We start from the raw sequence: 56,474 nt of genomic DNA, 5'->3' as shown, positions 1-56,474 counted from the left end.
TGACGCCTGACCAGGGCAGCATCAGCGTGGATGGCATCGATGCCGCGCGCAATCCCTTGGAGGTCCGTCGCCACCTGGGCGTGCTGCCCGATGCGCGGGGCGTCTACAAGCGGTTGACCGCGCGCGAGAACATCGCCTATTTCGGCCGGCTGCACGGCCTGTCCGAAGCACGCATCCGCGAGCGCATCGACGTGCTGTCGCAGGCGCTGGACATGGGCGACATCCTCGACCGCCAGACCGATGGCTTCTCGCAGGGACAGCGCACCAAGACCGCGATCGCGCGCGCACTCGTGCACGATCCGCGCAATGTGATTCTCGACGAGCCGACCAACGGCCTGGATGTGATGACCACCCGTGCACTGCGCCGGTTCCTGCTGGGACTTCGTGAGGAAGGGCGGTGCGTGATTCTGTCCAGCCACATCATGCAGGAGGTGGCTGCACTGTGCGACCACATCGTGATCATCGCCAAGGGCACGGTCATGGCCGCCGGCAGTGCCGATGAGCTGCGCGCGCAGTCCGGCGAAGCCAATCTGGAAGATGCGTTCGTGAAACTGATCGGCAGCGAAGAGGGCCTGCACGCATGAGCATGATGTCGACCCTGATGACGGTGATGCGCAAGGAGCTGCGTGATCTCTCCCGTGACCGCCGCACGCTGCTGCTGACCCTGCTGTTCGGTCCGCTGCTGTACCCGGTGCTGCTGCTGGGCATGGGCAAGCTGGCCGAGAGCCGCGTGCGCACGCAGATCGAGCAACCGCTGCAGATTCCGACCATCGGCGCGGACAACGCACCGAACCTGGTCCGCTTCCTGGCCGCGCAGGGGCTCAACGCCAGCGCAGCACCCAAGGACCTGGCTGCGGCCATCCGCAACCAGGACATCGACGTCGCGCTGCGCATCAGCGATGACTTCGGCGAGGACTGGGCCGCGGGCAGGCCGGCGCTGGTGGAGGTGATCAAGGACAGCACCCGGCGTGCCGCCGAAGTGCCCAGCGCACGCCTGGAAGCGGCGCTGGCCACCTACAACGGCCAGGTGGGCGCACTGCGGCTGATGGCACGCGGCGTGGATGCCCAGGTCGCGCGTCCGCTGGACGTGGGCAGCCAGGATCTGGCCAGTGCCGAAGCGAAACGGGGCATGATCCTGTCGATGCTGCTGCCGGTGCTGTTGACCCTGACCTCGTTCATCGGCGGCGCCTATCTGGTGATGGACGCCACGGCAGGCGAACGCGAGCGGCAGTCACTCGAGCCCCTGCTGGCGACGCCCGGCTCACGCAGCGCGATCGTCAGTGGCAAGATCGCCGCCGCCTGCGTGGTCGGCTTCGCGTCGCTGCTGTTGACCCTGGCGGCTTTCAAGGTCAGCGCGCAGATCGCCCCGGGCAACATCGGCCGCCAGTTCAACATGAATGTCGGCTCGATGCTGCAGATGCTGCTGGTGATGTTGCCGATGCTGCTGATCGGTACCTCGCTGCTGACCTTCCTGTCGGCGGCGGCCAAGAGCATGAAGGAAGCGCAGAGCCACATGACCTGGCTGATGCTGCTGCCGATGCTGCCCGGCTACGCGCTGGTCGCCTACCCGCTGAAGAGCGAGCTGTGGCAGTACGCGGTGCCGTTCCTGTCGCAGAACCAGATGCTGCTGAAGGTCATCCGCCACGAAGTGATCAGTCCCAGCGTCTGGGCGATCTATCTGGGCGCCAGTCTCGGTCTGGCCGCACTGCTGTGGTTTGCCGCCGTGCGCCGCTACCACAACGAACGCCTGGCGATTTCCGGCTGACCGCCAGTGGAAGCGCCGGGCCCTGCCCGGCGGATAGGGAACGAGGCCCGGTCATTCCGGGCCTCGCTGTTTTCAGGTTCGCGTTGCCTGCCAAGCGGCGAAGCGCCGGGCAATCACCGGGGCCAGTTGGTCAAAGTTCTCCCAGGTATCGGCGACGTGGTACAGATCGGGGACATCGGCCCCCAGCTGTTCCTCATAGTCTTCGAGATACTGGCCATCTTCGAGGTCGTAGTATGCGGCAGTGAACATCTTGGCCTCATCACTGATCAGGTCATCGACGAATTTGCCATCGCTGTATTCCAGCAGGAACCGGCCGGGGCTCGTTCTGCGCTCCCGCAGTGCCTGCAGGTCCTCTTCTGAATCCTCGGCGAGCTCTTCATTTTCCATGCCCTGTAGCAGCAGCCATGCCAGGTACATGCCAATGTGAGTGGCTCCGGCCTCAGCCGGAAGATCTGCGGGGAAGTCACCGCCGGAATGCCAGCTGGCGTCGTCGTACTTCATCTGTTCCCATCCTGAAATCAGCAGGCAGTTTGGGGCGCGAGGGCAGGCAGAGGAAGTGCTGAATACGTCAGCCCTCTGCATACCGCGCAGGCGTCACCCCCATCTCGCGCTTGAACACGGCGATGAAGGCGCTGGGGGTGTCGTAGCCGAGCGATAGCGCCACGCTGATCACCGGTTCCCCGGCCAGCAGGCGTGGCAGCGCCAGCAGGACGCGCAGGCGCTGGCGCCATTGGCTGAGTGTCATGCCGGTTTCGGCGCGCCAGTGGCGCGCAAGGGTGCGGCTGGACAGTCCCATGGCAAGGGACCAGGCCTCGACGCTGCGGGTGTCCTGTGGTGCACGCGCCAACGCCGCAGCAACGCGCCGCAGGCGCCGATCGCGTGGCTGCGGCAAGGCCAGCGGCAGCGGTGTGCTGGCGTCGATCTCATCGGCAATGACGCCGGCAAGACGCTCCTGCACCGCGTCGAGCGGTGCGGGCGCCCAGCGCAGCGCGCGATCCACGGCCGCCTGCAGCAGGGCGCCCGGTTGCACGATGCGTGGGCGTGCCGGGAGTCGCGTGCAGGTCGCCGCGTCGAGGTACAGGCTCCAGCCATCGAACGGGCCGATGCTGGCCAGCGCATGCGGCAGTCCGGGCGGAACCCACGCCATATGGCCGGCTGGCAGCAGCCAGTGCAGGTCGCCTGCCTCGATCCGCAGCAGGCCCTGTCGCGCCCCCAGCAGCTGCCCGCGGGCGTGCTGGTGCCGGGCGGTCCGGCGTGGACGGTCCAGGGCCAGTTGCGCGGTCAGCAGCACCGGCCCTCGGGCGGTGTCCACCAGGGGCGGGTCAATCAGGGCGGGGGATGTCTGATATGCCATATCAACTGGCAGTTATACGGCAGATCCGGTAGACAGCAGCGTCCACACTGCACTCCACCCGCCGAAAGGAGTTCCTCATGCAGCCTCAAGACATCCTCCCTGATCATCAGAACGACGTGGTCGCCAACGGCCTCACCGTGCGCAAGGGCAGCGTGGGCGCTTTCCTTGCCAGCGTCCGCGACTGGCAGGATCCCGCCGGCAGCCCTGCGTCCCGGGCAGCGGCGGAAGCCGACCTGCGCGCGCTGCTGCCGGGTCTGCATGCGTTGGGCCTGTTCCGCATCCTGAGGGCACGCGATCCGGCCCTGCAGCACCTGATCGACGGCGAGCGCTGATACGAACAAGGCCCGGACAGACCGGGCCTTGTCGTGATGGTTGGCGGGGATGTCCCGGCTCAGCCGCCCGGCGCGAACACCAGAGTGCGGCGGGTGGTGACCGGAGCGCTGACCGGCTCGAAACGCCAGCGCTTCACGGCGTTCATGGCTTCGCGGTCGAAGATGCGCGCGGGCGTCGCACGCAGCACGCGGGCGTTCACCACCGAGCCGTCGGTACCCACGGTGATCTCCACCAGCACCTCGCCGGAGGTGCCGGCGCGCAGGGCGTCGGCCGGATAGCGGGGGGCCGGCGTACTGACCGGACGCAGGCTGGGCGCGGCGGCAGGTGCCTGGCGTGCGGCATTGGCCTGCTGCGCAGCGGCCTGTTGCTGCTTCTGCTCCGCTTCACGCCGTGCGGCGGCCTGGCGCTCGGCTTCCTCGCGCTCGCTGTCACGGCGGGCGGCATCCTGCTGTGCGGCGATCTGCCTGGCCGCATCGGCTTCCTTGGCACGCTGCTCGGCCAGGCGCTGCTGCTCGGCCTGTTGCCGGGTACGGTCCTCGGCGTCCTTCTTGGCCCGCTCCGCTTCCGACTCGGTGCGCTTGGCCGCGTTCTCCACGCCCTTGGCCAGGCCTTCCTTCAGGCGTGGCAGGGCCGGTGCGGAGGCATCCACCTTCTCGATCAGGGCGACCAAGCGCTGCGCCTCGGTGAAGTCCTCGCGGCCCAGATGCTGCTCGGCCGCGATCAGGGTGTAGGGCAGCAGGTCGGTCAGCGCACTTTTCACCGCGGCATCGTCCGGCGTCTTGTCGCGCAGGGCCAGGTAGTACTCGATGGCGTTGTCGCCGGCCGGGGCGTACATGCGGTTCTCGCGCAGCGCCTGGCTGGCCGACTCGCGCAGCTGCTCGGTGCCCATCGACTGCACCTTGGCGGCCACTACCGGTGTCGCCGGCGCCGCAGCGGCAGGCGATCCTGCCGGGGCAGGGGCAGGCGTTTCTTCCTTGCCCGAGCAGGCGGCCAGGGCCAGTACCAAGGCAACCGGCAGCCACCGGCGCGCGGCGGTGATCGTTGTGACGTGCGACATCCTGCTCCCCTCTAAGAAGACGACGTTACGTAAATCATTGATATGCATGGCCGGGACCGTGGGTCCGAGCACGGCAGGGTGGCGTTTCCCGACGCCACCGCCGGCAACGGCGAGGAAGCAATCTAGCATCCCCGCCAGCGCTGCGTACAAGGGCGGCAGCGACGACCGGCGGTGGCGTCCGCGCCACCACCGGCCAGCGCCTCAATGCGCCTGTGCCTTGTCGTGGCTGTTGGACATCAGCTTGTCGGTCCAGGCGATGCCGATCGCCGAGAGGATGAACACGCAGTGGATGATGGTCTGCCAGAGCACGCCCTGCTCGGTGAAGGTCGAGCACCTGGCGGCACCGATGTTGGCAGCGGCGACGTTCATCAGTTCCGGCGCGCACAGCGGCAGGCCGCCCAGCGAACCGCTGGCGATGAAGGTCTTGAGCAGGTGGATCGAGGAAATGCCGATGATCGCCATCGCCAGCTTCACCTTCAGGACGCTGGCATTGACGTGGCTCAACCATTCCGGCTGGTCGGGATGGCCTTCCAGCCGCAGGCGCGAGACGAAGGTTTCATAACCGCCGACGATCACCATCACCAGCAGGTTGGAAATCATCACCACGTCGATCAGGCCCAGCACGATCAGCATGATCTGCTGTTCGCCCATCGAGGCCGAGTGGGAGATCAGGTGCCACAGTTCCTTGCCGAACAGGAACACGTAGACACCCTGGGCGACGATCAGGCCCAGGTACAACGGCAGCTGCAGCCAGCGCGAGGCGAAGATCAGCGAGGACAGCGGGGAGAGGGGGCGTTGGGGGGACATGCAGGACAGTGCGTTGCGGGGGAGGAGCGAGGTTACCGGCCCGCCATGACGGTGCCAAGCCAACTCTCGCACTAGACTTCAGGTTCCTTACCGCACCCGAGCCGCTGCCATGATCGATCTGTATTACTGGCCTACCCCGAACGGCCATAAAGTCACCCTGATGCTGGAGGAAAGCGGGCTGGAGTACCGCATCCACCCGGTCAACATCGGATCGGGCGACCAGTTCAAGCCGGACTTCCTGGCGATCTCGCCCAACAACAAGATGCCGGCCATCGTCGACCATGCGCCGGCTGACGGCGGCGCGCCGCAGAGCGTGTTCGAATCCGGTGCGATCCTGCTGTACCTGGCCGAGAAGACCGGTCGCTTCCTGCCCAGCGATGCGCGTGGGCGCATCGCCACGCTGGAATGGCTGTTCTGGCAGATGGCCGGGCTGGGCCCGATGAGCGGCCAGATGGGGCATTTCAACGTCTACGCACCGCAGAAGATTCCTTACGCCATCGAGCGCTACGACAGCGAGGTGCGGCGCCTGCATGGGGTGATGGACAAGCGGCTGGCCGGGCATGCCTTCCTGGCCGGCGAGGAGTACACCATCGCCGACATGGCCAGCTATCCGTGGGTCGGTGCCTACGACGCGCTGCCGGCAGATTTCGATGCCTTCCCGAACCTCAAGCGCTGGCATCAGGCCATCGCCGCCCGCCCGGCCACCCAGCGGGCGTATGCGCTGCGCCAGCAGGTCAATCCGAACGCCGGCAAGCCGCTCAGCGATGACGAGCGCAAGCATCTGTTCGGCCAGCGCTGAGGGTCCTGCACAGGCCGCTGCGCTCGCCGGGCATGGCCCGGCGCTACCCGCCCGTCAACGGCGGATGTGCCGTGCCCGGTCCCTGCCATGGGCAGAAGGTCATGCTGCCTTCCCGCACGGGCTTGGTTAGGATGGGGGCTGATCGCCACCGCACATGCTGCGGTGGCGGACCTGCCGTTTGCCGGGATCCTCCATGCGCCACCTGTTCGCTTCGCTTGCCCTCATGCTCGCCACCAGTACTGCCGCCCACGCTGAAAAACTGACGCTGGAAGCCATCACCGGTCCATTGCCGCTGTCCGGGCCGACCCTGATGAAGCCCAAGGTCGCTCCGGACGGTTCGCAGGTCAGCTTCCTGCGCGGCAAGGACAGCGACCGCAACCAGCTGGATCTGTGGACCTACGACATCGCCAGCGGCCAGACCCGCCTGCTGGTCGACTCCAAGGTGGTGCTGCCGGGCACCGAGACCCTCAGCGACGAGGAGAAGGCCCGCCGCGAACGCCAGCGCATCGCGGCGATGACCGGCATCGTCGATTACCAGTGGTCGCCGGACGCACAGCGCCTGTTGTTCCCGCTCGGCGGCGAGCTCTACCTGTACGACCTGAAGCAGCAGGGTCCGGCAGCAGTACGCCAGCTGACCCACGGCGAAGGCTTTGCCACCGACGCCAAGCTGTCGCCGAAAGGCGGCTTCGTCAGCTTCATCCGCGGCCGCAACCTGTGGGTGATCGATCTGGCCAATGGCAGCCAGCTGCAGCTGACCGGCGATGGCAGCGCCACCATCGGCAACGGTGTGGCCGAGTTCGTGGCCGACGAGGAAATGGACCGCCACACCGGCTACTGGTGGGCGCCGGATGATTCGGCCATCGCCTTCGCCCGCATCGACGAAGCACCGGTACCGGTACAGAAGCGCTACGAGGTCTATGCAGACCGCACCGATGTCATCGAACAGCGTTACCCGGCCGCCGGCGATGCCAATGTGCGCGTGCAGCTGGGCGTGATCGCGCCGGCCGCCGCGGCACAGCCGCGCTGGATCGACCTGGGCAAGGAACAGGACATCTACCTGGCGCGCGTGGATTGGCGTGATGCCCAGCACCTGACGTTCCAGCGCCAGTCGCGTGACCAGAGGCAGCTGGATCTGGTGGAAGTGGCATTGGACTCAAACCGTCAGCGCGTGCTTGCCCATGAAACCAGCCCCACCTGGGTGCCACTGCACAACAGCCTGCGCTTCCTGCAGGACGGCAGCATGCTGTGGTCGTCCGAGCGTACCGGCTTCCAGCATCTGTACCGCATCGACAGCACGGGCAAGGCCACCGCGCTGACCCACGGTGACTGGCCCGTGGATGAACTCCTGGCTGTGGATGAAGCGGCCGGCAAGGCCTATTTCCGCGCCGGCATCGAGACGTCGCGCGAGAGCCAGATCTACTCCGTCCCGCTGCAGGGCGGACAGGCGCCACAGCGGCTGTCCAAGGCGCCGGGCATGCACAGCGCCAGCTTCGCGCGCAACGCCAGTGTCTATGTCGACAGCTGGTCCAACAGCACCACACCGCCGCAGATCGAGCTGTACCGCGCCAACGGTGAGAAGATCGCGACGCTGGTGGACAATGATCTGGCCGATCCCAAGCATCCCTACGCGCGCTATCGCGATGCGCAGCAACCGGTCGAATTCGGCACCCTGACCGCTGCCGATGGCCGGACGCCGCTCAACTACAGCCTGATCAAGCCTGCCGGCTTCGATCCCTCCAAGCGCTATCCGGTGGCGGTGTACGTCTATGGCGGCCCGGCCAGCCAGACCGTCACCGACAGCTGGCCCGGACGTGGCGATCATCTGTTCAACCAGTACCTGGCGCAGCAGGGCTACGTGGTGTTCTCGCTCGACAACCGTGGCACCCCACGGCGTGGCCGTGAGTTCGGCGGCGCGCTCTATGGCAGGCAGGGCACGGTGGAGGTGACCGACCAGCTGCGCGGCGTGGCATGGCTGAAGCAGCAACCCTGGGTCGACCCCGCGCGCATCGGCGTGCAGGGCTGGTCCAACGGCGGTTACATGACCCTGATGCTGCTGGCCAAGGCGTCCGACAGCTATGCCTGCGGCGTGGCCGGTGCACCGGTCACCGACTGGGGGCTGTACGACAGCCATTACACCGAACGCTACATGGATCTGCCGGCACGCAACGAGGCCGGTTATCGCCAAGCGCGCGTGCTGACCCACATCGACGGACTGCGCTCACCCCTGCTGCTGATCCACGGCATGGCCGATGACAACGTGCTGTTCACCAATTCGACCAGCCTGATGAGTGCGCTGCAGAAGCGTGGCCAGCCTTTCGAACTGATGACCTACCCGGGCGCCAAGCATGGCCTGTCCGGTGCCGATGCGCTGCACCGCTACCGTGTGGCGGAAGCGTTCCTGGGACGTTGCCTGAAACCCTGAGTGACAACCGGGAAGGAGCCCGCCGATGAACCACCTGCCACCCCCTGTTCCTGGCCATCCCGCCCATCCCCCCGGCTGGTGGCGCCGTCACTGGCGATGGGCGATGCCACTGACCGTGGTGGTGTTCCTGGGCGTACTGGGCGGTTCCGCGGCATGGAGTGTGATGCGCTGGGGCGAAGCCGCACGCGAGAGTCCGCCGATGCGTGAGGCGATGCGGCGCGCCGGATGCAGCATCGAGCTGGTGGAGGCCTTCGGCGAACCGCTGCGCGCCGGCTCGCTGCCATTGGGCAGCATGCAGACCGCGATCACCGGTGAGCGCGATGTGGGCCTGACCGTGTCGCTGGAAGGGGCCCATGCGCAAGGTCGCCTGTTCGTGCAGGGCATCCGCCGCGACGATGTCTGGGACTACCCGGTGATGTATGTGCTGGGTGCGGACAAACAGACCTTCGATCTGACCGCGCTGGACGATGAGGAGGCTGCGCAGGAGTGCGAACTGCAGGCCTGCCGCGAGCGCGGTGGCTGCCCGATGACGGCCGCGTTCTGACCGGCGCCATGACTTCCCACCGATTGTCGCCATCGCCATGAGCGCGTAGGGTGCGGGCAACCCTGTCCTGGAGTGCTTCATGAAGCCGATCGCGCTGGCCGTCGCCCTGGCCCTGACCGCTGCACCGCTGCTGTCCGCCCCCCCGGCCCTGGCCGCACCGGCCGCCAAGGCCGCCACGCCTGCCAGCCCCGCCTGGGTCGCGCGCAGCAATGCGCTGGCGCAGATCCTGCTCGACGCGCAGGGACCGTTCCAGCCTGAGCAGACCGGCTTCTTCGGCGTGCCGGGCTATGACGACAAGGTGGCCGACCTCGGCCCGGACAACGGCGCGCGCTTCCGTGCCGCGACCGCCAAGGCGCGCGACGAGCTGCAGGCCAGGCTGGCCACGGAGAAGGATCCCAACGTCCGCCAGGACCTGCAGATCATGATCCACGCCGCCAACCAGAACATCGAGGGCAGCGAGCTCAACGACAAGTACCTGCTGCCGTGGACCGATGCGCCGCAGACGGTGTTCAGCGGCCTCAATCTTCTGCTGTCCGACCAGGTGCCGGCCGAGCGCCGGGCCAAGGCGCTTGATCGCCTCAAGGCGTACGCCGGGCTGACGCCGGGCGGCACCGCCTTCACCACGCTGGCGCGCCAGCGCTACGAAGAGCGCCTGAAGGACAGCGCGCTGCTGCAGCCGACGAAGATCGAAGTGCAGCAGTCGCTGGACAATGTCGAGACCTACATCAGCGGCATCGAGTCGCTGCTGAAGAAGTACCAGATCAGCGGCGCCGATGAAGCGATGAAGGCCTTGGCGGGGCAGATGAAGGAGTACGCGGCCTGGACGCGCAAGGAGGTGCTGCCGAAGGCGCGTACCGACACGCGCCTGCCGGCGCCGCTCTACGCATACCAGCTCAAGCAGGTCGGCATCGACATCGACCCGAAGCTGCTGATGCAGCGTGCCCAGCTGGAGTTCATGGAAACCCGCTCGGCGATGCAGCAGCTGGCGCCGCTGGTGGTGAAGGAGAAGGGCCTGAAGGTCGCCGACCCGACCGATCCGGTCGCCGTGATCCGCGCACTGAAGGCCGACAAGATCGCCGACGACCAGCTCGAAGGCCACTATCGCAAGGTGATCGACGCCATCGATCCACTGATCCGCGAGCATGGCATTGTCGACGTGCCCAAGCGCGCCATGCAGATGCGCCTGGGTTCGGCTGCCGAGAGCGCCGCCAGCCCGGCACCACATTTCCTGCCGGCACCGCTGGTGAACAACACCGGACAGCAGGGCACCTTCGTGCTGCCATTGGGCAACCCGGCGGCCGGTGCCGGCGCCCAGTACGACGACTTCAACTTCGGTGCGGCCGCGTGGACCCTGAGCGCGCATGAGGGCCGTCCCGGCCATGAGCTGCAGTTCACCGCGATGGTCGAGCGGGGCGTCTCGCTCGCGCGCACCATGTTCGCGTTCAATTCGGTGAACGTGGAAGGCTGGGCGCTGTACGCCGAAGCGGAGATGGTGCCGTACGAGCCTCTGGACGGGCAGATGATCGCCCTGCAGTTCCGCCTGCTGCGCGCCGCGCGCGCGATGCTTGATCCGATGCTCAACCTCGGCCTGACCGACCGTGCAAACGGCGAACGGGTGCTGATCGAACAGGTCGGCCTGTCCAAGGCCATGGCCACCCAGGAACTGGACCGCTACACCGTGCGCATGCCCGGCCAGGCGGGCAGCTACTTCTATGGCTACACCCGCATCCTGGAGCTGCGCATGCAGACCGAACTGGCACTGGGCGCGAAGTTCGACCGCCTGGCGTTCAACAACTTCCTGCTCGACCAGGGCCTGCTGCCGCCGGATCAGCTGGCCGACGCAGTGAACCAGGTGTTCGTGCCGAAGTACCGGAAGAAGTAACGGTAGCGCCGGGCCATGCCCGGCGAGCGCAGCGGGCAAGAGCGAAATGCCGCCGGGCACGGCCCGGCGCTACCCGCGGTGACGCTGCTGCGTCACCGCTGTGGCGTGATCACCTGGGTCGGCAACCGTGCCGGCGGCGCCGGGTTCGGCACCCAGATCGCCACGCCTGCGGCGCGCTTCTGCGTGGTCGGAATACCAATGCCGAGACCGCCGCCCACATGCGAACCATAGCTGCCGGCGCCCACGGACATGCCCACCGGCGAGCCGCTGCTGCCCACGCCCATCAGCACTACGCCGTTGGCGCCCAGTGCTGCGGCTTCGCGCTTCAGCCGCGCCACGGCGGCGTCGGTCTGGCCCTGGGTGCCGAAGCCCACCGCCGAGGCGGATTCCAGCTGGGCGATCTCCTGCGAGCCGGCCGGCGGCGTTGAATAGATCTGCACCTGTGCCGGGTCGATTGGCGCCCGCGCGCGGCCCAGCATGACCTTGGAGGTGCTGGCACAACCGGCGGCGGCCAGCAGCATGGCCGCCAGTGCGGCCCAACGGATGTTCATGGCAATACCCCTGCAGGACTGGATGGGATCATCGGTGGGCCACTCTGAATCGGCGCCAACGCCCTGTGCGCTGGGCATCCAGACGCTAGCACGGCTGAGGTGAGCGGCCCGCCAACGGGAGTAGGCGACGGCGGCCGGAACGTCTATGGTTGGGGCCGGGAACCAACTGCGGGAGAGCGGCGATGGGTGTGATCAGTCTGTTGTGGGGTGTATTGGCGCTGCTGTGGATGATCCTGGCGCTGATACCGCTGCTGGGCTGGGGCAACTGGTTCCTCATTCCGTTCGCTGCGGTCGGCGCGGTGATCGCCGCGCTGGGCATCCTGTTCACCCACCCGAGCAAGCGCGGCCGGGCCTGGGCCGGCCTGGTCCTGAACGGCATCGTGGTGGTGGTGGGCATCCTGCGCCTGGGCCTGGGCGGTGGCGTGATCTGAACCTGTGGCCGGGTGCGACCGGGCGTCGCAGGGCTGCGGCCCGCAGCCGGGCAGGGGCGTACAATGAACGGCTGCGCGAGCCTGCGCGTGCCTGTGAATCCGCGCCCGGCGCGGCTGCCCCATGATCATCCGACCTCGTCCCCACGGCTGGCAACTGCTGTACATCCTGCGCGGATCGATCGTTCCGGCGATCGCACCGAAGGTGCTGGCCATCCTGATCCTGTCCATCGCCGTCGCCGCGGTGGTGGAACTGGCGCCGCCGATCGGCATCGAGCGCGTCTCGGTCACGCCGTTCACCCTGCTGGGCCTGGTCCTGTCGATCTTCCTGAGCTTCCGCAACAGCGCCTGCTACGAGCGCTGGTGGGAAGGCCGCAAGCTGTGGGGGCAGCTGGTGTTCGAATCGCGCTCACTGGCCCGGCAGGTGAACCTGCTGCTGGTGGATGACGCAGGCCGCCGCCGTCGCATCGCCTATCTGGCCACCGCCTTCGCCCATGCGCTGGCCGCCCGCCTGCGCGGCCGCATCGTGGCGCTGGCGGCCCTGCCGTGGCTGGACAAGCGCCAGCGTGCGCAGCTGGCCGAGCGCGAGAACGTACCCGATGCATTGCTGGCGATGATCGCCGCCGAACTGGCACAGGCGCTGCGCAGCGGCGATCTCGATCCGATCCTGTACGCCCAGCTGGAAGACCGCCTGCATGCGATGTCCTCGATCCAGGCAGGCTGCGAGCGCATCCTGACCACGCCGCTGCCGTTCGCCTACACCCTGCTGCTGCACCGCTGCGCGTGGATGTTCTGTGTGCTGCTGCCGTTCGGCCTGGCCAGTTCGCTGGGCTGGGGCACGCCGGTGCTGTCGGCGGTGCTGGCCTACGCCTTCTTCGGCCTGGACCAGCTTGGCGAAGAAATGGAAGACCCGTTCGGCCTGGAGCCGAACGATCTGCCGCTGGACGCACTGGTGCGCACGATCGAGATCGACCAGCTCGACGCGCTCGGTGAACGCCCCCTGCCCGAACCCCTGCTGCCGCAGGGCTACCTGTTGCACTAGCCACTCCTCGGAGCCTGCCATGCCTCATCCCCACTACCGCCCGCGGCGCATGCGCCATGACGAGTTCTCACGCCGCCTCATGCGCGAGAACACGCTGACCACCGACGATCTGATCTATCCGGTGTTCGTGCACGAACCGGCCGGCCGCACCGCTGTGCCGTCGATGCCCGGTGTGGAGCGGTTGTCCATCGAGGAACTGCTGAAAGTGGCCGAAGAGGCGCTGGAGCTGGGCATCCCGGTGATCGATCTGTTCCCGGTGATCGACGCCTCGCAGAAGTCGCTGGATGCCTCGGCGGCATGGGCGGAGGACGGACTGGCGCAGCGTGCGATCCGCGCCCTGAAGTCGCGCTTCCCGGAGCTGGGCGTGATGACCGATGTGGCGCTGGACCCCTACACCACCCACGGCCAGGACGGCATCATCGATGACAAGGGCTACGTGCTCAACGACATCACGGTCGAAGCGCTGGTCAAGCAGTCGTTGTCGCATGCCGAAGCCGGCGCGGACATCGTCTCGCCGTCGGACATGATGGATGGCCGCATCGGTGCGATCCGCCGTGCGCTCGATGCCGACCATCACCTCAATGTGCGCATCATGGCCTACTCGGCCAAGTACGCCTCGGCCTTCTACGGCCCGTTCCGCGACGCGGTGGGCAGCGCGGCCAGCCTCGGCAAGGCGGACAAGAAGACCTACCAGATGGACCCGGCCAACGGCGACGAGGCGATGCGCGAGATCGCGCTGGATCTGGAAGAGGGCGCTGACATGGTGATGGTCAAGCCGGGCATGCCGTATCTGGATCTGGTGCGTCGCGTGAAGGAACAGTTCGGCGTGCCCACCTTCGCCTACCAGGTCAGTGGCGAGTACGCGATGATGAAAGCGGCGTTCGCCAATGGCTGGCTGGACGAGCGCGCCTGCGTGATGGAGTCGCTGCTTGGTTTCAAGCGCGCCGGCGCCGATGGCGTGCTGACCTATTTCGCGCCACAGGTGGCGCGTTGGCTGCGCGAGCGCTGACAATAGCGCCATCGATGGAGGGAGGAACGGCTGATGGGACCCGAACTGGGATGGATGCAATGGCTGATCTGGGGCGTCGGCACGCTGGTGTTCGGTGCCGTCATCGTCGGCGTGTTCATCGCAGCCTGGCGGGCGAGCAAACGCCCTCCCGAGCAGCTCTCCGCCGCCCGTCGGATCGCCCGTGAACAGTCCCTGCCGGACAGCGTGCAGGCCGAACTGGCCGCGCTCAACCAGCGCAAGGACAGGGGCCAGCTGAGCGAGGCGGACTACGAACAGCAGCGCGCCAAAGTGCTGTCGCGCTGATTGCGGTGCCCGGGCCGGGATCTACCGCATGCACCCGGCCACGGCAGGCACTTTCGGTACCGCCAACCGGTAGAGATCCACGCCCCCGGCACGCGGCGCCTTCGCCGCACTGCTGGCGACCAGCATTTCCCCCGGCTTGGCGTTGTCGATCACCGGCGCACCGGTCCAGCCGCCTGCCTGGTTGAAGGACAGCCCCAGCGGCTGCAGCGCCACGCCGCTCCAGGCGCACCCGCTGCTCCATACCTGCGCGCTCGTGCCGCTGCCACGACTGAAAACCACGGCGCCATCGTTGCCCAGCCAGTCAGCGTCAGTCTCGTCATCGGCGCTGTTCAATGCCGCCAGCGCGGTGGCCGGGCCCCGCACGCCCTCGGCATCGAGGGTGGCCACGAACAGATCCCAACCGGCGCCACGGCCCTGATGGCGCGCGAACAGCAGCCGCCGGCCATCCATGCTCAGCGCTGGACCGCGCTCTTCGTACCGCCCACGCTCGCCGCGCAGGGCCTGTGCGTTGCCAAGCTGGCCATCGCGGGTCACGGCGGCACGGTACAGCGCCAGCTGGCCTTCGGTGCCCGCCGCGAACAGCAGCCAGCGGCCATCGCGGCTGAAGTAGGGATCCCGGGCCTCACCGCTGACATCGACCGCCAGCGCCTGTGCCTGCTGCCAGCGGCCATCGATCAGGCGGGCCTGCCACAGGCCCCAGCCGCCCTCGCCGCGGCGGGCGAAAACGATGCGCTGGCCGTCGGCACTGATCGTGCCGCGAGCCTCGTCGGCACGGGTCGAGACCACGCCCATGCCTTCGATGCCGTACTCGTTCAACGCCATCGCCACGGGGGCAGAGAGTAGACTGGCGGCAAGCACCAGCAGGGTCGGGGTGATGCGCATCATCCGGGTCCGTACACGAAAGAGCATCAGTCTAGCCAGCTTGAGGAATCCATGACCGACCGTTACGCCGTCTTCGGACACCCCGTCGCCCACTCGAAGTCGCCGCAGATCCACGCGACGTTCGGTCGCCAGGAAGGCATCGCCATCGACTACCGCACGATCGACCTTGCCCCCGACGCCTTCCTCGCCGGCCTGGAAGCATTCGCCGCCGAAGGTGGTGTCGGTGCCAACGTCACCCTGCCGCACAAGGAAGCCGCGTTTGCGGTCTGCACTACGCTGACGGCCCGTGCGCGCCGCGCCGGTTCGGTCAACACGCTGCTGCGCAAGGGTGAGCGCTGGCATGGTGACACCACCGACGGCATCGGCCTGGTGCGCGACCTGACCGACCGCCATGGCCTGGACCTGCGCGGCCGCCGGGTGCTGATGATCGGCGCCGGCGGCTCGGCCCGCAGCGTCGCCCCGGCGCTGCTCGATGCCGGCATCACCGAGCTGGTGGTGGTCAACCGTACGCCGGAACGCGCCGATGAACTGATCGACGCGATGGGCGAGCCGGGCCGCGCCATCAGCCGCTACTGGGAAGACCTGCGCGAGCTGGGTGACTTCGAGCTGATCGTCAACGCCACCTCTGCCGGCCGTGACCGCGACGTGGAGTTCAAGCTGCCGCTGTCGCTGGTCAATTCGATGACCACCGCGGTCGACCTGAACTACGGCGAGGCGGCCATCGCGTTCCTGGCCTGGGCGCGTGCGGCGCAGTGCCGCAATACCGTCGATGGCCTGGGCATGCTGGTCGAGCAGGCCGCCGAGAGCTTCCTGCAGTGGCATGGTGTGCGTCCGCAGACCGACGAGGTCTACCAGCAGCTGCGGCAGGGCGCCCTGGCGCTGGCCGGCGAGGACTGACCGATGGACAACATGACCCTGCTGGTGACTGTGCTGAGCATGGTGGGCGTGCGCCTGCCGGTGCTGATCGCGCTGTGCGTGGGTCTGGTGTGGGTGGTGGGCGCGCCGCGCGATGCCACCCGCAGCGGCGCGCTGGCCGGGCTGCTGCTGTTGCTGCTGGCCAGCCTCGGCAGCATGGCAGCGGGCATCCTGCCGATGTGGATGGTCAGCAGCGGTGACTTCAGCGCGGTTTCGAGCATGAGCGCCATCCTGGGCGTGCTGCATTTCGCTCTGGCGATGGTGGAAGCGATCGGCATGGTGCTGCTGGTCTGGGCGCTGGTGCGCCTGCTGCGCCAGCGGCCGCCTGTGGTAGGCCGGTAAGGTCGTGCCGTGCATGGCCCGGCGCGACCGTCGATGGGCGGGTAGCGCCGGGCCATGCACGGCGGAAGCGCCGCATCTGCCCCGGCGCTGTACGGCCATCCAGCCCATGACCGCCAAGGCCCGACGCCGCTGACCCTGTTCAGCGCACGCGCCTCGGTCCCGGCCGCCGGCCATGCGACAATGACCGGCCTGATCCAGCCACGGTAGTTCCCGGCGTGACCGAAACCGTCGCCGCTCCGCGCACGCTCGATGAGCCCTTGAAGGACGCGATCCGCAAGGCCTATACGACGCTGCAGGCCAACACTCCCGGCTTTTCCACGCGCCGCTCGCAGAGCCAGATGATCGGCGTGGTGTCGCGCGCGTTGTCGAAAAGCGGTGGCGTGGGCGTGGTCGAGGCACCCACCGGCGTCGGCAAGAGCCTGGGCTACCTGACCGCCGGCGTGCCGATCGCGCTGGCCAGCAAGAAGAAGCTGGTGATCAGTACCGGTACCGTGGCGCTGCAGTCGCAGCTGGTCGAGCGCGACATCCCGAACTTCCTCAAGGCCACCGGACTGGAAGCGACCGTGGCCCTGGCCAAGGGCCGCACCCGCTACCTGTGCACGCGCAATGCCGCCGAGGCCCAGGGCGAGGGCTCGCAGGGCGGCATGTTCGAGGATGACGCGCCCCTGTTCGACCGGCCGCTGGCGCCGATCGAAATGGACATCGCCAAGCGCCTGACCGACGCCTTCACCAGTGGCAGTTGGGATGGCGACATTGACAACGCACCGGAGACCATCAGCCCGGGCCTGCGTGGCCGCATCACCACGCCGGCGTCGGGTTGTGCCGGGCGGCGCTGTGCGTATTCGGCGCAGTGCGCGGTGCTGCGCTCGCGCAACACCGTGCGTGATGCGCAGATCGTGGTGACCAATCACGCGCTGCTGCTGTCGGCGCTGTCGATCGGCGACAGTGACAATGGCCAGCCGTTGATCGCCGCGCCCTCGGAGATGCTGCTGGTGCTGGACGAGGGCCATCACATCGGCAACGTCGCCATCGACCAGGGCGCGGCCAGCCTGGCGCTGGACGAGATGGCCAAACGCACCGGCCGCCTGCAGATCCTGATTGCCGGCGCGTATCGTGCGGTCGACAAGGACCGCCTCGGCAACCTGCTGCCGAACGAAGCCATCGACGTCGCCAGCAACGTGGCCAAGCAGCTGCGCGCATTCCGCGACCATGTCGAAGCGGTGTGGATGCCAGCGCCGGCCGACGAGGAACCGATGTGGCGCGCGGCCAACGGTCGCCTGCCGGAAGCGTGGCGCGAGCCGATCGAAGCGCTGGCCGACGATACCCGCAGCCTCTACAACTGGGCGCATGCCGCCACCGCGCAGGTGGCCAAGGGCAAGCCGGACGACCCGGCGCGTGAGCGCCTGCAGCGCAACCTCGGCATGGCGCTGGAGATGATCGAGCAGCAGTACAACCTCTGGCAGGCCTGGCGCCGCGAGGACAAGGACGGTGCGCCGCCGATGGCGCGCTGGGTCACCGCCACCCGCGACGGCGATCTGGTCCTGCATGGCTCACCGGTCTCGGCCGCGCATGTGCTGCGCAAGCTGCTGTGGGACGAGGTGGACTCGGTGGTGATGACCTCGGCGACGCTGACCGGCGGTGGCGATTTCCAGTCGCTGGCGATCGACAATGGCATTCCCGAGGAAGCCGAGATGGTTTCGCTGTCCTCGCCGTTCGACCTGCCGAACCAGGCCGAGCTGATCGTGCCGAAGTTCCCGGTCACGCCCGACGACCGCGAAGGCCATCCCCGCGAGGTGGCGCGTTACCTCGATACGGAGCTGGACTGGGCCAAGGGCTCGATGGTGCTGTTCACCTCGCGCTGGAAGATGGAGAAAGTCGCCGGACTGATGCCTGCCGCGCGCCGCAAGCAGGTGCTGGTACAGGGCGAGATGTCCAAGACCCGGCTGATCGACGAACACCTGCGGCGCGTGGCGGCGGGCGAGGGCTCGGTGCTGTTCGGGCTGAACTCGTTCGGCGAGGGCCTCGACCTGCCCGGTGAAGCCTGCACCACGGTGGTGATCACCCAGGTACCGTTCGCGGTGCCGACCGATCCGCAGACCGCTACCCTGAGCGAGTGGTTCGAGGCGCGTGGACTCAACGCGTTCAACCTGATCGCCATTCCACACGCGCTGCGCACGCTGACCCAGTTCGCCGGCCGCCTGATCCGCACCTCCACCGATACCGGGCGCGTGGTCATCCTCGATTCGCGGCTGCTGACCCGCCGTTACGGCAAGCGCATCATCGACGCGCTGCCGCCGTTCAAGCGCGTGATCGGCTGACGATCGGAAGGTAGCGCCGGGCCATGCCCGGCGAGCGCAAAGCGCGGCCTGTGTCAGGTGCCATGACCGATAAGATCGGAACGCCGCCGGGTACGGTCCGGCGACGCCTAATCGCCCAGCAGCGCGGTGTTGCGTACGGCGCCCTTGTCGGCGCTGGTGGCCAGCAGGGCGTAGGCCTTCAACGCGCTGGTGACCTTGCGCGGGCGCGCCTCACGCGGCTTCCATCCCAACGCATCCTGCTCGGCACGGCGCGCATCCAACGTCGCCGCATCCACCAGCAGATCAATCCGCCGCGCCGGAATATCAATGCGGATACGGTCGCCGTCGCGTACCAGCCCGATCGCACCGCCCGCCGCCGCTTCCGGCGAGGCATGCCCGATCGACAACCCGGACGTACCGCCCGAGAAGCGCCCGTCGGTCAGCAGCGCGCACTGCTTGCCCAGTCCCTTCGATTTCAGGTAGCTGGTGGGGTAGAGCATTTCCTGCATGCCGGGGCCGCCTTTCGGGCCTTCGTAGCGGATGACCACCACGTCGCCCGCCTTCACTTCGTCGGCGAGGATGCCGGCCACGGCCGCGTCCTGGCTCTCGAACACGCGCGCGCTGCCCTCGAACACGTGGATGGATTCATCCACGCCTGCGGTCTTCACCACGCAACCGTCTTCGGCCAGATTGCCGCGCAGCACGGCCAGTCCGCCTTCTGCTGAGTAGGCATGCGCGACGCTGCGGATGCAGCCTTCGGCGCGGTCCACGTCCAGCGTGGGCCAGCGCGTGGCCTGGCTGAAAGCCACCTGGGTGGGGATGCCGGCCGGGCCGGCACGGAAGAAGTCGTGCACGCTCGATTCGCTGCTGACCGCCACGTCCCAGCGCTCGAGAGCATCGGCCAGGGTGCGGCTGTGCACGGTCGGCACGGTGGTATCCAACAGGCCGCCGCGCGCCAGCTCGCCCAGGATGCCGTACACGCCACCCGCGCGGTGCACGTCTTCCATGTGGTACCTGGGCGTGTTCGGCGCCACCTTGCACAGCTGCGGCACGCGCCGTGACAGCGCATCGATGTGGGTCAGGTCGAAGTCCACTTCGGCTTCCTGCGCGGCGGCCAGCAGGTGCAGGATGGTATTGGTCGATCCGCCCATGGCGATGTCCAGGGTCATCGCATTGGCGAACGCGGCCTGCGTGGCGATGCCCCGCGGCAGCGCGCTTTCTTCCTCGCCGCCGTACCAGCGGTGGCACAGTTCGACGATCAGGCGGCCCGCGCGCAGGAACAGCTGTTCGCGGTCGGCATGGGTGGCCAGGGTCGAGCCGTTGCCGGGCAGCGACAGGCCCAGCGCTTCGGTCAGGCAGTTCATCGAGTTGGCGGTGAACATGCCCGAACAGGAGCCGCAGGTGGGGCAGGCGCTGCGCTCGAACTCGGCCACCTTTTCATCGCTGGCGCTCTCGTCGGCGGCGATGACCATCGCATCGACCAGATCCAGCTTGTGCTCGGACAGCCGGGTCTTGCCCGCTTCCATCGGCCCGCCGGACACGAACACCACCGGGATGTTCAGGCGCAGTGCGGCCATCAGCATGCCAGGGGTGATCTTGTCGCAGTTGGAAATGCACACCAGCGCATCGGCGCAGTGCGCGTTGACCATGTACTCGACCGAGTCGGCGATGATCTCGCGGCTGGGCAGTGAATACAGCATGCCGTCGTGGCCCATCGCGATACCGTCGTCCACGGCGATCGTGTTGAACTCCTTGGCGACGCCGCCGACCTTCTCGATCTCGCGCGCGACCAGCTGGCCGAGGTCCTTCAGGTGCACGTGGCCCGGTACGAACTGGGTGAACGAGTTGGCGATGGCGATGATCGGCTTGTGGAAATCGCCGTCCTTCATGCCGGTGGCACGCCACAGGGCGCGGGCGCCGGCCATGTTGCGGCCGGCGGTGGAGGTGCGGGAGCGGTATTCGGGCATGGCTGGCGGAACGGGCGGGCCGTACGACATGGGGTGTCGGACGATCATCGCCAATTTTTTCGGTTGCTGCTGCAACCACCGCTCGTCTGCGCGGCGCCGCCGGGCGATGCGGCGATGGCGGATCGGGCCTGACGAAAATGAAACGCCGTTCATCTTTCGGACTTTGCCGATTCCGGTTGTTGGCCCGGATCGGGCATCATTGGGGTATTGATCCGCTGCTTGAGGCATGAGGCCATGAAACGTTCCCGCACCACCGCGCTGCTGCTGATGAGCGCCGCACCGCTGCTGTTCACCGCCTGCCAGAAGGAGCCGGAGGTGAAGGTGCAGGAAGGCCTGTTCACTTCGGTCGAGGCCTGCACCGAGGCCACCGGTGATCCGTCGTCGTGCCGCAATGCGTTCGCCGAGGCGCAGAAGCAGGCCGCCGACGCTGCGCCGAAGTACGCCACCAAGGAGGCCTGCGAGCAGGACTACAAGCCGGAGCAGTGCGTGCAGCAGCACACATCGGCAGGTACCTCGTTCATCGGCCCGATGATGATGGGCTTCTTCATGTCCCAGATGCTGAGCAACCGCGGTGGTCTGGCCCCGCAGGCGCCGGCGTCGGCACCGGCCTACCAGGACAAGAATGCGGGTTGGGCGCGTTCGGCCCCGGGCGGTACGGGGGGCCTGAACACCGCCAGCGGCATCGGCGCCGGCAAGGCTGGCCTGGCACCGGTCACCAGCGAGCCGAACCGTGCCGTCACCGCCAGCCGGGGTGGCTTCGGCAACACCAGCGCGCGTCGCAGCACCAGCGGCAGCTACGGCGGCTGATCGACCCATGCAGCGTATCCGTATCGCCGAGCGCGCCCACTGGCGGGCGCGCGCGGAGGAAGCCGGTTTCCGCTTCCACACCATCGACGGCCAGCCGTACTGGGATGAAAGCGCGTATTACGCCTTCACCCTGCGCCAGATCGAACAGGACATCGAAGATCCCAGCGCCGAGCTGCACCAGATGGCGCTCGACCTTGTGGGCGACGTGGTGGCCAGCGAGCGGCTGATGGACCAGCTGGCGATTCCCGCGCATTACCGCGACTGGATCGCCGACAGCTGGCGCCAACGCCAGCCGCATCTGTACGGCCGGCTCGATCTGGCCTATGACGGTACCGGTCCGGCCAAGCTGTACGAGCTGAACTACGACACGCCAACCTCGCTGTTCGAGGCCAGTTTCTTCCAGTGGCAGTGGCTGGAGGACCAGCGCAACGCCGGCCGCCTGCCGCAGCATGCCGACCAGTTCAACGCCATCCATGAGGCACTGGTCGAACGTTTCGGCGAGCTCGCCGGCCGCCTGCCGCCACCGCTGTACTTCAGCGCCGTGGGCAGTTCGGAAGAGGACCGCGGCACGGTGGAATACCTGCGCGACTGTGCTTCGCAGGCAGGCCTGCACGGGCAGGGCATCGCCATCGAAGACATCGGCTTGTCCGCGGATGGCCGCTTCACCGCGCTGGACGATTCGGTGATCGGCACGCTGTTCAAGCTGTATCCGCTGGAAGACCTGATGGCCGAGGAGTTTGGCCGCGCGCTGCCCGGCTCGGGCGTGCAGCTGCTGGAACCGGCATGGAAGGCGGTGCTGAGCAACAAGGGCATCCTGCCATTGCTGTGGCAGCGCAATGTCGGCCACCCGAACCTGCTGGAGGCGCACTTCGACGACGGCAGCGCGCTGGCCACCGGATGGGTGCGCAAGCCGCTGTTCTCGCGCGAAGGCGCCAACATCGAAATGCACCTGGCCGATGGCAGTACCCAGCGCAGCGACGGCCCCTACGATGGACCGGCGATCATCCAGCGCGCGCATCCGCTGACCCGCTTCGAAGGCGGTTATCCGCTGATCGGCAGCTGGGTGGTCGGTGACCACGCCTGTGGCATCGGCATCCGCGAGGACGACAGCGCGATCACCCGCGACAGCGCGCGCTTCGTACCGCACGCGATCGTTGACGAGGCGCCGACGCGGATCTACGTCTGAGCACGGTGCGCACCCGCACACGTAGTGGACGGTAGCGCCGGGCCATGCCCGGCGTGTGCGGTGATCCGCCGGGCATGGCCCGGCGCTACCGGTCAGAGCAGGCCTTCGCGCTTCACGGCCAGGTAGCGTTCCACCAGCGCGGCCGGCAGGGCATCGGCGGTCACGTCCAGAACCATCACCTTCTCGCTGCGCAGTGCCTCGTGCGCCTTCGCGCGCTGCTGCAGGTACAGCGCCGCGGCGCCGGCCTGCGCGGCGTCCTCCAGCGTATGCACCTCGCCTTCGAGCGCGCCGTCCAGCTCGTGCTCGCGTAGGCTGGCCACGCACACCAGGTGGCGGCGCTGCAGCAGGCGCACCGCGGCCAGGAGGTCCTCGATGTCTTCGTCGCGCACGTTGCTGACCAGCATCACCAGCGCACGGCGTCGCTGGCGCAGGGATACTTCGGTGGCGGCGGCCAGGTAATCGGTGGCTACCGGCTGCGGCTGCAGGTCGTAGCTGGCCCGCAGCAGATGCTCGACGGTGCCCATGCCGCGCTGTGGCTGCACCCACCGACGCTCGCCGCCGACGGCGAACAGGCCAGCCGCATCGCCCTGCCGCAACGCCAGATAGGCGACCACCAGCGAGGCGTTCAAGGCATGGTCGAAGTGCGAGAGTCCGCCTTCGCTGGCCAGCATGCGGCGGCCACTGTCGAGCATCAGCAGCAACTGCTGGTTCTTCTCGTCTTGGTACTCGCGGGAGATCAGCTTGCGTGCGCGGGCTGTGGCCTTCCAGTCGAGCTGGCGCAGGCTGTCGCCGACGCGGTACTCGCGCATCTGGTGGAAGTCAGTGCCTTCACCACGCCGGCGCTTCACGTGGGCGCCCACCAGACGTGAGGCCTGATCGGCGCTGAACAGCGCGAAGCGGGTCAGCGGCACGAAGTTCGGATAGACGCGGACGTCCAGCAGAGGGGGCAGGGTGCGCTGCTGCCACCACAGGCGCCATGGCGAGCGGATGCGCAGCTGCACGCCCTCGAAGCGGAAGCGTCCGCGCTGCTGCGGCTGCAGGGCGTAGTGCAGCGCGCAGGCATGCCCGGGACGCAGCTGCACGCGCTGGGGCAGCGACTCCAGTGGCCAGCCACCCGGCACCAGATCGAATACCTGCACCCGCATCGGCTCTGTGGTCTGCAGGCGCAGGCCCACCTCGCGGCGCACGCCCAGGGCCAGCGCTTCGGGCAGCTCGCGCTGCACCTGTGGCGACGGTCGCCGGGCCTGCCGCCACAGGTCCAGCAACGCCAGCGTACCGATCACAGTGGCAACCAGTGCCCAGCTCCAGCGCGGCAATGCGCCGGCCAGCACCACGCCTCCCAGCGCAGCCCAGGCCAGCAGCAGGACCAGCAGCAGCGGCGCAGGCCTCATCGGCGCGGTGCTTCCACCTTGGCCAGCAGCGCACCCAGCACATCGTCGGCGTCCTGGCCTTCGATCTGCAGTTCCGGTGCCAGCGCGATACGGTGGCGCAGCGCCGGACGCGCGATGTCGCGCACGTCATCGGGGGTGACGAAGTCACGACCGGCCAGCACGGCCTGCGCGCGCGCAGCACGCACCAGTGCGATGCTGCCGCGCGGTCCAGCGCCCACGGCGATACCGGGCCATTGCCGGGTGGCGGCGACGATGCGCACGGCGTAGTCGATCACCTCGTCATCGACGGTGATCGCGGCCGTGGCCTGCTGCAGCTGCAGCAGTTCTCCGGCGCCCAGTACGCGCGGCACCCGGCTCAGATCGAAATCGCTGGCGGCGCGGCCACGGGTGATGTCCGTGACCATGCGTTTCTCGTCCTCCAGCTGCGGATAGTCGATCAGCACCTTCAACAGGAAGCGATCCAGCTGCGCTTCCGGCAGCGGGTAGGTGCCTTCCTGTTCCAGCGGGTTCTGCGTGGCCAGGGCCATGAACGGGGGCGCCAGGGTGAACGCCTTGCCTTCGATGGTCACCTGGCCCTCCTGCATCACTTCCAGCAGTGCGGACTGGGTCTTGGCCGGTGCCCGGTTGATCTCGTCGGCCAGCAGCAGGTTGGTGAACACCGGCCCGCGACGGATCTTGAAGCTCTCGCTCTTCGGATCGTAGACGGCGTGGCCGCTGACATCGCTGGGCATCAGGTCCGGCGTGAACTGCACGCGGCCATAGTCCAGTTCCAGTGCCTGCGCCAGTGCGCGCACCAGCAGTGTCTTGCCCAGTCCGGGCACGCCTTCGATCAGGACATGGCCGCCAGCCAGAAGGGCAACCAGGATCTGGTCAAGCACGTCGGCCTGGCCGATGAAGGCGTGGCCAACGGCCTGGCGGATGGCGTCGACGCGTTCGATCAGGCGGGCATTGGCGGCCGCCGGACGTTCGGGGACTTCGGTCATAGCAGGGATCTCATCTGGAGCAGCAAGCGGATGCGCTCGCGCAGGGCGGAGGAATCGTGCGGCGGAGGCGGAGTCAGGGCACTGGCAACGCGGCTGCGCGGCCACTGCAGCAGTTCGGCGATGGCCTGTTCGCGTGGCGCGCCTTCCAGCGCAGCAGCGAGTGGCGCGCGCAGGCGCAGGCGATGCACGAACAGGGCATGCACGGCCTGGTACAGGCGCACGCCCTGGCCGAAGCGCAGCAGCAGTTCGCCGCTGGCGCGCACATGTTCCAGCAGCGAGCGGCGCTCGATCACGGGTGATGGCAACAGGCTGCCGAACCGCTGCGAGCGCGCCCACAGCCAGGCCAGCAGTGCCATCAGCAGCGGTACCCACAGCGGCCAGCCCTGGTAGAACAGGCGCACCCACAGTGACGGCGGACGACTGGCATAGACCAGCCACATGGCGCCCTTGCCGTAATTGGGATCGAGCAGGTAGCGGGTCAGATCGCGGTGGGAACGGTCGTGCAGGCCGTCGCTGGCCTGGCCCTTGGCTGCGGCCATCCGCGCGGCCTGCGACTCCACTTCGCTGCGCATGAAATCCATGTCCGCCAGCACGCTCACCCGGCCCTGGCCGTGACGCAGGCGCGCGAACACCAGGTCGTGCCCGCTGCCCCACCGGCGTTCGGTCCGCGCCTCAGCGGCGAAGCCAAGCGTGAAGCGGCGGCCCTGGCAGAATTCCACGTGGCCGGGATCGTCCTGGACATGGAAGGGCTGGCAGTCGCTGCGCTGGTAAAGGCTGTCCACGCCGAGTGCATCCAGCAGCGGCCCCTGCGTGCTGCCGGCATCGTCCTCGGCCGGCGGCGGCGTGCGCAGCAGCAGATGGCCACCGCCGTCGACCCACGCCAACAGCGCCCTGGCGGCCGGCGCCGGCAGCTCGCTGCTGTCCTGCAGCAGCACCACCGTGTCCTGCGGCCCCAGCGCCATCTGCTGCAGGTCCAGCCGCGGCCGCGCATGCACCTCGATGCCATCGGCGCGCAGCGCCTGCCCGAGCACGTACAGCGGGTTGTAACGGGCCTCGCCCTGCGGTGGCAGCGTGACCGTTTCGGTGACCCGCTCATGGGTACGCATGAACAGGATCGCCAGTGGCACGCCGAGCAGCAGCAGCGTCCCCAGCAACAGTGACCAGAACAGGCGCGGGTTCATGCCTGCCACCCGTACTGCTGGCGCAGGGTCGTGGCCAGCGCATCGAAATCGCCGCGGCTGGGCAGGTGACCACCGTAGGCGGCGTATTGCCACATCCGCACGATCCGCGCGAACAGTTCACGGTCGACGCTGTCGGGCATGCGTCGCGAGGCACGCAGGCACTGCGATTCGGTGGCGCCCGGAGGCAGTGCGATGCCGGCACGCTCGCTGACCGTGCGCACGCTGGCCCGGTACAACAGGGCCAGCGCCTGGCGCGGCCGGCCCTGGTCCCACAGCAGACCAGCCTGGGTCGCCACATCCGGCGGCAGCACCACCGGCAGCTCGACCTGTTCCTCGACCACGTGCGGCGCCGCTGCGGCCCTGCGGCGGCCCGAGCCGCGCAGCCACGGCAGCCACAACCGTGCAGTCAGCACCAGCACCAGAAGGAGGGCACCGAGCAGGCCCCACAGGCCCCATTCGGCCAATCGCGCCAGCCAGGCGATGCTGCTGCTGCGCGACGTGCGTTGGCTCTGGCTGCTGCCGTCGCGTTCCAGTTCCTTGCGTGCGTCCTTTTTCTCTTCCGCCTCTTCGATCGCTTTCCACTGCGTGACCTGGCGGGTCGGGCGCTGCAACGGATCCTCGTAGGCGCGGCTCACGGCCTGGCGGAAGCCCGCGGTATCCACCGGGGTGTCGCCGAAGATCATGGCGGGTGTATCGCCGGGGCTGATCTGCGGTGCCCGGCGCGCGTCGCTCTTGCGGTTGCTCGATGCGTCACCCTCCTGCGCGTGCACCGGCATGGAGGTGAGCGGCAGTGCCAGGCACAGCAGCAGCGCCAGCGACGAGGCAACCGGCAGCAGGCGTTCGCGCAGCCGGCGCAGGGCGATCTCCACGTCCCAGGCTTCCATCTGCGTACGTCGATTCAAGTACAGGCCGAACCCGGCGCCGACGTAGAACGGCCCGATCAGCACGGAGGCCAGCCAGCAGGCCAGATTGAATCCCAGCTTCGCCCAGGCGGGCGTGTCCTTGCCGATCATGTCCCAGGCCGCGCGCCAGGAATCGGAGAGCAGCTCGAACGGGATGAACATGAACACCGCGCCGATCGCGCCTGCGACCAGTACGCCCTCGAACACCATGCAGGCTACGGTCAGCACCAGCGCCGGACCCGCCGCGCCGGCTGCGACCGCGCGCCGGCGCGGGCCACGCTGTTCGGCGGTGTTGCCCTCCAGCAGGTTGACCGGCAGGCACAGGCTGCGCAGCACGCTGAAGCGACGCCAGCCCAGGTAGCCCCAGAAACCACGGTTGCCCCACTGCCGCTGTGCCCGCAGGGCGGCCAGGGCGGTGACCGGCTCGCCGAACACACCGCGTGACAGCACATACAGCGGCGCGCGTTCGAACACGGGCTTGCACCACCACATCAGCAGCCAGGCCAGGCCAAATGCGTCCAGCCACCAGCCCAGTGCGTTGGCGATCACGAACAGTGGTGCGCTGGCCAGCAGCCAGCTGCCCCACACCGCACGCGCATGCCGGCGGGTCAGCGCGCTGCCCAGCTCCATCGCTTCCCAGCCGCTGCGTGCGCGCAGCACGACGTCCAGGCGATCAATGCGCATCGCCGCCTCCGCGTCCGCCACGCCACAACCACAGCAGCACGCCGGCCCACAGCACCCCGGCCACACTGAACTTGCCCCACGCCGGCACTTCGGCAATGGACGACCAGAACGCCTCCACGAACGCCGCGACCAGCAACATGAAGGCCACGCCCAGGCACAGCCGGGCACCGATGCGGCCACCTTCGACCAGTGCGTCCAGGCGGCTGCGGCGTCCGGGCGCCAGCAGCTTCATGCCCAGCTGCAGACCGGCGCCGCCTGCGATGACGATGGCGGTGAGCTCGAATGCACCGTGGCCGACCACGAAGCGCCAGAAGGGATCACCATGGCCGATGTGCTGCAGGTGGCCGGCCACCGCGCCGATGATGACGCCGTTGAACAACAGCACCAGCAGCGTGCCCAGCCCGGCCAGCAGGCCGCTGGCGAAAGTGCGCAGGGCGATGCTGATGTTGTTCATGATGTAGTGGCCGAACATCATCCAGTCGGTACCGCTGTCGCGGCCCAGGCGTTCGGCAGCCGGGTCGTACATGCGTTCCATTTCGGCGATCTGGCGGTTGTCCATCACCTGGTGGATCAGGTCCGGGTACAGCTGCACCAGCACGAAGCAGCCCACCGCCGGCAGCGCGAACATCGCCAGGGCGGCCCACATGCTGCGTGCCTGGCTGCGCACCAGCAGCGGGAAATCGGCCACCAGGAATTCAAGCGCGCGCCGCCAGCGCGTGGGAGGCGTCCGGTACAGCACGCTGTGGCCCTGCTGCATCAGCTGTTGCAGGCGCTGCACCAACTGCGGGCTGTAGCCCCGCTCACGGGCCAGTGCCAGCTGCTGGCACAGCCGCCGGTAACGCTGTGGAAACGCAGTGTCGTCCAGCGTGGTGGCCGCGGGCTGGCGGCGGCGACGGCGGGAGGCGCCGGCACGCAGCAGCAGCCACTGCTCCAGGTCCAGCCATTCCTGCTGATGGCGGGCGACGAACTGTTCCTGCTTCATCGCCGTCCCAGCAACCAGTTGGCCATCGCATACAGGCGCAGCACGCCGACCTGGCCATGGGTGCCGGTCAATGGTTCGGCGATGGCGGCCAGTTCCTGCTGGCGGAGCGGTGCCAGCCGCGGGGCACGCTCGGCGAAGGCCAGCAGCGCCGCCTGTTCCTCCGGCCGCAGCGGCTGCGGCGGCGCCAGCACGCTGTCGATGGTGGCCGGCGGCGGCAGGTACAGCGCCGGCGCGTGCACCACCACGGTGCCGGCGACCAGATCGCCCAGGCGGCGGCCGTGCGCGTCGAACAGGCTGCTGAGCAGGCCCAGCGCGTAAGCGAACGGCAGCATGTCGACGGTCCGCAGCAGGTTGCGGGTGATCGCCGCCATCCAGCCCACCGGCGCGCCATCACGGGCCAGCACGCGCAGGCCCAGCGCGCGCTTGCCCGGGGTGCGGCCCCACAGCGCCTCGCAGACGATCGGATACGCCCAGTACACCAGGAACATCAGGGCCAGGTAGAGGCCGGTGCCGAATTCCTTCAACAGTGCCAGCGGGATCGACAGCGCGGCAAGAATCGCGAAACGAATGGCCAGATCGACCAGCCAGGCCAGCGCACGTGGCACCGGACCGGCGGCCGGCAGCTGCAGCGGCACGCCTTCCGGCGTCACCACCTCGCGGTAGGTGTCGAGCATCGGTGCGGCCATCAGAGCGACGGCCTTCGTTGTGGGCGCTGGAGTCCTCTCCGGCTGGCAACCACAGGCATGGGGGTCTCGACAGTTCCTGGTCGGGCCCAGACTTTAGCAGAGCGCGCCGGCAGTCGAGGGCCTCAGCCCAGGTATTCGTCCTTCAGCCGAACGTAGTGGTCGGCCGAGTAATGCAGCGACTCGATCTCCCTGTCGCTCAGCATGCGCGCCGGCCGGGCGGGATTGCCCAGCCAGAGTTCGCCTTCGCCGACCACCTTGCCCGGGCCCACCACTGCACCAGCACCGACGAAGCCGTGGCGCTCCACGCGCGCGCCATCGAGGATGCAGGCGCCCATTCCGATCAGGCTGTAATCACCGATGCTGCAGGCATGGATGATGCAGCCGTGGCCGACTGTCACGCCTTCGCCGATCAGGGTCGGATGGCCGGCCTTGTTGTACGGGCTGTGATGGCTGACGTGGATGATGGTGCCGTCCTGCACGTTGGTGCGGGCGCCGATGCGGACGAAATTGACGTCGCCACGGATGACGGTACCCGGCCAGATCGAAACATCGTCGGCAAGCTCCACGTCACCAATGAGGGTACACGCCGGGTCGACGTATACGCGTGCGCCGAGCACCGGCATCTTGTCGCGGAAAGGGCGCAGCGGGGTCATCGGTGTCTCCGGAAATCAGGGCGATCGCGACGATGATACGCGGGCCGCTGCGCTCGCCGGGCATGGCCCGGCGCCACCGTCGATGCTGCGTTACGCCACGCGTCCGCGCCGTGCACGCTCCAGGTGCACCAGCAGCAGCGAGATCGCGGCCGGCGTCATGCCGGGGATGCGCTGCGCCTGGCCAATGGTCTGCGGACGCACACGTTCCAGCTTCTGCAGCACTTCCGCCGACAGGCCACGCACGCTGGCGTAGTCGAAGCCTTCAGCGATCGGCGTGGCTTCGTGCCGCTGCTGGCGCGCGATCTCGTCGCGCTGGCGGTCCAGGTAGCCGGCGTACTTCACGCCGATCTCGACCTGCTCGGCCACCTTGCCATCGGCCACTGCCGGGCCGAGCGAGGGCACCTGCATCAGCTGCGCGTAATCCAGCTCGGGGCGCTTGATCAGGTCGAGCACATTGGTTTCGCGGCTGACGGTCACCCCCAGCGTGTCCTGCACTTCGCGCCCCAGGGCATTGGCCGGGGTCGCCCACAGCGCACCGAGCCGCGCACGTTCGGCGGCTACGGCAGCCTGCTTGGCCTCGAACGTCATCCAGCGCCGATCATCGACCAGTCCCATGTCGCGGCCAACCGGAGTCAGGCGCTGGTCGGCGTTGTCCTCGCGCAGCTGCAGCCGGTACTCGGCGCGGCTGGTGAACATGCGGTACGGCTCGTTGGTGCCGTGGGTGATCAGATCATCCACCAGCACGCCCAGATACGCTTCGTCGCGGCGCGGGCACCAGCCATCCAGGCCGCGCACCTGGCGGGCCGCATTGAGGCCGGCCAGCAGGCCCTGCGCGGCCGCCTCTTCATAACCGGTGGTGCCGTTGATCTGGCCAGCGAAGAACAGGCCGTTGACCAGCTTGGTTTCCAGCGAAGCCTTCAACCCGCGCGGATCGAAGAAGTCGTACTCGATGGCGTAGCCGGGGCGGGTGATGTGCGCGTTCTGGAAGCCCCGGATGCTGCGCACCATCTCCAGCTGCACGTCGAACGGCAGCGAGGTGGAGATGCCGTTGGGATAGATCTCGACGATGCCCAGCCCCTCAGGCTCGACGAAGATCTGGTGGCTGGCCTTTTCGGCGAAGCGCACCACCTTGTCCTCGATGGAGGGGCAGTAACGCGGGCCGATGCCTTCGATCTGGCCGCTGTACAGCGGCGAGCGGTGCAGGGCGTCACGGATGATCTGGTGGGTCTGCTCGGTGGTATGGGTGATCCAGCAGCTGACCTGCTGCGGATGTTCGTCCACCGAGCCGAGGAAGGACATCACCGGCCGCGGCGTATCACCGGGCTGCTCGTCCATCACGCTGTAATCCAGCGAGCGGCCGTCGATGCGCGGTGGCGTGCCGGTCTTCAGGCGGTCGACCTGGAACGGGCGCTCGCGCAGGCGTGCGGCCAGCGTGGTGGCCGGCGGATCGCCCATGCGGCCGGCGGCGTACTGGGTCGGACCGACGTGGATCTTGCCGGCCAGGAAGGTGCCGGCGGTCAGCACCACCGCCTCCGCATCGAAGCGCAGGCCGGTCTGGGTGATGACGCCGCGCACGGCGTCGCCCTCGATGACCAGATCATCGACGGCCGCCTGGAACACGGTCAGGTTGGCCTGGCCCTCGACGAGGGCGCGGATCGCCATGCGGTACAGGTTGCGGTCGGCCTGGCAGCGGGTGGCGCGCACCGCCGGACCCTTGGAGGCATTGAGCGTGCGCCACTGGATGCCGGCGCGGTCGGCGGCATGCGCCATCGCCCCGCCAAGCGCGTCGATCTCCTTGACCAGATGGCCCTTGCCGATACCGCCGATGGCCGGATTGCAGCTCATCGCGCCCACCGTTTCGATGTTGTGGGTCAGCAGGAGGGTGCGCACGCCGGTGCGGGCCGCGGCCAGCGCGGCCTCGGTGCCGGCGTGGCCACCGCCGATGACGATGACGTCGTAACGATGGAAGGAGTGGGTCATGGGGGCGGAGTCGATGGGGGCGGGCGCGGCCGGAGGCGGTGCCGGGGTGGCGATTTTAGCGCCATTCGGCAGGGCGACGCCCGGAGAAGCCAGGGCCGGACGAAATTGACCCTAAAGTTGGCAGGATTTTTGCAGATAACCCAATAGCACCCATCGTGGCTGGCGCCGAAGGCGCCCGTGACCGGAATTGGAACAGGGGCCGGTACAGGCGCACGATGGGGGAGCAGAGGGCCGGCAGTCGGGGGACTGTCCGGCCCTGTTTTTCTTCGCGGAAGGCATCCGCAAAAACAGACGGCCCCGCATTGCGGGACCGTCTGTCTTCAGAGGTGCCGACATCCGACAGGGCCGGAACAGGGGGGATCCAGATGTTCCTGTCGGATATCGACGTAGAGCTTTCCGCGACGGCCCATACCGCTTCTTGTCACTTTGTGACGCGGGCCGTCACAACCGCTTTAGATTGCCGCTTGGACCGTGTGAAATGCAAGACGGTTCAGCGCTCAAGTGTGCGCTGCGTCGCACGATCCATGTTGCGCCAGGGGGAACCGTTCATCCTGGGCGCACTCGGTGCCGGCGCCGGGCGGGCCGGCGGTGCCGGGCGCTGCACGCTCGGCTGCGGCGGGCGTCGCATCGAGTCCATGTTCCGCCACGGTGAGCCGCCATTGTTCTCGCGCGGCGGACGCGGAGGACGGTTCTCGCCATTGCCCGGCGGGCGCGGTGGCGGGCGGTGATTGTGCGGTGGACGATAGATCGGACGCGAGTAGTACGGGTAGCCATAGCCGCCGTAATAGCCGCCATAGCCTCCGTAGTACGGGCCGTAGTTGTAGGGATAGCCGGCGGGGTAGCGGTACTCCACCGACGGCGCACCGTGGTAGTAGCTGCCGCTGCGGCCACCGCCGACATAGTCGTAGGTGGTGCAGCCGGTCAGGGCCAGCAACAGGCCACCGGCAAGCATCAGGCGCGTTTTCATGTGGGTCCCCCCAGAACGGGTGTGCAGTCAGCTTCGGGCGTGGGCATTGAATCGGCCCTTAATTCCACCACCCAGGATGAATGGCGGCGAAGGCCTGCATGCTGGCATGACCTGTGCCGGGGTCGCCAGCACGAGGGCATACGTTAATCTTGCGTCATGAGCGATTCACTGTTGCCCCGTGCCGAAGATGTCCTGGCTGCCGCCGCGAGGATCGCGCCGCACGCAAGTGTGACGCCGGTGCTGCGCTCGCGCACCCTCGACACGCTTGCCGGCGCACGCCTGGCCTTCAAGGCCGAGCACCTGCAGCGGGGCGGCGCGTTCAAGTTCCGGGGCGCCTGCAACGCCGTCTGGTCGCTGTCGGACGAGCGCGCCGCACGAGGTGTGGTCACCCATTCATCGGGAAACCATGGCGCGGCCCTGGCGCTGGCGGCACGGACGCGGGGCATTCCCTGCCATGTGGTGATGCCCGAGGGCGCCGTCGCCGCCAAGCTGGCCAACATCGCGCGCCATGGAGCCACGCTCTGGCGTTGCGCGCCGACCATTGCCGAGCGTGAGGCCACCTGCGCCAGGGTACAGGCCGACACCGGTGCAACCCTGGTGCACCCGTATGCCGATCCGGCGGTGATGGCAGGGCAGGGCACCGCTGCGCTGGAACTGCTGCACAGCGACGGGCCGTTCGACGTGCTGGTGGTGCCAGTGGGCGGTGGTGGCCTGGCCAGCGGTACTGCGCTGGCGCTGCAGCTGGCCGGCCCGCAGACCCGGCTGGTGCTGGCCGAACCGGCTGGTGCCGACGATACCGCCCGCTCACTGGCCGCCGGCGAGCGGCAGGGCGCGTTCACCCCCGATACCGTCTGCGATGGCCTGCGCACCCTGATCGGTGCGCCCAACTTCGCGCTGCTGCGTGCTGCCGGTGCGGAGGTCATCGTGGTCGACGACGCCGCCACCCTGGCTGCGATGCGCCTGCTGTGGGAGGTGCTCAAGCAGGTGGTTGAACCGTCTTCGGCGACGGTGCTGGCGGCGGTGCTGTCCCAGCCGGAACGGTTTGCCGGGCAGCGGGTGGGCCTGGTGCTGTCCGGTGGCAACGTCGATCTTCCCGCCCTGCGCTGGGGCATGCCTTGAGCCGCGGCCGGCACCGCGAGCGTACCGGCCTGTTCGGTTGGGCGTGGCGGCTGTTCGTGCTGCTGGTGATCTGGCTGCTGGGCGTGACCGCATGGATCGTCTGGGTGGGAGAGCGCGATCAGGCCGCCCAGGCCGATGCGATCATCGTGCTCGGTGCGGCCGCCTATGACGCCAAGCCGTCGCCGGTCTTCGAGGAGCGCATCCGTCATGGCCTGGACCTGTACGAGGCCCGGTATGCGCCGCTGCTGATCTTCACTGGGGGGTATGGCGGCAGCGGCGCCCGCTTCTCCGAATCGCAGGTGGCGCGGCGCTATGCGCTCAAGCACGGCGTTCCGGACGACGCGATCCTGATTGAAACCGCTTCGCGCAACACCGTGCAGAATCTGATCGAGGCCAAGCGTCTGATGGACCAGCGCAACCTGCACCGGGTGATCATCGTCAGCGATCCGCTGCACATGGCACGCGCGCTGCGCCTGAGCCGGGCGCTGGGCATCGATGCGCTGGCGTCATCGACGCCGAGCACCCGCTTCCGCAGCTTCCACACCAGCTGGCGTTTCCTGCTGCAGGAAATCTATTTCTTCCATCGCGATCTGGTGCGGCCACCGCTGAGTTCGCCGGCCAATACCTGAGCGGCTGCCGCCTGCTTTGGGTGGGTGCCGACCTTGGTCGGCACAACCTGCCAGATCGCGATGCCGCAGGCATTGTGCCGACCAAGGTCGGCACCTACCAGAACGGATTCCGTGCATGAGTCGGTAGTCGCCGACCTTGGTCGGCACATCACCCGTGATCGATCGATCAGGTCTGCTTGCGACGGATCGGAATGGCCGACACCGGTACCGAGGCCACGTCGTGGCCGCCTTCGCGGATCGGTGCGCCCGGGTCCGGTGCCCAGGCATGGGCATAGATCACTTCCCAACTGCTGGGCAGCGTGCCATCGGCACGGCGCATCGGCTCGTAGGCGGCCGCCGCAGCGGCGAAGCGCCCGCGGCCGGTCAGCGTATGCCGACGGTCCACCCGTGCATTGGTCGCGCCCATCGCCCGCAGTTCGCGCATCAAGGCGGGCAGATCCTCGTAGGTCAGGGTGAACAGGTCGCGGTCCAGCACGGGGTCGCGGAAGCCGGCCATCATCAGCGCGTCGCCGAACTGTGCGATCTGCGCGAAACGGCTGACGTGCGGGCGATCATCGGCAGCAGCGAACGCTTCGTTGAGCTCGATCAGGGTTTCCGGCCCGAAAGTCGAGCACAACAGCAGGCCGCCGGGCTTGAGCACGCGGCGGAAGCCGGCGAACACTGCAGGCAGATCGTCCACCCATTGCAGGCAGAGATTGCTGAAGATCACATCCACACTGTTGTCGGCCAGCGGCAACGCCGCCGCATCGGCGCACAGGCGCTGGAAGGGCTTCCACCACCCGGCCTGGCGCCTGGCCTGATCGAGCATCGGCAGGGCGATATCCAGCGCGATCACCTGTGCCTTCGGCCAGCGCTTCTTCATCAGTGCGCTGGCATGGCCGGTACCGGCACCGATGTCCAGCACCACCTCGGGCCTGCGTGCCTCCAGGTAGTCCAGCGATTCCACCAGCCGTGACTGCACTTCGCGCTGCAGGGCAGCGGCGGCGTCGTAGCTGCTGGCGGCGCGGGAGAACGCACGGCGCACATGGCGGGGATCGAAGTGGGACGGCATTGCAGGATCTCTCAGAACGTACCGGGGTAGGCGCCGCCATCGATCAGCAGGTTCTGCCCGGTGATGTAGCCGGCCTGTGCGCTGCACAGGAAAGCGCAGGACGCGCCGAACTCGTCGGCGGTGCCGAAGCGGCCGGCGGGGATCTGCTGGCGGCGGCGCTCGGCGATCTCTCCGGCATCGCCATCCTTGCCCGCGCTGTGGGCGAAGTTGGCGCGCAGGCGATCAGTGTCGAACTGGCCAGGCAGCAGATTGTTGAGGGTGACGTTGTGGGCGACCGTGCGCCGCGACAGACCGGCGACGAAGCCGGTCAAGCCACTGCGCGCGCCGTTGGACAACGCCAGGGTATCGATCGGCGCCTTCACCGCCGACGAGGTGATGTTGACGATACGGCCGAAGCCGCGTTCGATCATCGCGTCCACGGTGGCGCGGATCAGCGCGATCGGGGCCAGCATGTTGGCGTCCAGTGCAGCGATCCAGTCGTCACGCTCGAAGCTGCGGAAATCGCCCGGCGGCGGCCCGCCCGCGTTGTTGACCAGGATGTCCACCTGCGGGCAGGCGGCCAACGCAGCGGCACGTCCGGCTTCTGTGCTGACGTCGGCAGCGACCGCGTGCACCTCGCCGGCGCCGGGCAGTGCGCGCAGATGCTCGGCGGCGGCCTGCAGCGCTGCTTCGCCGCGCGCAACGATCACCACGTTCACGCCTTCGCGCACCAGTGCGCGCGCGCATCCCAGGCCCAGCCCCTTGCTTGCACCGCAGACCAGGGCCCAGCGGCCCTTGATACCCAGATCCATGCGTCAGCCCTGCGCAGTTCGAAGGAACGTCATTGTCCGTCATCCGCCGGTGTCAGGCCGGCAACGAAGCGTTGCAGGACGGCGGCCACTTCGTCGGCGTGGCCGAGGAAGGGGGCGTGGCCGCCGTGAGCGATGGTCAGCGCCTGTCCGCCGGGCGCGAGCGCCGCTGCAGCCTGTATGGCGGCCGGTGGCACCAGCCTGTCGCGTTGACCGGCGATCCACAGGCTGGGCTTGCCCAGTGCCGGCAGGGCGCCGCGCAGGTCGGTGCTTTCCAGCAGCTGCAGACCCTCCCGCAGGGCGCGTGCGGTCGGGGCACCGCGCTCCACCAGGCGCTGGCGCAGGGTGCGAAGTTCCTCGCGGGCGTGCGCCGAACCCATTACATCCAGGGCCAGGAATCGTTCCAGCGTGCCACCGAAATCGCTGGCCAGCTCACGGCCGAACTGCTCGAACACGGCCGGCTCCACCGCATGCGGCCAGTCGTCGCCGCGCACGAAGCGGGGCGTGGCAGCGATCATCGCCAGTCCCCGCACTTTCGGCAGGGTCGCCGCGGCATGCAGTGCGAACAGCCCGCCCAGCGACCACCCGCACCACACCGCCGGTGGCGTGGCGGCGGCGATCGCGTTGACCACGAAGGGCAGGCGCAACGGCGTGGTGTCCCCGCGGCTGTGGCCGTGTCCGGGAAGATCGACCAGGTGCAGGGTGAACTGCTGCGCCAGGCGCTGGACCAGCGGCGCGAACACACCGCCCTGCAGGGCCCAGCCGTGGATCAGTACCAGGTCCGGCCCCTGGCCGGCGACTTCGATATGCATGCGGAAACCAGCCGAACCTCAAGCCAGGGCCGGCAACGGCGGTGGCGCGGCCTCGCGCGGCGTGATCGAGAGGCGATCACGCGCGCTGGCGATGGCCTCGACCAGCCCCCGCACCTGGTCTGCCGTGTGCAGGGCAGAGAGGGTGACGCGCAGGCGTGCCTTGCCTTCCGGAACGGTCGGCGGGCGAATCGCTCCGACCAGCCATCCCGCCTGCTCCAGCGCCTTGGACAGCGCCAGTGCGGTGTGGTCATCGCCGCACAGCAGGGGCTGGATCGGTGTCTCCGATGCCATCAGGTCCAGCCCGTGGCGGCGCGCTTCGCCGCGGAACAGTGCGATCAGGTCGACCAGCTTGGTGCGGCGCCAGTTGTCGCGGCGTGCCAGGCGCACTGCTTCCAGTGCCGCCGCCGCCAGCGCCGGCGGCATCGCGGTGGTGTAGATGTAGGGGCGGGCGGTTTCGGCCAGATGCTCGATCAGGTCTTCGCGGCCCAGCACCACCGCGCCGGCGCTGCCCAGCGCCTTGCCCAGGGTGACCAGTTGCAACGGCACGTCGTCCACGCCCAGACCGGCGGCCGCCACCGTGCCCCGGCCATCGCCGACCACGCCAACGCCATGTGCATCGTCCACATAGAACAGTGCCTGCTGCAGGCGCGCGACCAGTGACAGTGCGCGCAGCGGCGCGACGTCGCCGTCCATGCTGAAGACACCATCGGTGGCCAGCATCGCTGCGCCATCGGCTGCGTGCCTGAGCTGGCGCATGGCCCCTTCCGCATCCAGGTGCGGATAGCGGCGCAGGCGTGCGCCCGCCAGCCGCGTGGCATCGAGCAGACTGGCGTGATTGAGCTTGTCCTGCACGCAGACGTCGTTCTCTTCGCTCAGCAGCGCCTGCTGCACCGCCAGGTTGGCGGCAAAACCGCTGCCGAACAGCAGTGCGCGCGGGTAGCCCAGCCACTCGGCCATTTCGCGTTCCAGAGCATCGTGCATCGCGTGGTGGCCGCAGACCAGGTGCGATGCGCCGGCCCCGGCGCCTTCGCGGGCGGCCGCGTCCTGCAATGCATTGACCACGCTGAACTGCTGGGCCAGGCCCAGATAGTCGTTGCTGCAGAAGCCGGTCAGCCAGCGGCCTTCCACTTCCAGGCAGACGCCATCGCGGCGGGTGACCGTGCGCCGTGGGCGGCGACGACCTTGGGCATCGCGCAGCGCGCGCTGGTCCTGGATGCGGGCGGTGAGGTCGGGGCGGGCCATGGCGGCGGGAGGCGGCGACGGGGCGGCTAGGGTAGCGCGTTGCCGCGACGCCTGCTCGGGCCCCGTCTCAGGCTGCGTGAGCGCAGCCGCAGCCGGGTGCATCGCTGCCGATATCGGCATGCACGGTACCGCCGTGGTCGTGGCCCTCGGCGTCCACCTGCACCGCCATCGGCTGCAGGCCCAGCCGCGCGAACAATGCCAGATCGCGCTCGCTTTCCGGGTTGCCGGTGGTCAGCAGCCTGTCGCCATAGAAGATGGAGTTGGCGCCGGCCAGGAAGCACAGCGCCTGCAGTTCGTCGCTCATCGCCTCGCGGCCGGCCGACAGGCGCACCATCGAACGCGGCATGGCAATGCGTGCCACCGCGATCATTCGCACGAACTCGAACGGGTCCAGTTCGGCACTGCCGTGCAGCGGCGTACCGGCCACCTGCACCAGTCTGTTGATCGGCACCGAATCCGGATGGGCCGGCAGCGTGGCCAGGGCCAGCAGCAGGCCCACGCGCTGCGCCCGCGTCTCGCCCATGCCGACGATGCCGCCGCAGCAGGTCTTCAGGCCTGCATCCCGCACGTGTTCCAGCGTGTCCAGGCGGTCCTGGTACTGGCGGGTATGGATGACCGAGTCGTAGTAGTCCGGCGCGGTGTCGAGGTTATGGTTGTAGTAGTCCAGGCCGGCGTCCTTCAGTGCCCGTGCCTGGTCGCCACTGAGCATGCCCAGCGTGGCGCAGGTCTCCAGGCCCAGTGCCTTCACCCCGGCGATCATCGCCGCCACTTTCGGGATGTCGCGATCCTTCGGCGACCGCCAGGCCGCGCCCATGCAGAAGCGCGACGCACCGGCAGCCTTGGCCTGGCGCGCCTTGGCCAGTACCGCTTCGGTGTCCATCAGCTTCTGTGCGTTGACGCCGGTGCTGTAGCGCTGGGCCTGCGGGCAGTACGCGCAGTCCTCCGGGCAGCCGCCGGTCTTCACCGACAGCAGCGTGGAGACCTGCACCCGGGCGGGGTCGAAGTGCTCGCGATGGACTGCAGCGGCGCGGAACAACAGGTCGGGGAGGGGGAGTTCGAACAGCGCCTGCAGTTCATCGTGTTGCCAGTCGTGGCGGACGGCAGTGGCCATGGCGGGACCCGGGTACGAGTGGAGCGAGGGCGGCAGTGTGGAGGGGGGGGGAAAGGCTGTCAACCCATGAGTGTTTTTAGTGGTTTACAGTGCATCGGTTGATCAGGCCGACGCGGATGGCCGCGTTTCACCGCTTCCTGCAAGGCTTGCGGCCACAGTGACTACTGCCCAACGGAAGCGCTTGCGCGCAGACTCTGTCCCATGACCGATCTCCATCGTCTTCGCGGACGCATCGCCGCGCTGGTCCTCAGCGAGGCCTGGCGCCGCCGCGCCGCACTCTGGGGCGGTGCCGTGGCCGTGGCGCTGGTGGCCATTCTGTTCGCCAAGGCCAGCGACGCGGCGTTCCATCTGTTCCAGCGCATCACCACCCATTCGCCGTGGTGGGCGCTGCTGCTCACGCCAGGCATCTTCGCGCTGCTGGCATGGCTGACCAGCGGTGTACTGAAGCCTACCCGCGGCAGCGGCATTCCCCAGGTCATCGCTGCGCTGGACAAGCCGGATGCCTCGTTCCGCGCGACGAATCTTTCACCGGCGGTATCGGCCGGCAAGCTGCTGCTGACGTCACTGTCGTTGTTGGGCGGTGCTTCGGTCGGCCGCGAAGGTCCGACCGTGCACGTGGGTGCAAGCCTGATGTACCTGTTCGGTCGTTGGTTTGGTTTCAAGGACCCGCGTGAGCTGTCGCACTTCCTGCTGGCGGGCGGCGCCGCAGGCATCGCGGCAGCATTCAATACCCCGTTGGCAGGCATCGTGTTCGCCATCGAGGAACTCAGCGGCCGCTTCGAGCACCGGTTCTCGGGCACGCTGCTGACGGCGGTGATCGTCGGTGGTGTGGTATCGCTGGGTCTGCTGGGCAACTACACCTACTTCGGCCGTGTTTCGGCGCGGCTTCCGCTGGGCCAGGGCTGGCTGGCGATCCTGCTGTGCGGTGTGGTGGCGGGATTGCTGGGAGGACTGTTCGCGCGCGCCGTACTGGCGAGCGCGGCAGGCCGTCCGCGCTGGCTGGGGCAACTGCGCCAGCGCCATCCCGTGCTGTTGGCCGCCGGCTGCGGCCTGGTGGTGGTGGCGCTGGCGATGCTGTTTGGTGAAGGTGCGTTCGGCACCGGCTACGAACAGGCACGCAGTCTGGTGCAGGGTCACGCGCTGGTGGGTCATGAGTTCGGGTTGATGAAGCTGCTGGCCAATCTGGCCTCCTATGTGGCCGGTATCCCCGGGGGCCTGTTCTCGCCTGCGCTCGCGGTCGGTGCCGGGTTGGGCCACAACCTGGCCGTGCTGATGCCCGGCGTGGATCCACGCGCGTTCGTGCTGCTCGGCATGTGTGCGTATCTGACCGGCGTCACCCAGGCGCCGCTGACCTCCGCCGTGATCTCGCTGGAACTGACGGACAGCGGTGACCTGCTGCTGCCGATTCTGGCCACGGTACTGATTGCCCGTGGGGTATCCGGTCTGGTGTGCCGGGTGCCGATCTATCGTGGCCTGGCCGAGCTGCTGATGGTGCCTGGGCCATCGGCCGATGCCACGTCCGTCGATCCCGGTCGAAAGTAGGTGATCCGCGTACGTGCCCGGCAGATGCTGCCAGGGAGAGGCGACCGGCAGCCACCCTGGCAGGCCATGCAGTAGGGGGCATGGTGGGTCATGCCCGTCGGGACACGATGACGGGCATTTCACCGACCCATGTCTGGTCCGTCCGCCGATGGCGTCGCTGCCTGCCATGCGCGAGCCTGCCGCATGCGCATCGTCCACCGCATCGTCGCCGGGGCCCCGTTGCAACGGCTGCTGCGCCTGCTGATTCCACTACGCTGCCTGGTCTGCAATGACCCGGGTCACGACGAGCTGGATCTCTGTCGGGCCTGCTACGCCGGACTGCCGTGGTCGGGTCGCGCCTGCCTGCGCTGCGCGCTGCCGCTGCCGGATGCGGCCCTGATCGTCTGCGGCAGCTGCCGCGAGGAGGCACCACCGCAGCTGGCCACGCACGCAAGCCTGCTGTACCTGCCGCCGGTGGACCAGCTGCTGGTGCGCTACAAGTTCCATCAGGACCTGGCGGCCGGACGCCTGCTCGCGCAGCTGATGCAACGCGCGCCGCCGCCCTGGTCGTGCGCGCCGCTGGTGCCGGTGCCATTGCATGATCGGCGCCTGCGCCAGCGTGGTTACAACCAGGCCGCCGAACTATGCCGGTTGCTGCCGATGCCGGTCTGGCAGGGCCTGTACCGTCGCCGGCATACGGCACCACAGTCCGAACGCACGGCCGAACAGCGCAGGGACAACCTGTTCGACGCCTTCGATGCACATGCGCCGGTGCCGCCGCGGCTGACCGTGGTCGATGATGTGATGACCACCGGCAGCACCGTGATGGAAATCGCCGAGACACTGCGCTGCGTGGGGGCCGCAGAGGTGCGCGTGTGGGTCTGCGCACGGGTTCCGTGATCGCCCTCTTCATCGCCAGGGGCTAGGATGAAGCCGATTCCGGATCGAAGGAGTGGTCATGAATTCCCCCTTGTCTCCCCTGTTGTCGGCGGTCGGTCGCAGCTGGTGGATCCTGCTGCTGTATGGCCTGGTCGCACTCGGCTTCGGCATCATCGCGATCGGCTGGCCGCTGTCGGCGGCGACGGCGCTGGCCTGGACGCTGGGCGTGATGGCCATCATCGAAGGTGTCATCAGCCTGTTCGCGCTGATCAGCGGTGGCAGCGGTGCCTCGCGTGGCTGGCTGGCGCTGTATGCCATCGCCTCGCTCGGTTTCGGCATTCTGGCGGTGATCAATCCGCTCGCCACCGCCAGTGTGCTGGTGCTGTTCCTGGCGGCGTGGCTGCTGGTGGCCGGCATCTATCGCATCGTGTACGCAATCCGCGTGCGCAGGCAGATCCAGGGCGAGTGGTTGCTGATACTCAGTGGTGTGCTGGCGGTGGTGCTGGGCCTGCTGTTTGCGGCCAATCCCTACGCGGGCGTGGCCGTGACCACGCTGTGGATCGGCATCGGCAGCCTGCTGTATGGGCTGCTGCAGGTGCTGGTGGCATTCAAGCTGAGGAAGCTGAAGTGAGGCGGGCGGGTTCGTTTCTGCTGGTCGCGGTGCTGGGCCTGGCCGGTTGCATGCCCGGCGCCACAGCGGATGCGGAGGCTGGCAGGGATCATGCGCCGCGTCCGGGCGTGGATGTGCGTCTGAGCGCAGTCGATGCTGCCGGCAATGGCACACCGGTGCAGTGGCAGGGTGAAACACTCGCGCTGCGCGAGCCACCGATCGCCGACAGTGCCGACATCGCCGATGTCCGTTACGTGCTGGACCAGAGCCAGCAGCCCGGCCTGCAGATCCGCTATCGCAAGGAGGCACAGCAGCGCATCCACGATGGCACGGCCGCACTGGTAGGGAAGCGGGTGGAGATCAGCGTGGATGGCCGCGTGCTGACGGTGGCGACGGTGAGTGGTCCGTTCGGCGAATCGATGATGTTGAGTGGCCTGCCCAGCGTGGCCGAGGCGCAGGAACTGGCATGGCACATCACCGGCCAGCGGGTGCCGGCGCCCTGAACCCTGCTCAGCGCTGCCTGGTCGCGAATCTGGCCTCGATTTCCTCCAGCGACCTGCCCTTGGTTTCCGGCAGCCAGAACGCAGCCACCAGGAAGAACACGAATGTGCATGCCGCCCAGAACAGGAACATGCTGGCGTAGCCATAGTGGCCCACGGTCGGCAGGAAGATCGCGGCGATGGTGGTGGACACGAACTGATTGATCAGCAGCGCGATGCTCATGCCATTGGAGCGGATCCGGTTGGGCATCAGCTCGGACAGTGCCAGCCATACGCAGACGCCAGGGCCCACCGCGAAGAAGGCAACGAACACGAGGATGCAGGCGGCCACCGCCCAGCCGTGGGCGGGCGTTGGCACCGGTCCGATCCGCGCCTGCTCGATGCGCAGCGGTGCGTGCGCTGCGCCGGCCGGGTCTGCGAACGGATTCAGGTGCAGGGTGCGGAAGAAGGCGCCGATGACGCTGTCCGGCTGCACGGTGCCGGCACGGTCGATGCGCAGCTCGTGATCGATCAGGTTGTCACTGCGAAGTGCGCGCACGTTGGTGAAATCGCCATAGGCGTAGGACACGGTCAGCTGCATCGGACGGCCTTCGCTGTCGATGCCGTCAGTGAGGCGTTGCCACTGTGCCTCGTCCAGTACCAGATGCAGGCCATCGCCGCTGGCTGCGGCCTGCAGCTGCGGCTGCACATCGGCGCGGCCGCGTTCGGCCTGGAAGAACAGGGTGGCGGCGGCCAGCAGCGCCACGCAGATACCGCCGCTGCCGAGCATTAGCAGGAACTTGCGGCCCTTGCGATCGACCAGCAGCAGCGCGACCACGGTCATCACCGCATTGAGCAGCTTGATCGCCACGTCGGCGCCATTGGCCACCGAACCGGACAGGCCCGCCTGGTTGAGGATGTTCACCGCATAGGCGAGCACCGAGTTGATGCCGGTGGCCTGGGTGCACGCCAGGACCACGCAGGCCAGCGCGAACGGCACCACGTAGCGGCGGCTGAGCAGCGGATCACGCCTGCCGTTCGTGCCACTGGATTCCGGTGCCTGGATGCGCGCGAGCGTGGGCTCGACCTCGGCGGCCGGCAGCACCCGCAGCAGGCTGCGACGGGCGTCGTCCACCCGACCACGGCGGGCCAGCCAGCGCGGAGACTCCGACAGCCAGAAAATGCCGGCACAGAACACCAGGCCCGGCGTCAGGCAGCTCCAGAAGATGGTCCGCCACGCATGGTCCTTCACGGCGAACAGTTGCTGCGCCTGCTGTGCCAGCGGCAGCGAGCGCACGGTTTCGGCAGCGGCATCCACGGCCTGGGCGTGGTACAGGCCGATCAGCGCCGCCAGCACGAGTCCGATGGTCAGCAGCAGCTGGAACATCGCTGCACCCCGGCCACGCCGCTCCGGACTGAGCACCTCGGCCAGGTACAGGGGTACCACCACTCCGATCAGGCCGCCGCTGATGCCCTGCAGCAGTCGGCCCAGCAGCAGCGGCGTGTAGCCCGAAGCGAGCGCCATGATGGGAATGGAGGCGGTGAACAGAACGCCAGCCAGCAGCATCGCGCCGCGGCGTCCGATCAGGTCGGCCACCATGCCGGCAAACAGTGACGACAGCACACTGCCCAACAGAACGGCTGCAACGACGAATCCCAGCTGCTGGCTGCTGAGCTGCCAGGCCTGGCTGGCGGTCGCTTCCAGATAGGGCAGGGCACCGGCAATGATGCCGATATCGATGCCGTACAGCAGGCCGCCGAGGCCGCCGATGAAGAGCAGATAGCGTACGGGCCAGCGCGGAGCGGTGCTTGCAGTCATCGGCAGTTCCTGTGGTAGCGCCGGACCCTGCCCGGCGGCGGTTCTTCGCAGATTGCGTTCTGTGGCGCCGCGCCATGCGTGGCTCTACGGCAGGGATGTTGCTCAGTGCAGCTCGACCACCCGGCCACCCACCACCACCTGCTGCAGGCGCAGTCCAGCGTCCAGCACCACCAGATCGGCGCGGGCGTCGGGCGCGATGCGACCGCGATCGCCCAGGCCCAGGTAGTCGGCCGGGAACGTGGAAACGCGCTGCGAGGCGTCGGCCAGATCCAGCCCCACACGCACCAGGTTGCGAAGTGCCTGGTCCATGGTCAGCGCGCTGCCGGCCAGCGAACCGGTCGCCAGCCGCACGCAACCGCCACACTTGTGCACGCGCTGTTCGCCCAGCGCGTACTCGCCATCCGGCATGCCGGTGGCGGCCGTAGCGTCGGTCACCGCGTACAGGCGCGGAATCGCGCGCGCGGCCAGGCGGATCACGCCGGGATGGATGTGCTGCAGGTCGGGAATGATCTCGGCGTAACGTGCATGGGCGAGCGCCGCCGCCGCGATGCCCGGGCGATAGTGATCGACGCCGGTCATGCCGTTGAACAGATGGGTGAAGCCGGATGCACCCGCCTGCAGAGCGGCTACACCTTCTTCGTAAGTACCCGCGCTGTGGCCGAGCTGCACACGGATGCCCATCGCCGAAAGCGCAGGAATCAGCGCCGTGTGTTCGCCGATCTCCGGCGCCAGCGTCATCACCCGGATCGGTGCCAGCGCATGCAGCTGCTGCACCAGTGCCAGCGTCGCCTCGATCGTACGGTTGGGCTGTGCGCCCAGGCGCTGAGGGCTGATGAACGGCCCTTCCAGATGCACGCCGGCGATGCATGCGGCCTCGTCGTCCGGTGCTGCCATGGTGGCGGCCACGCCCTGCAGGGCGTACTCGATCTCGTCCAGGCCGGCGGTCATGGTGGTCGCCAGCAGGGTGGTGGTACCAAAGCGCAGGTGGGTGCGGGCGATGGTGCGGGCCACATCGCCGCCCTGCATCAGGTCTACACCGGCAGCGCCGTGCACATGCAGATCGATGAAACCGGGAAGGATCACCTGCAGCTGCGGGTCATCACCGCCGCTGTGGTCGTCCACCTGCAGCTGGCGCACATGCGAGTCGAAGTGGACATGCCCACGTCGCCACCCCAGCGGGGTGAGGATGCGGCCATGCAGGGAACGGGTGTCGGTCATGCGGGCGGCTCGGCGATGATCACTTCGATGCCCAGCCGCTGCAGGCCCTCGCGGGTTGCGTCGTCGATGCCGGCGTCGGTGATGACGGTATGGATCTGATCCAGGCGGGCGATGCGATGCAGGCTGACACGGCCGAACTTGGAGGCGTCGGTCAGCACGACGATGCGCCGCGCGCGCTCGACCATGCGGTGGTTGAGGCGCGCTTCCGCCTCATCGTGGGTGGTCAGGCCGAACTGCAGGTCCAATCCGTCCACGCCCAGGAACAGGGTGTCGAAGCTGTAGGAATTGAGGCTGGCCTCGGCCTGGCTGCCCTGCAGCGACAGCGACTGCTGACGCAGCAGCCCGCCCGTCAGCAGCACATTGATGCCGGCAGCATTGGCCAGTTCCCACGCGATGTTCAGGCCATTGGTCATCACCGTCACATCGCGGCGGCCACGCAGATGGCGGGCCAGCGTCATGGTGGTCGAACCGGAGTCGATGATGATGTTGTCACCGGCCTGCACCAGGTTCGCCGCGCAGGCGCCGATGGACTCCTTCAGGGGCAGATTCAGCGCATCCTTTTCATGGATGTCCTGCTCCTGCGGAGGCGTGCGCACCAGATTGGCGCCACCGTGGGTGCGGTTGGCCAGGCCCTGCGACTCGAAGTGGGTCAGGTCGGCGCGGATCGTCACCGCGGACACGCCGAAGCGCTCGACCAGATCGGCCACCTGCACCGAGCCGTGCTCGATCAGCAGCTGCAGGATCTGTTGCCGGCGGGAGCGGGTGTTGCGCATGGCGGAGTCTCGGGTCTGCTGTGAGGGGTAGAGATTAGCCGTTCGCAGCAATGCCGGCAGCGGATCGTGTTTCCTGACCGCGTTTGCCTGCCTGGTTGGCGCTGCAGGCGCGGGCATACTCGCCCAGGCACTGGCCGATGCGGTGCTGCACCAGGGCCGTCGGCGTGTTGGCCAGGCGGCCGTCACGCACGGCGCGGTACTGCTCCGGCAGGTACTGGCTCAGCAGCACCAACGGTGGCGTGTGCTGCTCCAGGTTGGAGAACAGCGTCTGCACGGCGCGCAGCAGTGCCGGCTCGCCCCAGTAGTAGCGGCAGCGGTCACTGAAGGAATAACTGCGCAACAGGCGCAGTGTCGCCTGGTCACCCTGGTAGTAGGGTTGCCAGTACTTCGGCTGCGCCATCATCACCTCCTCCAGCACCTGTGGCAGGCGCGAGCACTGCGCAGCCGGCAGCAGCGCCTGTTCGATCGCTGCCAACGCGAACAGCGCCTCACGATAGGCGAAGGTGGCGGCGGGGCCGACCTTGAGGATCGCGAAATGATCGCGGACCAGCGCATGCAGTCCGCTTTCGCGCTGGTAGTCGGTGGAGTGCGCCTCGAACACGATGCGCGGCTGCTGTTCTAGGAAGTCGGCCAGCGCATTGGCGGCGACCGGATCGTACTCGTGCACGCTGCTGTGATCGAAATCCACGCCCGGCTGCACCACCATCGCGATGACGCGCTGCCAGGCATCGCGCAGTTCGGGGGTATCGAATGCCTGCTGGTGGATGGCCAGGGTCTGCGCGGCGGCTGCCGGCGTGGTCACCTGCAGGCCGCCGGCCAGCGAGGCTTCGCCGCCGGGAACGGGCACTTCGGTGCCGATCACGTACACCGGCGCCGGCAGACCGAGCTGGGCAGCCGTGCGCTCGGCGATCGTCGCCAGCTCCGACGAACGCGCGGCCACGGTGGCATCAGGCAGCGGCACCGGATCGTCGGCGCAGGACATGCTGCAGTCCAGGTGGATCTTGTGGAAGCCGGCGGCCACGTAGGCTTCGATCAGCACGCGCGCGTGGGCCATCGCCTCGGCGGCGGGGCGCTTCTGCCAGGCGTTCGGACCGAGATGGTCGCCGCCCAGGATCAGCCGCGTGCGCGGAAAGCCCTCCTCATCCGCAAGCGTGCCGACATAGTCGCGGTACTGCGGCGGGGTCATGCCGGTGTAGCCGCCGAACTGGTCGACCTGGTTGGAGGTGGCTTCGACCAGCAGCACCGTGTCGTGTGCCAATGCCACGTGCATGGCCGCGCGCAGCACCTGTTCGTTGCTGCAGCAGACGCTGTACAGGCCCACATTGTGGCCGGCGCGGTGGGAGGCAAGCAGGGTCTGCAACGGGGACATGGTCATGCTCCGAACAATCAGGAAAACGAGGGTTGGCAGGCAAGCAGCGCGGCACCGCGCGCGCCACCGGCATCGCCGAAGCGCGGGGGCACGATCGGCGGCACCTGCACGCCGTTGAACAGATGGGCAGCGATTGCCGCCGGCAGCTGCTGGTACAGCGGGGTGTACTGCGAGAGGCCGCCGCCGAGCACGATCACATGCGGGTCCAGGGCCAGCACCAGCGCAGCGAGGCTGTGGCCGAGCAGGTCGCGGTGGATGTCCAGCGCGCTGCGTGCACGCGCATCGCCGCCTTCGGCCAGTGCGATCACCGCACTGGCATCGACGGCCGCGCCGCCCAGGTGGCGTTCGATCATCGCCAGACCGCTGCCGGATACATAGCGCTCAACGCAGCCCTGCAGGCCGCACGCGCAGTCGATCAACGGCAGGCCGTGACGCTGCAGCAGGTGGCCCGGCACGCTCCAGTGGCCCCACTCCCCGGCCAGGCCGTTGAAGCCGGACAGCAGGCGGCCCTGCAGGCAGAAGCCGCCACCGGCGCCGGTGCCGAGGATCGCGCCGAACATGCTGGGGTAGCCGTCGGCTGCGCCGCCATGCGCTTCGGACAAGGCGAAGCACTGCAGGTCGTTGCCGAAATGGAGCGGACGCTGCAGGCGTGCCTGCAGGTCGGCCGCCACACTGTGGCCGGTCAGCGCCGGCACGTTGGCACTCAGCTGGCGGCCCGTGCGGCGGTCACGCACACCGGGCAGCGCGATGCCGATGGCCGCATCGTTGCGGCCCAGTGCGGCGTCGGCGTCGGCGACCAGCGCCACCACCGACCGCAGAAAGCCATCGTAGTCACCCTGCGGAGTGGCCACCCGGCGGCGCCAGGTGACCTGCATCGCCGCATCGCACGCCACCAGCTCGATCTTGGTGCCGCCGATATCGACGCCGTAGCAGGCATGGGCGATCAACTCAGCCATGGTGGATGGTGACACCCTTGACCACGCGGTTCACCGTGCCGTCGGGGAACGGATTGTCCGGGGTCAGCCCCAGCGCGGCCGAGCGCTGCAGTGCGAACAGCTGGCCGAAGGCCAGCCACACCGGCGCCAGCCAGGGATCACCCAGAACCGGCTCCAGGACGGGTACGGCGAGGGTGTAGTCATCGTCGGCACCGATGTCCGAATGCGGGCCGATGGCCAGCACCTGGCCGGCCACGCCGTCGCGGCGCAGCTCGTCCAGCAGATCCTGCTCGTAGCGGCGTGCAAGCGGCTGCACGCTGCGCAGCACGATCACCAGGGTGCTGCCATCCAGCGTGGATTTCGGGCCGTGGCGGAAACCGAGCGGCGTGTTGGCCAGCGCCAGCACGCGGCCGGCGGTCAGCTCCAGCACCTTCAGCGCGCACTCGCGCGCCAGCGCTTCCAGCGGACCGCTGCCCAGGTAGATGACGCGGTTGAAGGGGCGCTGTGCCAGCGCGGCCACCGGTGCATCCCACTGCGCCTGGCCTTCGCGGGCCAGCGCAGCGAGCTGCGTCAGGCGCGCCACCCGCGTCTGCCACGGTGAGCGGTCGAACACGGTCAGCGCGGCCAGCAGCATGCAGGTCAGGCTGCTGGTCATCGCAAAGGCGCGGTCGCAGCTGGCCGACGGCATCAACAGGGTGCAGGTATCGGCACGGCCGGCACCGCGCCGGGCCAGTTCGCCATCGGCGTTGCAGGTGATGTCGAGGAAGCGTGCGTCGTCCACGTCGCTGCGCACACGGTCCACCGCTGCCACGCTTTCCGGGCTGGAGCCACTGCGGCCGAACGAAACCAGCAGGGTGGGGCGGTCGCGTTGCAGATACAGCGCCGGATGGGTCAGCAGGCTGGTGGTATGCACCACACGGACGTCAGCGGCCCACTGCGCGTTGATCGCATCGGCCACCATCTCGGCGATGAAGCCGGAACTACCGGCGCCAGTGAACAACACGCGCTGATCGGGATTGTCGAGGCGGTCGCCCAGGAACGCCTGCAGGCGTTCGCGGGCCTGCAGCAGATCCTGTGCAAGCGCGTCCCACAGTGCTGGCTGCTGGGCGATTTCAGTAGCGGTATCGGCTCCGCCCCGGCGCTGCCAGGCGGACACATCGGAAAGCAGGGTGACGTCCATTCGGAGGTTCCAGTTGGGCCATCGCACGATCTGTGTTTTCTTTCGAAATGTCAAATACCGAAAGCAAAAAGAAAGATAAAGAGCGCTTGGCGTTTGTGGTAGACCGCAATCGTCCAAAGCGAAAGGAATCGAAAAATGCCGTATCGCACCAAGCTTAACAGGGGGGTGCAAGCGATTACACAAAGTACTGCGCCGCATCACCTTTCGTTTCAGTCGAACTTATCTTACTTTTTGCTTTCCATTTGTTGACATCTTTCGAATCCCTGCCCTAGAGTCGGCCCAACCGCTTTCGAAACGCCCGGTGAACGGGTTGGGAGTCCGCGTGGAAATCTGCATTCGTCGCTCGCCGCTGATGCCGGCCCTGTTGCCGGTGCTGCTGCTGGCGTCCATGTCGGCCCACGCCGAACCCATCGGCAACCTGCGCTCGGTCACCGCCAGCAAGGCGGGCACGCCCGCCTGGGACCTGCAGACCGACACCGGCGCGCGTGTGCGCATCGAACTGCCGGCTGCCGACATTGTCCGTGTGCAGGCGGGGCGCAAGGGGGTACTGACCGGATCCGGCGACAAGGCCGCGCCGATCGTGCTGCCCCAGCCCAGTGCCGACGTGCAGGCACAGCTGGAAGAAGATGCGCAGGAGATCCGTCTGCGCACCGGCGCACTGGTGCTGCACGTACAGCGCCAGCCGCTGCGCCTGCGGTTGGAGCGTCTGGACAATGGTCAGCCCACTGCGTTGTGGCAGGAGCTGCAGCCGCTGGACCTGGATGCTGCACAGAGCGTGCAGGTACTCTCGTCGCAGCCCGACGAAGGTTTCTTCGGCGGCGGCCAGCAGAACGGCCGTTACCAGTTCAAGGGACGCGAGCTTGAGGTGTCCTACTCCGGTGGCTGGGAAGAGGGTGATCGACCGAGCCCGGCGCCGATGCTGCTGAGCAGCCGCGGCTGGGGCATGCTGCGCAATACGTGGAGCGACGGCAGCTACGACCTGCGCCAGCCCGATCAGTCCACCCTGCTGCATCGCGAAGATCGTTTCGACGCCTACTACTTCGTCGGTGCCGATCTGCCGGCATTGATCGAGCGCTACACGCAGCTGACCGGCCGCCCCAACATGGTCGCGCGCTGGGCGCTGTCCTATGGCGATGCCGATTGCTACAACGACGGCGACAACGCGAAGAAGCCGGGCACCGTGCCCGAGGGCTGGAGCGATGGCCCGACCGGCACCACGCCTGACGTGGTCGACAGCGTGGCCAAGCAGTACCGGGCACACGACATGCCCGGTGGCTGGATCCTGCCCAACGACGGCTATGGCTGCGGCTACAAGCAGTTGCCCGAGACGGTGAAGGGTCTGGCCGGATACGGCTTCCGCACCGGCCTGTGGACGGAGAACGGTGTCGACAAGATCGCCTGGGAAGTCGGCAAGGCCGGCAGCCGTGTACAGAAGCTGGATGTGGCCTGGACCGGCAAGGGCTATCAGTTCGCGATGGACGCCAACCGCCAGGCGTTCAATGGCATCGTCGACAATTCCGATTCGCGTCCCTTCCTGTGGACGGTGATGGGCTGGGCCGGCATCCAGCGCTACGCGGTTGCCTGGACCGGTGACCAGAGCAGCAGTTGGGATTACATCCGCTGGCACGTGCCGACCCTGGTCGGCTCGGGATTGTCCGGCATGGCCTATGCCAGTGGCGATGTCGATGCGATTTTCGGCGGCAGCGCCGAGACCTACACCCGCGACCTGCAGTGGAAGGCCTTCACTCCGGTACTGATGGGCATGAGTGGCTGGTCGTCGAACGCGCGCAAGCACCCGTGGTGGTACGACGAACCCTACCGCAGCATCAACCGCGATTATCTGAAACTGAAGATGCGGCTGACGCCGTACATGTACGGGCTGGTGCACGACGCCGCGCAGACCGGCGCGCCGCCGGTGCGTGGCTTGATGTGGGATTACCCCCGCGATCCGCACGCGCAGGACGAAACCTACAAGTATCAGTTCCTGCTGGGCCGCGATCTGCTGATCGCACCGGTCTACCGCAGCCAGGCGGCCAGCCGCGGCTGGCGGCGCGACATCCATCTGCCGGCCGGTGGATGGATCGACTACTGGGATGGCCGCCGCGTGCAGGCCGGCGCCGAGGGCCGTCAGCTCGACCGCCAGGTCGACCTTGCCACGCTGCCGGTGTTCGTGCGCGCCGGGGCCATCCTGCCGATGTATCCGTCGATGCTGTTCGATGGCGAGAAGCCGCTGGACGAGGTCACCTTCGATCTCTATCCGCAGGGCGAATCGCAGTACACGCTGTACGAAGACGACGGCAACACCCGCCGCTACCAGCAGGGCGAATCGAGCACGCAGCAGATCCGCGTGCAGGCGCCGGCACAGGGCAGTGGCCCGGTCCAGGTGCAGATCGCGGCCGTGCAGGGTACCTACCAGGGCCAGCTGGCGCAGCGTCGCTACGGCCTGCGCGTGTTGAGCCGGCAGGCCCCGCGCGCAGTGCAGGCCGGCGCCCGTGTGCTGCCCGCGCTGGCCGACGCGGCAGCCTTCAACGGTGCCGACGAAGGCTGGTATTTCGATGCCCGTGAGCGTGGCGGCACCGTCCATGTGCGTACCGCCACGCAGGATATCCGCCAGCCACTGCAGGTGCAGCTGGACTTCGCCGTGACCGCGGCCGCTGCGGACGATGCTTATCCGGCCGCGCCGGTGCTCGGCCGCGAGCTGCCGGCCGACAGCCTGCTGGTGGTCAACCGCCCGGCGGAAGAGCCCGGCCATCCGCTGGAGAACGCGTTCGACGATGACCCGTCCACCTGGTTCCGCAGCGTGCGCAACCAGGCCGTGCGCACCGGCGCCCACGAATGGGTGGTCGGCTTCGGTGAGCGCCGGATGATCGACGGCATCGAGCTGGCGCCACGCAACGACAAGAACTGGAAGCATGGCCAGGTTCGCGACTACGAGGTGTACCTGGGCGACAGCAATGGCGAATGGGGCGAGCCGATCGCCCGGGGCCGGCTGCAGTTGAAGGAAGGAATGCAGCGCATCGACTTCCCCGCACACGCCGGTCGCCTGCTGCGTTTCCGGGTGCTGAGCGTGCAGAACCCCGAAGGCGACGGCGCCAGCAGCACCGACCCGATGGTCACTGCGGCACAGGGCAGCGCCCGCGCGTTCGACGCGTTGCAGCCACGCGATGTCGGCCCGATCGCGCTGTCCACCTTCCACATCCTCGAGCACCAGGAACCGGAGCGACCGGCCCGGCAGCGCTATCTCTCCGAGCTGCCGGTGCCGGCCGCGCTGGCCAGCCAGATGCGCGCCGACCAGGCGTTCCGTGGCGAGGCCGGCATGCGCATGAACGGCCTGCAGTTCCGCCGCGGCCTGGGAGTGGGCGCGAACAGCCGCATCGACCTGCGTCTGCAGGGCGGCTGGCGCCTGCTGCGTGCGGATCTGGGCATTGATGATGCCTGCCGCAGCGCAGGCGGCCTGCAGTTCCAGGTCTGGGGCGACAACCGCCTGCTCTACGACAGCGGCCTGGTGAAGGCGCCCGGCGTGGTCAAGCCGGAGCTGGACATCCGTGGCCTTACCACCCTGAGCCTGCGCACGCTGGGTGCGCAGGGCAGTCAACCCGCCCAGGTCTGTGCCAACTGGGCCAACGCCGTGCTGATCGGCCAGGAGGGCGACTCCGCCAGCATCGTCGCCCCATGACCCCTTCGTAACACCGCTCCTCCCCCGCCCATACCGACTGCGGCCTGCTGGCCGTGGCCCGGGAGCGTTTTGCCCGCTGATCCACATTCGCGCCGCACCCCTGCCAGGAGAGAACCCCGATGTTGCCCGCACGCTACCGCCGCCCCCCCTGTCGCACGATCGCTCCGCTGACGCTGGCCATTGCCGGCGCGCTGCTGTCGGTCGCCCTGCCTGCCGCTGCGCAGGACAGCAAGGACAACGCCACCGACCTGGCCCGCATCGAGGTCACCGGCTCCAACATCCGCCGTACCGATGTGGAAACCGCTTCGCCGGTCCAGGTCATCAGCAAGCAGGACATCCAGAACATGGGTGCGCGTACGCTGCTGCAGGTGCTCGACAACCTGCCGGCTGCCCGCCCGGCGCAGCAGGATTCGCGCTCGCTGTTCACCGGCTCCGACGGTGCCTCGCAGGCCAATCTGCGTGGGTTGGGCGCACAGGGCACGCTGGTGCTGCTGAACGGTCGTCGCCTGTCGTACTACGGCGCGCCCGCCGGCTTCCAGACCCAGTTCGTCAACATCGATGCGATCCCGGCTGCCGCCATCGAACGCATGGAAGTGCTCACCGATGGTGCTTCGGCGGTGTACGGCACCGACGCCGTGGCCGGTGTGATCAACGTGATCACCAAACGCAACTTCCAGGGCGCGGAGATCAACTTCACCAACGATACGTCATCGCGCATCGACTCCTACGGTGAGCGCCAGGCCAGCATCACCGCCGGCTTCGGCGACCTGGCCGAGAACCGCTTCAACATCTACGGTGCGGTCAACATGTACCGCCGTGATGCGATCCCGCTGCGTGATTTCTACGACAAGCGTCCTGAGCAGTACTACGTCAACAATCCCAATTACCTGACGAACCTGCGCCTGGGCGTGGGCAGCAAGCCGGGTGAGTTCAACCCGGGCAGTTACTTCGCCTTCGATCCGGTCACCGGCCGCCGCGTGCAGGAGGCCGCACCCGGGTGCAAGAACGTGCTGCAGGGCGAGGCCGCCGGTCCGCGTTGTGTCTGGGAGACCTGGATGAACAACGAGATCGACGCCGGCGCCAAGTCCGAGCGCAACACCGCCTACCTCAATGGCACCTTCCTGGTGGGCGACTCGACCGAAATCTTCGCCGAGGCGACCTACACCGACATCGATCTGCGTGCCAATGGCGGTACACCCCGCAGCTATGGCACCACCACCGGTAACCCGACCAGCTGGTTCTCCCGCGATACCGGCACTACGGTCAACCAGTTCCTGTATCCCTACCTGGGGCCGAACAACGAGTACAACCACGCCAGCCCTGAACTGAAGGCGATGATGGGCGGCGTAGTCGGCCTGCAGTACCTGCTGCAGGATGCCGGCGCCAACTACTTCGGCCAGCGCAACACCGACAAGAGCTACCGCGTGCTGACCGGTGCACGTGGCAACATGGGTGACTGGAACTGGGAAACTGCTTTTGCCACCGCCGGCACGCACTCCACCACCTACCAGACCATCAACGTCAACCTGAAGGGCTTCGAGAAGGCCTTCGGCCCCTACTCGGTGGATCCGGGTACTGGGCGGGTGATCATTTCCGATCATCCGGCATACAAGTTCGGTGAGATCAGCGAAGCCAACGCAGCGCTGATCCGCGAGGCGTTCCCGACCTTCGACATCCAGTCCTGGACGCGCCTGCACACCCTGGACGGCAAGATCGAAGGCCCGCTGTTCCAGCTGCCGGCCGGTGAGATGCGCGCCGCGTTCGGCTTCAATGCCAGCCGCGAAACCTTCTACACGCCGGGCAATGCCGACGCAGCCGCCGGCCTGATCACCCAGCAGGGCGGCTCGTGGTTCGACGGCGCACGCAACACCTATGCACTGTTCGCCGAAACGGTGGCGCCGATCACCGACAAGCTGGAACTGGATGCCGCGGTCCGCGTGGACAAATACCCGAACTTCAGCGCCAACGTCGCACCCAAGATCGGCTTCAAGTACCAGGCATTCGATCAACTGATGCTGCGCGGCACCTATTCGACCGGCTTCCGTGCGCCGAGCCTGGCCGAGTCCGGCAGCGGTGGCGTGTTCGCCCAGCTCGGTGGCTACCGCGATGAGGTGCGCTGCGCCGAGACCAACGCGATCGCCGACCTGTTGCGGCAGTCGCAG

General features: G+C 68.1%; 51 protein-coding genes (2 of these 51 only partly in view). 24 read left to right on the top strand and 27 right to left on the bottom strand.

Annotated elements, in window-relative coordinates; genetic code table 11:
* Positions 1 to 584, top strand: partial view of an ABC transporter ATP-binding protein gene (locus ACZK08_RS18710; RefSeq protein ID WP_053519572.1) — the 3' portion only. It extends 163 nt beyond the left edge of the window; the window shows 584 of its 747 coding nt (coding positions 164-747); its start codon lies off the left edge, out of view; it ends in the stop codon at positions 582 to 584.
* Positions 581 to 1,765, top strand: a complete 1,185-nt coding sequence (locus ACZK08_RS18705) for an ABC transporter permease (protein ID WP_065181448.1) — start codon at positions 581 to 583, stop codon at positions 1,763 to 1,765. The genes ACZK08_RS18710 and ACZK08_RS18705 overlap by 4 nt, the downstream gene beginning before the upstream one ends.
* A 72-nt stretch (positions 1,766 to 1,837) precedes the next feature.
* Here the strand turns inward: ACZK08_RS18705 and ACZK08_RS18700 are convergent, their stop codons facing one another.
* On the bottom strand, positions 1,838 to 2,266 hold the full coding sequence (locus tag ACZK08_RS18700) for a DUF7832 domain-containing protein (protein ID WP_065181449.1): 429 nt from the start codon (positions 2,264 to 2,266) through the stop codon (positions 1,838 to 1,840).
* A gap of 67 nt (positions 2,267 to 2,333) precedes the next feature.
* Positions 2,334 to 3,119: an AraC family transcriptional regulator gene (locus tag ACZK08_RS18695; protein WP_065181450.1), complete on the bottom strand. Its 786-nt coding sequence runs from the start codon at positions 3,117 to 3,119 to the stop codon at positions 2,334 to 2,336.
* 77 nt (positions 3,120 to 3,196) lie between these two features.
* Here ACZK08_RS18695 and ACZK08_RS18690 point away from each other — a divergent pair, with 77 nt between their 5' ends.
* Positions 3,197 to 3,451, top strand: a complete 255-nt coding sequence (locus ACZK08_RS18690; protein WP_065181451.1) for a hypothetical protein — start codon at positions 3,197 to 3,199, stop codon at positions 3,449 to 3,451.
* 59 nt (positions 3,452 to 3,510) lie between these two features.
* On the opposite strand, the gene ACZK08_RS18685 is transcribed toward ACZK08_RS18690, so the two are convergent.
* Both ACZK08_RS18685 and ACZK08_RS18680 read right to left on the bottom strand, forming a co-directional pair.
* Positions 3,511 to 4,509 (bottom strand): energy transducer TonB, encoded by a 999-nt coding sequence (locus ACZK08_RS18685; protein WP_053519576.1) that lies wholly within the window; start codon positions 4,507 to 4,509, stop codon positions 3,511 to 3,513.
* Between the two features lie 201 nt (positions 4,510 to 4,710).
* A complete protein-coding gene (locus ACZK08_RS18680; protein ID WP_053519577.1) occupies positions 4,711 to 5,316 on the bottom strand; it encodes a TIGR00645 family protein in 606 nt (201 codons plus the stop codon).
* A gap of 109 nt (positions 5,317 to 5,425) precedes the next feature.
* Between ACZK08_RS18680 and ACZK08_RS18675 the strand changes: the two genes are divergently transcribed.
* From ACZK08_RS18675 to ACZK08_RS18660, 4 genes are all read left to right on the top strand, one after another.
* Positions 5,426 to 6,115, top strand: coding sequence for a glutathione binding-like protein (locus ACZK08_RS18675; protein ID WP_065181452.1), 690 nt, complete (start codon positions 5,426 to 5,428; stop codon positions 6,113 to 6,115).
* Between the two features lie 193 nt (positions 6,116 to 6,308).
* Positions 6,309 to 8,537 (top strand): S9 family peptidase, encoded by a 2,229-nt coding sequence (locus ACZK08_RS18670; RefSeq protein WP_065181453.1) that lies wholly within the window; start codon positions 6,309 to 6,311, stop codon positions 8,535 to 8,537.
* A gap of 25 nt (positions 8,538 to 8,562) precedes the next feature.
* On the top strand, positions 8,563 to 9,081 hold the full coding sequence (locus tag ACZK08_RS18665; protein WP_065181454.1) for a cytochrome c oxidase assembly factor Coa1 family protein: 519 nt from the start codon (positions 8,563 to 8,565) through the stop codon (positions 9,079 to 9,081).
* A 79-nt stretch (positions 9,082 to 9,160) separates the two neighbouring features.
* Positions 9,161 to 10,963, top strand: coding sequence for a DUF885 domain-containing protein (locus ACZK08_RS18660; protein WP_065181455.1), 1,803 nt, complete (start codon positions 9,161 to 9,163; stop codon positions 10,961 to 10,963).
* 92 nt (positions 10,964 to 11,055) lie between these two features.
* Here the strand turns inward: ACZK08_RS18660 and ACZK08_RS18655 are convergent, their stop codons facing one another.
* The gene (locus ACZK08_RS18655; RefSeq protein ID WP_053517962.1) at positions 11,056 to 11,514 is read right to left on the bottom strand and encodes a hypothetical protein; all 459 of its coding nucleotides are present in this window, start codon (positions 11,512 to 11,514) and stop codon (positions 11,056 to 11,058) included.
* 182 nt (positions 11,515 to 11,696) lie between these two features.
* Here ACZK08_RS18655 and ACZK08_RS18650 point away from each other — a divergent pair, with 182 nt between their 5' ends.
* The 4 genes from ACZK08_RS18650 to ACZK08_RS18635 all read left to right on the top strand — a co-directional run bounded on the left by ACZK08_RS18650 (position 11,697) and on the right by ACZK08_RS18635 (position 14,296).
* Positions 11,697 to 11,945, top strand: coding sequence for a hypothetical protein (locus ACZK08_RS18650; protein WP_006475755.1), 249 nt, complete (start codon positions 11,697 to 11,699; stop codon positions 11,943 to 11,945).
* Positions 11,946 to 12,066: 121 nt separating this feature from the next.
* Positions 12,067 to 12,984, top strand: a complete 918-nt coding sequence (locus tag ACZK08_RS18645) for a bestrophin family protein (RefSeq protein WP_053517963.1) — start codon at positions 12,067 to 12,069, stop codon at positions 12,982 to 12,984.
* A 19-nt stretch (positions 12,985 to 13,003) separates the two neighbouring features.
* A complete protein-coding gene (gene hemB, locus ACZK08_RS18640) occupies positions 13,004 to 13,993 on the top strand; it encodes a porphobilinogen synthase (RefSeq protein WP_053517964.1) in 990 nt (329 codons plus the stop codon).
* A gap of 33 nt (positions 13,994 to 14,026) precedes the next feature.
* Positions 14,027 to 14,296: a hypothetical protein gene (locus ACZK08_RS18635; RefSeq protein ID WP_053517966.1), complete on the top strand. Its 270-nt coding sequence runs from the start codon at positions 14,027 to 14,029 to the stop codon at positions 14,294 to 14,296.
* Positions 14,297 to 14,317: 21 nt separating this feature from the next.
* Here the strand turns inward: ACZK08_RS18635 and ACZK08_RS18630 are convergent, their stop codons facing one another.
* Positions 14,318 to 15,181: a TolB family protein gene (locus tag ACZK08_RS18630; RefSeq protein WP_065181456.1), complete on the bottom strand. Its 864-nt coding sequence runs from the start codon at positions 15,179 to 15,181 to the stop codon at positions 14,318 to 14,320.
* A gap of 48 nt (positions 15,182 to 15,229) precedes the next feature.
* Here ACZK08_RS18630 and aroE point away from each other — a divergent pair, with 48 nt between their 5' ends.
* The 3 genes from aroE to dinG all read left to right on the top strand — a co-directional run bounded on the left by aroE (position 15,230) and on the right by dinG (position 18,753).
* Positions 15,230 to 16,075: a shikimate dehydrogenase gene (aroE, locus tag ACZK08_RS18625; protein ID WP_065174307.1), complete on the top strand. Its 846-nt coding sequence runs from the start codon at positions 15,230 to 15,232 to the stop codon at positions 16,073 to 16,075.
* Positions 16,076 to 16,078: 3 nt separating this feature from the next.
* Positions 16,079 to 16,435, top strand: coding sequence for a hypothetical protein (locus ACZK08_RS18620; protein ID WP_065181457.1), 357 nt, complete (start codon positions 16,079 to 16,081; stop codon positions 16,433 to 16,435).
* A 215-nt stretch (positions 16,436 to 16,650) separates the two neighbouring features.
* The gene (gene dinG / locus ACZK08_RS18615; protein WP_065181458.1) at positions 16,651 to 18,753 is read left to right on the top strand and encodes an ATP-dependent DNA helicase DinG; all 2,103 of its coding nucleotides are present in this window, start codon (positions 16,651 to 16,653) and stop codon (positions 18,751 to 18,753) included.
* Positions 18,754 to 18,860: 107 nt separating this feature from the next.
* Here the strand turns inward: dinG and ilvD are convergent, their stop codons facing one another.
* Positions 18,861 to 20,699 (bottom strand): dihydroxy-acid dehydratase, encoded by a 1,839-nt coding sequence (gene ilvD / locus ACZK08_RS18610; RefSeq protein WP_065174513.1) that lies wholly within the window; start codon positions 20,697 to 20,699, stop codon positions 18,861 to 18,863.
* 234 nt (positions 20,700 to 20,933) lie between these two features.
* Between ilvD and ACZK08_RS18605 the strand changes: the two genes are divergently transcribed.
* Both ACZK08_RS18605 and ACZK08_RS18600 read left to right on the top strand, forming a co-directional pair.
* On the top strand, positions 20,934 to 21,506 hold the full coding sequence (locus ACZK08_RS18605; RefSeq protein WP_053517972.1) for a DUF1190 domain-containing protein: 573 nt from the start codon (positions 20,934 to 20,936) through the stop codon (positions 21,504 to 21,506).
* Positions 21,507 to 21,513: 7 nt separating this feature from the next.
* Positions 21,514 to 22,692 carry a glutathionylspermidine synthase family protein gene (locus ACZK08_RS18600; protein ID WP_065174309.1) on the top strand — a complete coding sequence of 393 codons (1,179 nt, stop codon included), beginning with the start codon at positions 21,514 to 21,516 and terminating at the stop codon, positions 22,690 to 22,692.
* Between the two features lie 92 nt (positions 22,693 to 22,784).
* Here ACZK08_RS18600 and ACZK08_RS18595 read toward each other — a convergent pair whose 3' ends face one another.
* From ACZK08_RS18595 to ACZK08_RS18555, 9 genes are all read right to left on the bottom strand, one after another.
* The gene (locus tag ACZK08_RS18595; protein ID WP_065181459.1) at positions 22,785 to 24,083 is read right to left on the bottom strand and encodes a DUF58 domain-containing protein; all 1,299 of its coding nucleotides are present in this window, start codon (positions 24,081 to 24,083) and stop codon (positions 22,785 to 22,787) included.
* Entirely contained in the window at positions 24,080 to 25,066 is a 987-nt protein-coding gene (locus tag ACZK08_RS18590) for an AAA family ATPase (protein ID WP_065181460.1), read from the bottom strand. Before ACZK08_RS18590 ends, ACZK08_RS18595 begins: the two co-directional genes overlap by 4 nt.
* The gene (locus ACZK08_RS18585) at positions 25,063 to 26,247 is read right to left on the bottom strand and encodes a DUF4350 domain-containing protein (RefSeq protein WP_065181461.1); all 1,185 of its coding nucleotides are present in this window, start codon (positions 26,245 to 26,247) and stop codon (positions 25,063 to 25,065) included. Before ACZK08_RS18585 ends, ACZK08_RS18590 begins: the two co-directional genes overlap by 4 nt.
* Positions 26,244 to 27,833 (bottom strand): DUF4129 domain-containing protein, encoded by a 1,590-nt coding sequence (locus ACZK08_RS18580; protein WP_065181462.1) that lies wholly within the window; start codon positions 27,831 to 27,833, stop codon positions 26,244 to 26,246. The genes ACZK08_RS18585 and ACZK08_RS18580 overlap by 4 nt, the downstream gene beginning before the upstream one ends.
* The gene (locus ACZK08_RS18575; protein WP_053517980.1) at positions 27,823 to 28,815 is read right to left on the bottom strand and encodes a stage II sporulation protein M; all 993 of its coding nucleotides are present in this window, start codon (positions 28,813 to 28,815) and stop codon (positions 27,823 to 27,825) included. Before ACZK08_RS18575 ends, ACZK08_RS18580 begins: the two co-directional genes overlap by 11 nt.
* Positions 28,812 to 29,501, bottom strand: a complete 690-nt coding sequence (locus ACZK08_RS18570; protein WP_053517981.1) for an RDD family protein — start codon at positions 29,499 to 29,501, stop codon at positions 28,812 to 28,814. The genes ACZK08_RS18575 and ACZK08_RS18570 overlap by 4 nt, the downstream gene beginning before the upstream one ends.
* Before the next feature lie 122 nt (positions 29,502 to 29,623).
* Positions 29,624 to 30,154, bottom strand: a complete 531-nt coding sequence (locus tag ACZK08_RS18565; RefSeq protein WP_053517982.1) for a gamma carbonic anhydrase family protein — start codon at positions 30,152 to 30,154, stop codon at positions 29,624 to 29,626.
* A gap of 90 nt (positions 30,155 to 30,244) precedes the next feature.
* Positions 30,245 to 32,134, bottom strand: coding sequence for a tRNA uridine-5-carboxymethylaminomethyl(34) synthesis enzyme MnmG (mnmG, locus tag ACZK08_RS18560; protein WP_065181463.1), 1,890 nt, complete (start codon positions 32,132 to 32,134; stop codon positions 30,245 to 30,247).
* A 490-nt stretch (positions 32,135 to 32,624) separates the two neighbouring features.
* Positions 32,625 to 33,101 (bottom strand): hypothetical protein, encoded by a 477-nt coding sequence (locus tag ACZK08_RS18555; RefSeq protein WP_053517985.1) that lies wholly within the window; start codon positions 33,099 to 33,101, stop codon positions 32,625 to 32,627.
* A 156-nt stretch (positions 33,102 to 33,257) separates the two neighbouring features.
* Here ACZK08_RS18555 and ACZK08_RS18550 point away from each other — a divergent pair, with 156 nt between their 5' ends.
* Both ACZK08_RS18550 and ACZK08_RS18545 read left to right on the top strand, forming a co-directional pair.
* On the top strand, positions 33,258 to 34,220 hold the full coding sequence (locus ACZK08_RS18550; RefSeq protein ID WP_065181464.1) for a pyridoxal-phosphate dependent enzyme: 963 nt from the start codon (positions 33,258 to 33,260) through the stop codon (positions 34,218 to 34,220).
* A complete protein-coding gene (locus tag ACZK08_RS18545; protein ID WP_111187213.1) occupies positions 34,217 to 34,849 on the top strand; it encodes a YdcF family protein in 633 nt (210 codons plus the stop codon). Before ACZK08_RS18550 ends, ACZK08_RS18545 begins: the two co-directional genes overlap by 4 nt.
* Positions 34,850 to 35,015: 166 nt before the next feature.
* On the opposite strand, the gene bioC is transcribed toward ACZK08_RS18545, so the two are convergent.
* The 5 genes from bioC to bioB all read right to left on the bottom strand — a co-directional run bounded on the left by bioC (position 35,016) and on the right by bioB (position 39,853).
* Entirely contained in the window at positions 35,016 to 35,900 is an 885-nt protein-coding gene (gene bioC / locus ACZK08_RS18540; RefSeq protein ID WP_053517990.1) for a malonyl-ACP O-methyltransferase BioC, read from the bottom strand.
* An 11-nt stretch (positions 35,901 to 35,911) separates the two neighbouring features.
* Entirely contained in the window at positions 35,912 to 36,691 is a 780-nt protein-coding gene (locus ACZK08_RS18535; protein ID WP_053517992.1) for an SDR family oxidoreductase, read from the bottom strand.
* A 29-nt stretch (positions 36,692 to 36,720) separates the two neighbouring features.
* Entirely contained in the window at positions 36,721 to 37,500 is a 780-nt protein-coding gene (bioH, locus tag ACZK08_RS18530) for a pimeloyl-ACP methyl ester esterase BioH (RefSeq protein WP_065181465.1), read from the bottom strand.
* A gap of 18 nt (positions 37,501 to 37,518) precedes the next feature.
* Entirely contained in the window at positions 37,519 to 38,742 is a 1,224-nt protein-coding gene (gene bioF, locus ACZK08_RS18525; protein ID WP_065174317.1) for an 8-amino-7-oxononanoate synthase, read from the bottom strand.
* 67 nt (positions 38,743 to 38,809) lie between these two features.
* Positions 38,810 to 39,853, bottom strand: coding sequence for a biotin synthase BioB (gene bioB, locus ACZK08_RS18520; protein WP_065181466.1), 1,044 nt, complete (start codon positions 39,851 to 39,853; stop codon positions 38,810 to 38,812).
* 201 nt (positions 39,854 to 40,054) lie between these two features.
* Here bioB and ACZK08_RS18515 point away from each other — a divergent pair, with 201 nt between their 5' ends.
* The 4 genes from ACZK08_RS18515 (at position 40,055) to ACZK08_RS18500 (ending at position 43,366) form a co-directional block, all read left to right on the top strand.
* Positions 40,055 to 41,395, top strand: a complete 1,341-nt coding sequence (locus tag ACZK08_RS18515) for a chloride channel protein (RefSeq protein ID WP_065181467.1) — start codon at positions 40,055 to 40,057, stop codon at positions 41,393 to 41,395.
* A 183-nt stretch (positions 41,396 to 41,578) separates the two neighbouring features.
* Positions 41,579 to 42,274, top strand: coding sequence for a ComF family protein (locus ACZK08_RS18510; protein ID WP_065181468.1), 696 nt, complete (start codon positions 41,579 to 41,581; stop codon positions 42,272 to 42,274).
* A 58-nt stretch (positions 42,275 to 42,332) separates the two neighbouring features.
* Positions 42,333 to 42,884, top strand: coding sequence for an HdeD family acid-resistance protein (locus tag ACZK08_RS18505; RefSeq protein WP_053518003.1), 552 nt, complete (start codon positions 42,333 to 42,335; stop codon positions 42,882 to 42,884).
* Complete coding sequence (locus ACZK08_RS18500) at positions 42,881 to 43,366, top strand: SecDF P1 head subdomain-containing protein (protein ID WP_478452346.1); 486 nt, start codon at positions 42,881 to 42,883, stop codon at positions 43,364 to 43,366. The genes ACZK08_RS18505 and ACZK08_RS18500 overlap by 4 nt, the downstream gene beginning before the upstream one ends.
* Positions 43,367 to 43,373: 7 nt before the next feature.
* On the opposite strand, the gene ACZK08_RS18495 is transcribed toward ACZK08_RS18500, so the two are convergent.
* The 6 genes from ACZK08_RS18495 to ACZK08_RS18470 form a co-directional block, all read right to left on the bottom strand.
* The gene (locus tag ACZK08_RS18495; RefSeq protein ID WP_065181470.1) at positions 43,374 to 45,161 is read right to left on the bottom strand and encodes an MFS transporter; all 1,788 of its coding nucleotides are present in this window, start codon (positions 45,159 to 45,161) and stop codon (positions 43,374 to 43,376) included.
* A gap of 102 nt (positions 45,162 to 45,263) precedes the next feature.
* On the bottom strand, positions 45,264 to 46,379 hold the full coding sequence (locus ACZK08_RS18490; protein WP_065181471.1) for an N-acetylglucosamine-6-phosphate deacetylase: 1,116 nt from the start codon (positions 46,377 to 46,379) through the stop codon (positions 45,264 to 45,266).
* Positions 46,376 to 47,152: a DeoR family transcriptional regulator gene (locus ACZK08_RS18485; RefSeq protein WP_053518011.1), complete on the bottom strand. Its 777-nt coding sequence runs from the start codon at positions 47,150 to 47,152 to the stop codon at positions 46,376 to 46,378. The genes ACZK08_RS18490 and ACZK08_RS18485 overlap by 4 nt, the downstream gene beginning before the upstream one ends.
* A 34-nt stretch (positions 47,153 to 47,186) precedes the next feature.
* On the bottom strand, positions 47,187 to 48,521 hold the full coding sequence (locus tag ACZK08_RS18480) for a D-tagatose-bisphosphate aldolase, class II, non-catalytic subunit (RefSeq protein ID WP_065181619.1): 1,335 nt from the start codon (positions 48,519 to 48,521) through the stop codon (positions 47,187 to 47,189).
* A gap of 17 nt (positions 48,522 to 48,538) precedes the next feature.
* Positions 48,539 to 49,477 (bottom strand): ROK family protein, encoded by a 939-nt coding sequence (locus tag ACZK08_RS18475; RefSeq protein ID WP_065181472.1) that lies wholly within the window; start codon positions 49,475 to 49,477, stop codon positions 48,539 to 48,541.
* The gene (locus tag ACZK08_RS18470) at positions 49,470 to 50,636 is read right to left on the bottom strand and encodes an SIS domain-containing protein (RefSeq protein WP_065174327.1); all 1,167 of its coding nucleotides are present in this window, start codon (positions 50,634 to 50,636) and stop codon (positions 49,470 to 49,472) included. The genes ACZK08_RS18475 and ACZK08_RS18470 overlap by 8 nt, the downstream gene beginning before the upstream one ends.
* 322 nt (positions 50,637 to 50,958) lie before the next feature.
* Between ACZK08_RS18470 and ACZK08_RS18465 the strand changes: the two genes are divergently transcribed.
* Together ACZK08_RS18465 and ACZK08_RS18460 are read left to right on the top strand one after the other, a co-directional pair.
* The gene (locus tag ACZK08_RS18465; protein ID WP_065181473.1) at positions 50,959 to 54,312 is read left to right on the top strand and encodes a TIM-barrel domain-containing protein; all 3,354 of its coding nucleotides are present in this window, start codon (positions 50,959 to 50,961) and stop codon (positions 54,310 to 54,312) included.
* A 119-nt stretch (positions 54,313 to 54,431) separates the two neighbouring features.
* A protein-coding gene (locus ACZK08_RS18460; RefSeq protein WP_065181474.1) for a TonB-dependent receptor domain-containing protein crosses the window boundary here: on the top strand, positions 54,432 to 56,474 show its 5' portion. Its footprint extends 933 nt past the window's final position; the window shows 2,043 of its 2,976 coding nt (coding positions 1-2,043); it begins with the start codon at positions 54,432 to 54,434; its stop codon lies off the right edge, out of view.

Source organism: Stenotrophomonas sp. 112478_Sma (genome assembly GCF_056479905.1).
The sequence above is the reverse complement of the archived record's forward strand: the minus strand, read 5'-3'. Positions and strand labels throughout refer to the sequence as shown.

Coding starts and splice junctions, on each gene's coding strand:
- ACZK08_RS18705 (WP_065181448.1), top strand. CDS start 581: ATGAGCATGATGTCGACCCTGATGACGGTGATGCGCAAGGAGCTGCGT.
- ACZK08_RS18700 (WP_065181449.1), bottom strand. CDS start 2,266: ATGAAGTACGACGACGCCAGCTGGCATTCCGGCGGTGACTTCCCCGCA.
- ACZK08_RS18695 (WP_065181450.1), bottom strand. CDS start 3,119: ATGGCATATCAGACATCCCCCGCCCTGATTGACCCGCCCCTGGTGGAC.
- ACZK08_RS18690 (WP_065181451.1), top strand. CDS start 3,197: ATGCAGCCTCAAGACATCCTCCCTGATCATCAGAACGACGTGGTCGCC.
- ACZK08_RS18685 (WP_053519576.1), bottom strand. CDS start 4,509: ATGTCGCACGTCACAACGATCACCGCCGCGCGCCGGTGGCTGCCGGTT.
- ACZK08_RS18680 (WP_053519577.1), bottom strand. CDS start 5,316: ATGTCCCCCCAACGCCCCCTCTCCCCGCTGTCCTCGCTGATCTTCGCC.
- ACZK08_RS18675 (WP_065181452.1), top strand. CDS start 5,426: ATGATCGATCTGTATTACTGGCCTACCCCGAACGGCCATAAAGTCACC.
- ACZK08_RS18670 (WP_065181453.1), top strand. CDS start 6,309: ATGCGCCACCTGTTCGCTTCGCTTGCCCTCATGCTCGCCACCAGTACT.
- ACZK08_RS18665 (WP_065181454.1), top strand. CDS start 8,563: ATGAACCACCTGCCACCCCCTGTTCCTGGCCATCCCGCCCATCCCCCC.
- ACZK08_RS18660 (WP_065181455.1), top strand. CDS start 9,161: ATGAAGCCGATCGCGCTGGCCGTCGCCCTGGCCCTGACCGCTGCACCG.
- ACZK08_RS18655 (WP_053517962.1), bottom strand. CDS start 11,514: ATGAACATCCGTTGGGCCGCACTGGCGGCCATGCTGCTGGCCGCCGCC.
- ACZK08_RS18650 (WP_006475755.1), top strand. CDS start 11,697: ATGGGTGTGATCAGTCTGTTGTGGGGTGTATTGGCGCTGCTGTGGATG.
- ACZK08_RS18645 (WP_053517963.1), top strand. CDS start 12,067: ATGATCATCCGACCTCGTCCCCACGGCTGGCAACTGCTGTACATCCTG.
- hemB (WP_053517964.1), top strand. CDS start 13,004: ATGCCTCATCCCCACTACCGCCCGCGGCGCATGCGCCATGACGAGTTC.
- ACZK08_RS18635 (WP_053517966.1), top strand. CDS start 14,027: ATGGGACCCGAACTGGGATGGATGCAATGGCTGATCTGGGGCGTCGGC.
- ACZK08_RS18630 (WP_065181456.1), bottom strand. CDS start 15,181: ATGATGCGCATCACCCCGACCCTGCTGGTGCTTGCCGCCAGTCTACTC.
- aroE (WP_065174307.1), top strand. CDS start 15,230: ATGACCGACCGTTACGCCGTCTTCGGACACCCCGTCGCCCACTCGAAG.
- ACZK08_RS18620 (WP_065181457.1), top strand. CDS start 16,079: ATGGACAACATGACCCTGCTGGTGACTGTGCTGAGCATGGTGGGCGTG.
- ilvD (WP_065174513.1), bottom strand. CDS start 20,699: ATGCCCGAATACCGCTCCCGCACCTCCACCGCCGGCCGCAACATGGCC.
- ACZK08_RS18605 (WP_053517972.1), top strand. CDS start 20,934: ATGAAACGTTCCCGCACCACCGCGCTGCTGCTGATGAGCGCCGCACCG.
- ACZK08_RS18600 (WP_065174309.1), top strand. CDS start 21,514: ATGCAGCGTATCCGTATCGCCGAGCGCGCCCACTGGCGGGCGCGCGCG.
- ACZK08_RS18595 (WP_065181459.1), bottom strand. CDS start 24,083: ATGAGGCCTGCGCCGCTGCTGCTGGTCCTGCTGCTGGCCTGGGCTGCG.
- ACZK08_RS18590 (WP_065181460.1), bottom strand. CDS start 25,066: ATGACCGAAGTCCCCGAACGTCCGGCGGCCGCCAATGCCCGCCTGATC.
- ACZK08_RS18585 (WP_065181461.1), bottom strand. CDS start 26,247: ATGAACCCGCGCCTGTTCTGGTCACTGTTGCTGGGGACGCTGCTGCTG.
- ACZK08_RS18580 (WP_065181462.1), bottom strand. CDS start 27,833: ATGCGCATTGATCGCCTGGACGTCGTGCTGCGCGCACGCAGCGGCTGG.
- ACZK08_RS18575 (WP_053517980.1), bottom strand. CDS start 28,815: ATGAAGCAGGAACAGTTCGTCGCCCGCCATCAGCAGGAATGGCTGGAC.
- ACZK08_RS18570 (WP_053517981.1), bottom strand. CDS start 29,501: ATGGCCGCACCGATGCTCGACACCTACCGCGAGGTGGTGACGCCGGAA.
- ACZK08_RS18565 (WP_053517982.1), bottom strand. CDS start 30,154: ATGACCCCGCTGCGCCCTTTCCGCGACAAGATGCCGGTGCTCGGCGCA.
- mnmG (WP_065181463.1), bottom strand. CDS start 32,134: ATGACCCACTCCTTCCATCGTTACGACGTCATCGTCATCGGCGGTGGC.
- ACZK08_RS18555 (WP_053517985.1), bottom strand. CDS start 33,101: ATGAAAACGCGCCTGATGCTTGCCGGTGGCCTGTTGCTGGCCCTGACC.
- ACZK08_RS18550 (WP_065181464.1), top strand. CDS start 33,258: ATGAGCGATTCACTGTTGCCCCGTGCCGAAGATGTCCTGGCTGCCGCC.
- bioC (WP_053517990.1), bottom strand. CDS start 35,900: ATGCCGTCCCACTTCGATCCCCGCCATGTGCGCCGTGCGTTCTCCCGC.
- ACZK08_RS18535 (WP_053517992.1), bottom strand. CDS start 36,691: ATGGATCTGGGTATCAAGGGCCGCTGGGCCCTGGTCTGCGGTGCAAGC.
- bioH (WP_065181465.1), bottom strand. CDS start 37,500: ATGCATATCGAAGTCGCCGGCCAGGGGCCGGACCTGGTACTGATCCAC.
- bioF (WP_065174317.1), bottom strand. CDS start 38,742: ATGGCCCGCCCCGACCTCACCGCCCGCATCCAGGACCAGCGCGCGCTG.
- bioB (WP_065181466.1), bottom strand. CDS start 39,853: ATGGCCACTGCCGTCCGCCACGACTGGCAACACGATGAACTGCAGGCG.
- ACZK08_RS18515 (WP_065181467.1), top strand. CDS start 40,055: ATGACCGATCTCCATCGTCTTCGCGGACGCATCGCCGCGCTGGTCCTC.
- ACZK08_RS18510 (WP_065181468.1), top strand. CDS start 41,579: ATGCGCATCGTCCACCGCATCGTCGCCGGGGCCCCGTTGCAACGGCTG.
- ACZK08_RS18505 (WP_053518003.1), top strand. CDS start 42,333: ATGAATTCCCCCTTGTCTCCCCTGTTGTCGGCGGTCGGTCGCAGCTGG.
- ACZK08_RS18495 (WP_065181470.1), bottom strand. CDS start 45,161: ATGACTGCAAGCACCGCTCCGCGCTGGCCCGTACGCTATCTGCTCTTC.
- ACZK08_RS18490 (WP_065181471.1), bottom strand. CDS start 46,379: ATGACCGACACCCGTTCCCTGCATGGCCGCATCCTCACCCCGCTGGGG.
- ACZK08_RS18485 (WP_053518011.1), bottom strand. CDS start 47,152: ATGCGCAACACCCGCTCCCGCCGGCAACAGATCCTGCAGCTGCTGATC.
- ACZK08_RS18480 (WP_065181619.1), bottom strand. CDS start 48,521: ATGTCCCCGTTGCAGACCCTGCTTGCCTCCCACCGCGCCGGCCACAAT.
- ACZK08_RS18475 (WP_065181472.1), bottom strand. CDS start 49,477: ATGGCTGAGTTGATCGCCCATGCCTGCTACGGCGTCGATATCGGCGGC.
- ACZK08_RS18470 (WP_065174327.1), bottom strand. CDS start 50,636: ATGGACGTCACCCTGCTTTCCGATGTGTCCGCCTGGCAGCGCCGGGGC.